Annotated in this window: 51 protein-coding genes, 1 other RNA gene and 1 other annotated feature; of the genes, 12 read left to right on the top strand and 40 right to left on the bottom strand. The window is 31.1% G+C overall.

What is annotated here, in order from left to right; all coding sequences use genetic code 11:
• Positions 1 to 99 precede the first annotated feature (99 nt).
• Positions 100 to 1,590 (bottom strand): glycerol kinase GlpK, encoded by a 1,491-nt coding sequence (glpK, locus tag KQ51_RS06375; protein ID WP_038470369.1) that lies wholly within the window; start codon positions 1,588 to 1,590, stop codon positions 100 to 102.
• A 99-nt stretch (positions 1,591 to 1,689) separates the two neighbouring features.
• Here glpK and KQ51_RS09460 point away from each other — a divergent pair, with 99 nt between their 5' ends.
• A complete protein-coding gene (locus KQ51_RS09460; protein WP_052609293.1) occupies positions 1,690 to 2,616 on the top strand; it encodes an alpha/beta fold hydrolase in 927 nt (308 codons plus the stop codon).
• Between the two features lie 22 nt (positions 2,617 to 2,638).
• Here the strand turns inward: KQ51_RS09460 and yfmH are convergent, their stop codons facing one another.
• The 18 genes from yfmH to KQ51_RS06285 all read right to left on the bottom strand — a co-directional run bounded on the left by yfmH (position 2,639) and on the right by KQ51_RS06285 (position 22,695).
• Positions 2,639 to 3,916: an EF-P 5-aminopentanol modification-associated protein YfmH gene (gene yfmH / locus KQ51_RS06365; RefSeq protein ID WP_038470366.1), complete on the bottom strand. Its 1,278-nt coding sequence runs from the start codon at positions 3,914 to 3,916 to the stop codon at positions 2,639 to 2,641.
• Entirely contained in the window at positions 3,903 to 5,165 is a 1,263-nt protein-coding gene (gene yfmF / locus KQ51_RS06360; RefSeq protein WP_038470363.1) for an EF-P 5-aminopentanol modification-associated protein YfmF, read from the bottom strand. The genes yfmH and yfmF overlap by 14 nt, the downstream gene beginning before the upstream one ends.
• Before the next feature lie 48 nt (positions 5,166 to 5,213).
• The gene (gene deoD / locus KQ51_RS06355) at positions 5,214 to 5,924 is read right to left on the bottom strand and encodes a purine-nucleoside phosphorylase (RefSeq protein WP_038470360.1); all 711 of its coding nucleotides are present in this window, start codon (positions 5,922 to 5,924) and stop codon (positions 5,214 to 5,216) included.
• Positions 5,925 to 5,939: 15 nt separating this feature from the next.
• Complete coding sequence (gene deoC / locus KQ51_RS06350) at positions 5,940 to 6,599, bottom strand: deoxyribose-phosphate aldolase (protein WP_038470357.1); 660 nt, start codon at positions 6,597 to 6,599, stop codon at positions 5,940 to 5,942.
• Positions 6,577 to 7,239 carry a YczE/YyaS/YitT family protein gene (locus tag KQ51_RS06345; RefSeq protein ID WP_038470354.1) on the bottom strand — a complete coding sequence of 221 codons (663 nt, stop codon included), beginning with the start codon at positions 7,237 to 7,239 and terminating at the stop codon, positions 6,577 to 6,579. Before KQ51_RS06345 ends, deoC begins: the two co-directional genes overlap by 23 nt.
• Entirely contained in the window at positions 7,232 to 7,903 is a 672-nt protein-coding gene (locus KQ51_RS06340; protein WP_038470350.1) for a YczE/YyaS/YitT family protein, read from the bottom strand. The genes KQ51_RS06345 and KQ51_RS06340 overlap by 8 nt, the downstream gene beginning before the upstream one ends.
• 226 nt (positions 7,904 to 8,129) lie before the next feature.
• A complete protein-coding gene (gene ileS / locus KQ51_RS06335) occupies positions 8,130 to 10,856 on the bottom strand; it encodes an isoleucine--tRNA ligase (protein ID WP_038470347.1) in 2,727 nt (908 codons plus the stop codon).
• Positions 10,857 to 10,898: 42 nt separating this feature from the next.
• Positions 10,899 to 11,110, bottom strand: a binding site (T-box leader).
• A 40-nt stretch (positions 11,111 to 11,150) separates the two neighbouring features.
• The gene (locus KQ51_RS06330; protein ID WP_158497953.1) at positions 11,151 to 11,780 is read right to left on the bottom strand and encodes a YlmH/Sll1252 family protein; all 630 of its coding nucleotides are present in this window, start codon (positions 11,778 to 11,780) and stop codon (positions 11,151 to 11,153) included.
• Positions 11,781 to 11,833: 53 nt separating this feature from the next.
• Positions 11,834 to 12,100, bottom strand: coding sequence for a YggT family protein (locus tag KQ51_RS06325; RefSeq protein WP_052609291.1), 267 nt, complete (start codon positions 12,098 to 12,100; stop codon positions 11,834 to 11,836).
• 5 nt (positions 12,101 to 12,105) lie between these two features.
• Positions 12,106 to 12,393: a cell division protein SepF gene (gene sepF / locus KQ51_RS06320; protein WP_038470341.1), complete on the bottom strand. Its 288-nt coding sequence runs from the start codon at positions 12,391 to 12,393 to the stop codon at positions 12,106 to 12,108.
• Entirely contained in the window at positions 12,393 to 13,034 is a 642-nt protein-coding gene (locus KQ51_RS06315; RefSeq protein WP_038470337.1) for a YggS family pyridoxal phosphate-dependent enzyme, read from the bottom strand. Before KQ51_RS06315 ends, sepF begins: the two co-directional genes overlap by 1 nt.
• On the bottom strand, positions 13,031 to 13,198 hold the full coding sequence (locus KQ51_RS09750; protein ID WP_158497952.1) for a hypothetical protein: 168 nt from the start codon (positions 13,196 to 13,198) through the stop codon (positions 13,031 to 13,033). The genes KQ51_RS06315 and KQ51_RS09750 overlap by 4 nt, the downstream gene beginning before the upstream one ends.
• Positions 13,199 to 13,239: 41 nt before the next feature.
• The gene (gene ftsZ, locus KQ51_RS06310; RefSeq protein ID WP_038470333.1) at positions 13,240 to 14,379 is read right to left on the bottom strand and encodes a cell division protein FtsZ; all 1,140 of its coding nucleotides are present in this window, start codon (positions 14,377 to 14,379) and stop codon (positions 13,240 to 13,242) included.
• Positions 14,380 to 14,458: 79 nt separating this feature from the next.
• The gene (tgt, locus tag KQ51_RS06305) at positions 14,459 to 15,571 is read right to left on the bottom strand and encodes a tRNA guanosine(34) transglycosylase Tgt (protein WP_038470330.1); all 1,113 of its coding nucleotides are present in this window, start codon (positions 15,569 to 15,571) and stop codon (positions 14,459 to 14,461) included.
• Positions 15,572 to 15,625: 54 nt separating this feature from the next.
• Positions 15,626 to 16,888 carry a 2-hydroxyacyl-CoA dehydratase gene (locus KQ51_RS09885; protein ID WP_038470327.1) on the bottom strand — a complete coding sequence of 421 codons (1,263 nt, stop codon included), beginning with the start codon at positions 16,886 to 16,888 and terminating at the stop codon, positions 15,626 to 15,628.
• Positions 16,888 to 19,818: an acyl-CoA dehydratase activase-related protein gene (locus KQ51_RS06295; RefSeq protein ID WP_038470324.1), complete on the bottom strand. Its 2,931-nt coding sequence runs from the start codon at positions 19,816 to 19,818 to the stop codon at positions 16,888 to 16,890. Before KQ51_RS06295 ends, KQ51_RS09885 begins: the two co-directional genes overlap by 1 nt.
• A 154-nt stretch (positions 19,819 to 19,972) precedes the next feature.
• Positions 19,973 to 21,409 carry a hypothetical protein gene (locus tag KQ51_RS06290; RefSeq protein ID WP_158497951.1) on the bottom strand — a complete coding sequence of 479 codons (1,437 nt, stop codon included), beginning with the start codon at positions 21,407 to 21,409 and terminating at the stop codon, positions 19,973 to 19,975.
• A gap of 410 nt (positions 21,410 to 21,819) precedes the next feature.
• Positions 21,820 to 22,695, bottom strand: coding sequence for a helix-turn-helix transcriptional regulator (locus tag KQ51_RS06285; protein WP_038470315.1), 876 nt, complete (start codon positions 22,693 to 22,695; stop codon positions 21,820 to 21,822).
• 173 nt (positions 22,696 to 22,868) lie between these two features.
• On the opposite strand from KQ51_RS06285, the gene KQ51_RS06280 reads away from it, so the two are divergent.
• Positions 22,869 to 23,579, top strand: a complete 711-nt coding sequence (locus KQ51_RS06280; RefSeq protein ID WP_038470312.1) for a queuosine precursor transporter — start codon at positions 22,869 to 22,871, stop codon at positions 23,577 to 23,579.
• Between the two features lie 51 nt (positions 23,580 to 23,630).
• Positions 23,631 to 23,855 (top strand): hypothetical protein, encoded by a 225-nt coding sequence (locus KQ51_RS06275; protein WP_038470309.1) that lies wholly within the window; start codon positions 23,631 to 23,633, stop codon positions 23,853 to 23,855.
• Between the two features lie 11 nt (positions 23,856 to 23,866).
• Here the strand turns inward: KQ51_RS06275 and KQ51_RS06270 are convergent, their stop codons facing one another.
• Complete coding sequence (locus tag KQ51_RS06270; protein WP_052609290.1) at positions 23,867 to 24,511, bottom strand: DNA-3-methyladenine glycosylase family protein; 645 nt, start codon at positions 24,509 to 24,511, stop codon at positions 23,867 to 23,869.
• A 124-nt stretch (positions 24,512 to 24,635) separates the two neighbouring features.
• Here KQ51_RS06270 and KQ51_RS06265 point away from each other — a divergent pair, with 124 nt between their 5' ends.
• The gene (locus KQ51_RS06265) at positions 24,636 to 26,021 is read left to right on the top strand and encodes a tryptophanase (protein ID WP_038470306.1); all 1,386 of its coding nucleotides are present in this window, start codon (positions 24,636 to 24,638) and stop codon (positions 26,019 to 26,021) included.
• A 72-nt stretch (positions 26,022 to 26,093) separates the two neighbouring features.
• Positions 26,094 to 26,414, top strand: a complete 321-nt coding sequence (locus KQ51_RS06260; RefSeq protein ID WP_038470303.1) for a DUF805 domain-containing protein — start codon at positions 26,094 to 26,096, stop codon at positions 26,412 to 26,414.
• A gap of 41 nt (positions 26,415 to 26,455) precedes the next feature.
• On the opposite strand, the gene KQ51_RS06255 is transcribed toward KQ51_RS06260, so the two are convergent.
• From KQ51_RS06255 to ruvB, 3 genes are read right to left on the bottom strand one after another with little or no spacing between them, the layout of a single operon-like run.
• On the bottom strand, positions 26,456 to 27,199 hold the full coding sequence (locus KQ51_RS06255; RefSeq protein WP_038470300.1) for a hypothetical protein: 744 nt from the start codon (positions 27,197 to 27,199) through the stop codon (positions 26,456 to 26,458).
• Between the two features lie 5 nt (positions 27,200 to 27,204).
• Positions 27,205 to 28,233, bottom strand: a complete 1,029-nt coding sequence (queA, locus tag KQ51_RS06250; RefSeq protein ID WP_038470298.1) for a tRNA preQ1(34) S-adenosylmethionine ribosyltransferase-isomerase QueA — start codon at positions 28,231 to 28,233, stop codon at positions 27,205 to 27,207.
• Positions 28,234 to 29,238: a Holliday junction branch migration DNA helicase RuvB gene (ruvB, locus tag KQ51_RS06245; protein ID WP_038470295.1), complete on the bottom strand. Its 1,005-nt coding sequence runs from the start codon at positions 29,236 to 29,238 to the stop codon at positions 28,234 to 28,236.
• 161 nt (positions 29,239 to 29,399) lie between these two features.
• On the opposite strand from ruvB, the gene KQ51_RS06240 reads away from it, so the two are divergent.
• Positions 29,400 to 33,002 (top strand): hypothetical protein, encoded by a 3,603-nt coding sequence (locus KQ51_RS06240; protein ID WP_038470292.1) that lies wholly within the window; start codon positions 29,400 to 29,402, stop codon positions 33,000 to 33,002.
• Positions 32,995 to 35,922 (top strand): hypothetical protein, encoded by a 2,928-nt coding sequence (locus KQ51_RS06235; RefSeq protein WP_038470288.1) that lies wholly within the window; start codon positions 32,995 to 32,997, stop codon positions 35,920 to 35,922. Before KQ51_RS06240 ends, KQ51_RS06235 begins: the two co-directional genes overlap by 8 nt.
• A 28-nt stretch (positions 35,923 to 35,950) precedes the next feature.
• Here KQ51_RS06235 and KQ51_RS06230 read toward each other — a convergent pair whose 3' ends face one another.
• The 7 genes from KQ51_RS06230 to KQ51_RS06200 form a co-directional block, all read right to left on the bottom strand.
• A complete protein-coding gene (locus tag KQ51_RS06230; RefSeq protein WP_038470285.1) occupies positions 35,951 to 37,339 on the bottom strand; it encodes an MATE family efflux transporter in 1,389 nt (462 codons plus the stop codon).
• Positions 37,339 to 38,526 carry a phosphopentomutase gene (deoB, locus tag KQ51_RS06225; protein ID WP_096334945.1) on the bottom strand — a complete coding sequence of 396 codons (1,188 nt, stop codon included), beginning with the start codon at positions 38,524 to 38,526 and terminating at the stop codon, positions 37,339 to 37,341. Before deoB ends, KQ51_RS06230 begins: the two co-directional genes overlap by 1 nt.
• Positions 38,523 to 39,428 (bottom strand): site-specific tyrosine recombinase XerD, encoded by a 906-nt coding sequence (gene xerD / locus KQ51_RS06220; protein ID WP_038470278.1) that lies wholly within the window; start codon positions 39,426 to 39,428, stop codon positions 38,523 to 38,525. Before xerD ends, deoB begins: the two co-directional genes overlap by 4 nt.
• Complete coding sequence (gene hemW, locus KQ51_RS06215; RefSeq protein ID WP_052609289.1) at positions 39,428 to 40,549, bottom strand: radical SAM family heme chaperone HemW; 1,122 nt, start codon at positions 40,547 to 40,549, stop codon at positions 39,428 to 39,430. Before hemW ends, xerD begins: the two co-directional genes overlap by 1 nt.
• Positions 40,550 to 40,622: 73 nt before the next feature.
• A complete protein-coding gene (locus KQ51_RS06210; RefSeq protein ID WP_038470275.1) occupies positions 40,623 to 41,303 on the bottom strand; it encodes an RDD family protein in 681 nt (226 codons plus the stop codon).
• Between the two features lie 44 nt (positions 41,304 to 41,347).
• A complete protein-coding gene (locus KQ51_RS06205; protein ID WP_038470272.1) occupies positions 41,348 to 42,769 on the bottom strand; it encodes a flotillin family protein in 1,422 nt (473 codons plus the stop codon).
• Between the two features lies 1 nt (position 42,770).
• Positions 42,771 to 43,367 (bottom strand): hypothetical protein, encoded by a 597-nt coding sequence (locus tag KQ51_RS06200; RefSeq protein ID WP_038470269.1) that lies wholly within the window; start codon positions 43,365 to 43,367, stop codon positions 42,771 to 42,773.
• Positions 43,368 to 43,573: 206 nt separating this feature from the next.
• Here KQ51_RS06200 and KQ51_RS06195 point away from each other — a divergent pair, with 206 nt between their 5' ends.
• Genes KQ51_RS06195 through KQ51_RS06185 form a run of 3 tightly spaced genes read left to right on the top strand, consistent with a single transcriptional unit; the run spans position 43,574 to position 47,315 of the window.
• The gene (locus tag KQ51_RS06195) at positions 43,574 to 43,936 is read left to right on the top strand and encodes a hypothetical protein (RefSeq protein WP_038470266.1); all 363 of its coding nucleotides are present in this window, start codon (positions 43,574 to 43,576) and stop codon (positions 43,934 to 43,936) included.
• 45 nt (positions 43,937 to 43,981) lie between these two features.
• Positions 43,982 to 45,733, top strand: a complete 1,752-nt coding sequence (locus KQ51_RS06190; RefSeq protein WP_038470263.1) for a hypothetical protein — start codon at positions 43,982 to 43,984, stop codon at positions 45,731 to 45,733.
• Positions 45,726 to 47,315 carry a hypothetical protein gene (locus tag KQ51_RS06185; protein ID WP_038470260.1) on the top strand — a complete coding sequence of 530 codons (1,590 nt, stop codon included), beginning with the start codon at positions 45,726 to 45,728 and terminating at the stop codon, positions 47,313 to 47,315. Before KQ51_RS06190 ends, KQ51_RS06185 begins: the two co-directional genes overlap by 8 nt.
• Before the next feature lie 18 nt (positions 47,316 to 47,333).
• On the opposite strand, the gene lepA is transcribed toward KQ51_RS06185, so the two are convergent.
• Entirely contained in the window at positions 47,334 to 49,166 is a 1,833-nt protein-coding gene (gene lepA / locus KQ51_RS06180; RefSeq protein ID WP_052609288.1) for a translation elongation factor 4, read from the bottom strand.
• A gap of 77 nt (positions 49,167 to 49,243) precedes the next feature.
• On the bottom strand, positions 49,244 to 49,939 hold the full coding sequence (locus KQ51_RS09455) for a YaaA family protein (protein ID WP_052609286.1): 696 nt from the start codon (positions 49,937 to 49,939) through the stop codon (positions 49,244 to 49,246).
• Positions 49,940 to 50,003: 64 nt separating this feature from the next.
• On the opposite strand from KQ51_RS09455, the gene KQ51_RS06170 reads away from it, so the two are divergent.
• Positions 50,004 to 50,354 carry a hypothetical protein gene (locus KQ51_RS06170; protein WP_038470257.1) on the top strand — a complete coding sequence of 117 codons (351 nt, stop codon included), beginning with the start codon at positions 50,004 to 50,006 and terminating at the stop codon, positions 50,352 to 50,354.
• Positions 50,355 to 50,381: 27 nt separating this feature from the next.
• Here the strand turns inward: KQ51_RS06170 and KQ51_RS06165 are convergent, their stop codons facing one another.
• The gene (locus KQ51_RS06165) at positions 50,382 to 51,053 is read right to left on the bottom strand and encodes a hypothetical protein (RefSeq protein ID WP_038470254.1); all 672 of its coding nucleotides are present in this window, start codon (positions 51,051 to 51,053) and stop codon (positions 50,382 to 50,384) included.
• A gap of 229 nt (positions 51,054 to 51,282) precedes the next feature.
• On the opposite strand from KQ51_RS06165, the gene KQ51_RS06160 reads away from it, so the two are divergent.
• Positions 51,283 to 51,762 (top strand): hypothetical protein, encoded by a 480-nt coding sequence (locus KQ51_RS06160; protein WP_038470251.1) that lies wholly within the window; start codon positions 51,283 to 51,285, stop codon positions 51,760 to 51,762.
• Between the two features lie 30 nt (positions 51,763 to 51,792).
• On the opposite strand, the gene KQ51_RS06155 is transcribed toward KQ51_RS06160, so the two are convergent.
• From KQ51_RS06155 to rpsO, 7 genes are all read right to left on the bottom strand, one after another.
• Complete coding sequence (locus KQ51_RS06155; protein ID WP_038470248.1) at positions 51,793 to 52,473, bottom strand: hypothetical protein; 681 nt, start codon at positions 52,471 to 52,473, stop codon at positions 51,793 to 51,795.
• 80 nt (positions 52,474 to 52,553) lie between these two features.
• Positions 52,554 to 52,890, bottom strand: an RNA gene (rnpB, locus tag KQ51_RS09610) — RNase P RNA component class B.
• Between the two features lie 2 nt (positions 52,891 to 52,892).
• Positions 52,893 to 53,072: a (2Fe-2S)-binding protein gene (locus KQ51_RS06150; RefSeq protein WP_038470245.1), complete on the bottom strand. Its 180-nt coding sequence runs from the start codon at positions 53,070 to 53,072 to the stop codon at positions 52,893 to 52,895.
• Between the two features lie 22 nt (positions 53,073 to 53,094).
• Complete coding sequence (locus tag KQ51_RS06145; protein WP_038470242.1) at positions 53,095 to 55,266, bottom strand: polyribonucleotide nucleotidyltransferase; 2,172 nt, start codon at positions 55,264 to 55,266, stop codon at positions 53,095 to 53,097.
• 133 nt (positions 55,267 to 55,399) lie between these two features.
• Complete coding sequence (locus KQ51_RS06140; protein ID WP_038470239.1) at positions 55,400 to 55,921, bottom strand: DUF2179 domain-containing protein; 522 nt, start codon at positions 55,919 to 55,921, stop codon at positions 55,400 to 55,402.
• 139 nt (positions 55,922 to 56,060) lie between these two features.
• Positions 56,061 to 57,185 (bottom strand): AI-2E family transporter, encoded by a 1,125-nt coding sequence (locus tag KQ51_RS06135; RefSeq protein WP_038470236.1) that lies wholly within the window; start codon positions 57,183 to 57,185, stop codon positions 56,061 to 56,063.
• A 100-nt stretch (positions 57,186 to 57,285) separates the two neighbouring features.
• Positions 57,286 to 57,555: a 30S ribosomal protein S15 gene (rpsO, locus tag KQ51_RS06130; protein WP_038470233.1), complete on the bottom strand. Its 270-nt coding sequence runs from the start codon at positions 57,553 to 57,555 to the stop codon at positions 57,286 to 57,288.
• Positions 57,556 to 57,671 lie beyond the last annotated feature (116 nt).

Genomic DNA, 57,671 nt, shown 5'->3' with positions numbered 1-57,671 from the left:
TAATCACCCTCATAATATTATACTATTTATCATTTCTATTATAAACTATTCTACATTATACAATAAAAATGGCTTAAATAAAAGGTAGATGATAGTTTTTTACTTAAATTTTCGAGTTACTTCAACTGCTTTTAACCAGTTATTATACAAAGTATTTCTTTTCTCCTCATTCATATTTGGTTTAAAAGTTTTATCTAATGATGTCAGATTTTTAATTTCAGCAATATCTTTAAAGAAATTTGTAGCTAAACCACTCATATAAGCAGCCCCTAAAGCAGTTGTTTCATTGATTTTAGGTCTGAGGATTTCAATATCTAAAATATCACTTTGAAATTGCATCAAAAAGTTGTTTTTTGCAGCTCCACCATCAACTTTTAAAAATGTAGGCGCGATTTTTGATTCCTTACTCATAACATTGATAATGTCTTTAGTTTGATAAGCTAGACTTTCCAAAGTAGCTCTTGTGATATGTGCTTTGTTTGTTCCTCTAGTTAAGCCAAAGATTGCACCTTTAGCTTCAGTGTCCCAGTATGGTGTTCCTAACCCAACAAAAGCGGGGACTAAAACAACTCCGTAATTGTCATCAACACTAGTAGCTAATGCTTCACTCTCACTGGAATCCATAAAGAAATCAAGTTGATCTCTTAACCACTGGATTGCACTACCAGCAACAAAAACACTTCCTTCTAATGCATATGTTGTTACACCATCAATTGTGTAAGCTATTGTTGTTAAAAGACCTTTAGAACTTAAAGTTGGGGTTGTTCCGGTATTCATTAACATAAAACAACCAGTACCATAAGTGTTTTTAATGCTACCTTCTTCCAAGCAAAGTTGTCCGAATAATGCAGATTGTTGATCTCCTAAAATACCAGCTATTGGTATCTCTGCACCGAAGAATGTTTGTCTTGCGGTAATTCCAAATACACTATTTGAATCACATACCTCAGGTAAGATATTAGGATTGATTCCTAGTAATTCTAATATTTCTAAATCCCATTTCTTTTCAAAGATATTAAAAAGTAATGTTCTTGAGGCGTTTGTATAATCTGTTTTATGGACTTTATTCCCACTCAACTTATATAAAAGCCAAGTATCAACAGTCCCAAACATTAGATTACCTTCATCCATCAGCTGTTTTGCACCAGCTACATTATCTAAAACCCATTTAATCTTAGTAGCACTAAAGTAAGGGTCGATTAAAAGACCAGTTTTTTGTTTAAAGAAATCATTTAATCCTTTTTCCTTTAATTCATCACAAATATCGTTACTTTGCTTACTTTGCCATACGATAGCCTTATATATTGGTTTACCATTTCGTTTATCCCAAAGAATAGTTGTTTCTCTTTGGTTAGTAATTCCAATACTAGAAACCTCTTCTGGTAAGATTTCTGCGGTTAATAGACTTTCTGCTAAAGTACTAAGAACTGTACTCCAAATGTCGTAAGCGTTCTGTTCAACGTAGTTTTCCTTTTCGTATATCATTTCTATCTCACGTTGACTTGATGATACGATTTCACCTTTTCTATTAAAAACAATAGTTCTAGATGACGTTGTTCCTTGATCGATTGCAATTACGTATTTTTTCAAATTAATCACCTCTATTACTTAATATTTTAACAAATTTCTATGAAATAATAAACTATTTATATCGTTTATGTTATAATATTGACTAGAGGGGTGGTATTTATGAAAAAAGAGTTCAAACTTCAAGATCCTTACGAGCACGAAATTCATACTTACTTATGGGAAACAACAGAAAAACCAAAAGGTGTTGTCCAGTTGATTCATGGTGCTGCAGAATATGCTGATAGATATCATGAATTCGCAGAATACTTGAATAATATGGGTTATCATGTAATTGGTAATGACCATTTAGGACACGGGAAAACTTCTACTAACTTAGATTACGTATATTTTGAATCTACAATTGGTTTCCACCAATTATATGAAGGTATAAAAACCGTTCGTGATTACATTGAAGAGAACTATCCAAAACTACCTGTGATAATGTTTGCACATTCAATGGGTTCTTTTATTGGAAGATATTCAATTTTACATGATCATAAACGATACGATCAAGCAATATTTAGTGGTACTGGTTTGTTTGAGCCAATATCATTAACTTATGGACGTATTATCGCAAAAGTTATATCAATGATTAAAGGCGATAAATACGTAAGTAATTTCTTTAATCATAGTGTTCTTGATAGTCATATAAGAAGTATGAAAAAGAACGGAATTATTAATAAAAGAATTGAATGGATTAGTGACGATGTCCAAATCCAAAGAGATTTTAAAGAAAACAAATATTGTGGTATGCCTTTTACAATCGGTGCTCAATTAGATGTTTTAAGATTTATCCCTGAAATCCAAAATAAGCGAATGATTAAAGATAGTGCTAGTGCTACTGCCATTTTCTTTATATCTGGAGATTTAGATGGTTTAGGACATTACGGGATTGATGCTAAAAAATTATATAACATGTATCACGATTGTGGTTATTCAAACGTTAAATATACCGTATTGAATAATACTCGTCATGAGATTGTAAATGCTCAAGACAAAATTGCTCATTACAAACTAATTGGCGACTGGATTACAAGAAACTTATAGTAAATAAAAAAAAGCGATGAAATCATCGCTTTTTGTTTGGATTAACAGTGAATGTTGTATATGATTCTTTATTCTTTAGAAACTTAACCGATTCTTTAACATCTTCAAAGGTAATTGCTTTTGCGATATGTAGTATATCAAACAAAGATGCATTTTGAAAATGATATTTAGTGAATTGGTTTGCGATATACTCTAAACTATTAAGGGCAGTAATGAAACCACCGACAATTTGTTTTTTAGCTCTTGTGAAATGAAATTCACTAAGTTCATTTACATTTGCATTTATTAGAATATTTTTCATCTCTTTATAAAAATCTTCAGGGTTATTAGTGTTACCACCAAATAATAAGAAACCATAAGACTCTTCCAAAGTAATATCTAAACCGAAAGTATCATTCAAAAGTTCCTTCTTTAGCAAATCCTGATAATTGTTGCTTGATTTACCTAGTAACATATCTAAAAGTATTGAATATGTTAGTTCCTTCTTTATGATGTCTTCAGTATTATAATCAGTTGCTCCTAGTTTGACAGATAGTAAAGTATTTGCGATTAGAACTTCTTGATCTTTAGATCCATTAGCTTCATTCACTTTTACATCTTCGATTATGTGATTTAAGGTAACATCTTTTTTATCTATTACAGGTGCATTTGATTTTATTACTTCTAATACCTCATCTAAATCATAGTTACCTGTAACAAACATAATCATGTTAGATGGGTTATAAAACGCACTGTGGACATCATCTAACATTTCTTTATTAATTGTTCCGATTGATTCAACAGTACCTAAGATATCATTTCTAACCGGATGATTGTTAAACATATTTCTAATCGAACCCATATAAAGAACTGTGTTAGGGTCATCTTCATACATTCTTATTTCTTGTTCGATGATTCCTAGTTCACTTTTAATTCCTTCTTCTGTGAAGATTGGGTTAAACACTAAGTTTAACAATGTTTCAATATTTTTATTTAAGTTATCAGTACAGTGGAAAAGGTAAGTAGTTCTTGTGTTCATTGTATAAGCATTTACTTGGGCGTCATTAAGGGCAAATTTCTCACTTAAATCAAATCCTTCTTTATCAAATAATTTATGTTCCAAAAAGTGAGCAATTCCTAAGGGAATTGTTTTTTTAGTTCCATTAACTTGATAATCAGTAACGTTCGACCCTAGTGGGGTTGATATCGTTACATAGGTTTTATTGAAACCTTTTTTTGGTAAGAAGTAAATTTGTAGCCCATTAGATAATTCTTCACAGTACAGTGTTTCATTTATATCGGCAAAGTTAATTGTTTTCATGATTATCATTCCTTAAAAGATAAGTGATATCTCTAGTGATTAATTGTCCTAAATCTGCTAGTTGCTCTTTAGTGACATCGTTGACTTTACGGATTAATTCATCCAGGTTAAGTTTTTTATCAAATAACGATAAAGAATTTAATCTTGAAATTAATGAATTACCGTTATCAAATGATTGTAGTAAACCACTAATGATACCTTTTTTAGCTATTGTAAGGAATTTATCTTCATAGTTTTTGGTTACTATATTATTTATTACATTGCCAACTTCTTCTACGACTGCACCATAGTGGTCTTGATTTATACCACTGTAAATCATAAATGAACCTTTGTTTTGATCGTAAGCACTACCTATAAAATAAACTAAACTTAAGTCTTCTCTAATTTTCTTAAATAGGAGACTTTCTGGCCCACCACCGATTAAAGTATTTAAAACAATTGCCTGATAGTATTCATCAGTACTGTAATAAACAGGAAATTGATAACCGATAACTAATTTAGCTTGACTAACATTTTGACTTTCAATGATAACTTCATGATCTCTTAGAGGTTTTTCTGTATTATCGATTAATACTAGGTTGTTTGCTCTTGGTTTAAAGTTTAACTCTTTATTAATCATTGTCTTGATTTCATCTGCGTTGATATCACCAACGATATTGATATTGATTGTATCATTATTAATCATATCATTGTAAGCTTCAATACATTCTTCTAGAGTTAGAGTTTCAAGTTCTTCTTCATTACCGTAAGCATCGATATTATAAAGTTCACCCTTATACATGCTATTGAGAGCTTCCTTAACAGAGTAACGCATTTTATTAGCATAAACACCTTTGAAGTACTCATTTAATAAACGTTTTTCCTCATTAAAGATTTCTTCATTGAATTGAGGATTGAAAATAATCTCTTTTAGGAAATCAATTCCTTTCAAAAACAGGTCTTCATTATTAAAAGTGTATTTATTATTAATAATTGAAAGATCAAAAGTAATTATTTGCGTTAAACCAACTTTTTTAATTCCTGCGCCAAAACCAGCACTATACATATCTTCTAAAGCTATCTGTAAGCTTGAACGTGTTGGGTAAATTGTTGTGATAGATTTCAAAAGGTATGGTAAAAGCGCTCTTCTTGTTGTATTTTCCTTAGTTAAGTGGTTTGCGAAAGTAATTTCTACTCTTGTTGTTTTGAACTTCTTTGTCTCTAAGATATTAATGTTGAAGTTATCTTGTTTTATGTGTTTTATTTTCATGGTTATCATCCTAAAAAAGTGCTTAAAGCACTTTTTATTTTATTTTTGTTATTTAGCTAATCCTAAAGCAATATCCATCATTTTAGTAAAAGCATTTTGTCTTTCTTCTGAAGTTGTTTCTTGTTGTGTTACTAGGTTATCTGAAACTGTTAGTAAGCAAGCAGCTTTTTTTCCAAGGACTTTAGCATTATGGAATAATGCGAATGATTCCATTTCTACTGCGATTGCATTTTTCTCTTTGAAGATTTTTTGTCCAACTGTACGGTCTTCTCTATAGAATACATCACTTGAATGAATTGTTCCTTTTGTAACTGGGATATTCAATTCCTTAGCAACTACTAATAATTCTTCATTTAATGTTTCATCAGGGAATGTATATTCTCCTGTTTCAACACCTGATTGCGTTTCAGGATAAGTTGATTCGCTCCAAGCTCTATCAACTAGTAATACATCATAAAGATCTAAGTCAGCAGTATATGCTCCACAACTACCAATTCTAACAATGTTTTCAACACCATAGAATTTGTATAGCTCGTATGAGTAAATTCCAATACTTGGCATTCCCATACCGCTACCCATTACTGAGATTGTTTTACCATTATAAGTACCTGTGAAACCTAACATTCCTCGAACATTGTTGAATTGAACAACGTTTTCTAAATATGTATCAGCGATAAATTTTGCACGAAGTGGATCTCCGGGCATTAAGACTGTTTTAGCGATTACGCCTTCTTTTGCTTCTATATGTGCTGTAGCCATTTGTAATTCCTCCTCTTAATAATCTGAATCAGAAACTTTACCTTGAACTAGTTTAACTCCACTTGAAGTACCAATTCTTGTAGCTCCTGCTTCTACCATTTTTTCGACATCTTCAAAGCTTCTAACTCCACCTGAAGCTTTTACTTGTTTATCTTTTGCAACTTCTTTCATGATTTTAACATCTTCAATTAAAGCTCCACCAGTTCCAAAACCAGTTGAAGTTTTAACAAAATCAGCACCAGCTTTAATACAAGCTTCACTTGCTAATCTAATTTCTTCTTTAGTTAAGTAACAAGTTTCTAAGATAACTTTTAGAGTTAAATTACCACATGCTTCTTTAACTGATTTTACTTCATTATAAATGAAGTCATAGTCTTGCATTTTAACTTTACCAACGTTTAAAACCATATCGATTTCGTTAGCTCCGTTGTTAATTGCATCTTTTGCTTCGTAAACTTTAACAGCTGATGTATTAGCTCCTAAAGGGAATCCGATAACAGTACATACTAAAACGTCGGTACCTTTCAATTCTTTAGCAGCTTTAGCTACCCAAAACGGGTTAACGCAAACGCTCTTGAAGTCGAACTCTTTTGCCTCTTCTAATAATTTGTTTAATTCTGTGTCTGTTCCAAATGCTTTTAAATAAGTGTGATCAATTAGTTTGTTGATTTTCATATAAACCAATCCTTTCAAATAGTTTTAGATATGTTTTTAGGAAAATTCCTACTGTAATAGCAAATATTAATGTACCTACGCCAATTTTACCATAACCGATTCCAGCTATTCGACCTAAAATAAAGGCTATAAGCACTGCAGTTAATTCCATTATAACACGAGTTGGGACTAAACTTTTTAATTTTAACTTATGAACTACTGCAAGATTAAATTCATCAAATACTCCTGCTGGATAGTTAGAGATTAATAAGAATGCACCACCTAGTGGTAGTAATGTGATACCTAATGTAAAGTAGAGGATTTGCACCGTAAATATTTCAGCAACTGTCTTTGCATCAACTAAATAGATAAACAAATCAATTAGTGGACCAACGATTAAAACGGGAATCCACATTAATAGATATTTAAAATCTCTATTTAAGATTATTACCATTATCATAAAGAATGTAGCTACTATAATGGTTGCCATTCCAAACGAAATATTAAATAGATGTTCCATACTATAGTGTAAAGTATCCCAACTACTATTTCCAATATCACTTTTTAACATTAAAGTGACACTGAAAGCAATCAAAACCATTCCTATAACATATTTTATTATCCTTGATATACTTAGTTCCTTTAATATTTTCTTACCCATTGTTTTTTACCTTTAGTACTTTTAAGAAAAACTGTAATGTTGGACCAATAGTAAAGGCAAAGATTATTGAACCAAAACTTACTACGCCAATATGTCCTTCTGTTTGAAAAAAAGTTAGATAACCTATGATAGATCCAATTGTTAATCCAGTGATTTCAATTATAAGTCTTGTAACTTGAAAACTCTTTTTAGTAATTTCACTCATCATAAAGGTCCATTCTTCAAAAACAAATGCAGGGAAATTTGATTTAACAATAAACGATAGCCCTAGAGGAATTGCAATAATTCCTAGAAAATAAAAAAGAACTTGGATGATTATGACTGATTCGATATAGTTATCAAAAACAATAATATTCCAAAAGTCGATGACCGAACCCATTAAGAAAATGGGAATAAGCATAAACAGAAATACTATATCTTTTCGATAAATAAGAACCGCAAGCATAATTATTGTACTTGTTAAAGCTGAAACCATACCGATTGTAACCCATTCTAAATGTAAAACATTGTTAAATAAGTAACGACCATTAATAGTAACAGTATCCCAAGCACCAACACCAAGATCTGCGCTATTCATAAAGTTAACACCTAATCCAATAATAACGAAACCGAGTAAATAGAATGTGATGTTTTTTAATGAAAACTCTATTTTTCTACCTTTCATAAAATATACCTCCTAAAATATATCGTTGTTAAGTCAATTTTAGGGGACTTTTATTACTCCTAACCATATTATAGGATTAACGACCATTCTAATTGTACAAAATTTAATAGAAAAATCAAGTCTAATGTTCATTATAGTTTATTTTGCAAACATTTGGTTTGTGAGGAAGTTATATTATAAAAATATAGTATATAAAAAAGGTCTAAAATTTAGACCTTTTTAATTATTATTTTAAAACATCAGTACAGCGTTCACATAAACCATCATGAGTATGCTCTACAACTTGCCAACATCTATCACAAGTTTCACCATCTGCTTTAACAACATCAATACTTAATTCATTGAACTCATATTCACCTTTTCCTTCTTTCATTTCAAACTGGGAAACGATGAAGATTTGTCCTAAATTAGCATTTAAGTTTTCTAGTAATTCTTTAGTATCACCGGTAGGATAAAGCGTTAGTTTTGCGTTAAATGATTTACCGATTACTTGTTTATTACGAGCTTCTTCCAAAGCTTTTAAAACATTATCTCTAATATTCATAAACTTGTCATATTTTTGAAGTAATCCTTCACTACCTAAATCATTAACTTCTGGCATATCTTCTAAATACATATTTTTAAACTCTTGATATGGTAAATGAAGGTATGTTTCATGAGTTGTATGTGGTAGGTACGGAGTTAATAGTTTTAATAATGAAAGTAATGCTTCATACAATACTGATTGAACACTTCTTCTTTGTAAGTCATCAGCTTTAACGATATATAAGATATCTTTTGTGAAATCTAAGTAAAATGCACTTAGTTCTCTTGTCACAAAGTTAGTGATTTCTCTATATACTGCATCAAATTCAAAGTGATCATAACGGTATAAACATTCTTTAACTAAATTATTTACTTTAATAGTCATATATTGATCCACTTCAGGACGTTTTTCAAATGGAACTGTGTCAGTAAGAGGATTGAAGTCTTTGATGTTTCCTAACATAAAGCGGAATGTGTTTCTGATTTTACGATAACTCTCAGAAACTTGTTTCATCATATCATTAGAAATTCTAACATCACTTTGGTAATCAACACTAGCTACCCATAAACGTAAGATATCAGCACCCATTTGTTTGATGATTTTAAGAGGATCGATAACATTACCTAATGATTTAGACATTTTGCGCCCATCACCATCAAGCACGAAACCATGTGTTAAACATGTTTTGTAAGGTGATTTACCCATATGAGCTACACCAGTTGATAAACTTGAATTAAACCAACCACGATATTGATCACTACCTTCTAAGTATAAATCACTTGGATAAGGAAGACCAAAGTCACTCATTCCACCTTGGTGAGATGTTCCACTATCGAACCAAACATCTAAGATATCTGTTTCTTTAGTGAATTCACCATTAGGTGAAGCTTCATTTGTATAACCACTTGGTAATAGCTCTTTAGCTGTTCTTAAGTACCATGCGTTAGTACCTTCTTTTTCAAAGATATTGGCAACATGATTGATTACATTTTTATCAAGGATTTCAGTTCCGTCTTCGTTATAGAAGACAGGAATTGGAACTCCCCAAGTTCTTTGACGGCTAATACACCATGCTTTACGGTCTTTAACCATGTTTTCCATTCTTATTTCTCCCCATTTAGGGTACCAGGTAATTTCTTTAATCTCTTTAATCATATCATCTTTTAATGATTCGATACTAGCAAACCATTGTGCAGTTGCACGGAAGATAACAGGTTTTTTAGTACGCCAATCATGAGGGTAACTATGAGTAATCCAAACTAGTTTTAATAAATAACCCATTTCATCTAAATCTGCAACAACAGATTTATTACAAACTTCAATGAATTGTCCTTCGTATTTACCAGCTTCTGCGGTCATATGACCTTTACCATCAACAGGACATAAAGTTTCAAGTCCGTAATTTTGTCCAATCATAAAGTCATCTTCCCCGTGTCCTGGAGCAGTGTGAACTAAACCAGTTCCACCCTCAGTACTTACGTGGTGTCCTAAAACTACAGGACTGATTCTATCATATAAAGGATGTTTATAAGTCATGTTTTCTAATTCACGACCTTTAACTTCTTTTACTGTTTCAACTTTTTCCCATTCAAATAGTTTAGTAAGCTCTTCTAATAATTCAGTTGCTACTAAGTAGATTTCCTTGTCATCAACTTTAACAAATGAATAAAGCATTTGCTCACCAACAGCAATTGCTAAGTTAGCAGGGATTGTCCAAGGTGTTGTAGTCCAGATAATGTACTTAAAGTCAAAATCAACTAAACCTAGTTTTTCAACTGCGTCCATAGCAACATAAATAGAAGCATCTTTTTTATCATGATACTCGATTTCGGCTTCTGCTAGTGCAGTTTCACTTGAAGGACTCCAGAAAATTGGTTTTTTACCTTTAAAGATTAAACCTTTTTCTACCATATCAGCAAAAACTCTGATTTGTGAAGCTTCATACTTAGGTTGTAAAGTTATATATGGGTTATCCCATTCACCTAATATCCCTAAACGTTTAAACTGTGTGCGTTGTTTATCTACTTGCTCTTTAGCATATTCTTCGCACATCTTTCTAAATTCTACTTTGTCAATTAAATTACGATTTACTTTTTTAGTTTTCACTAAAGCAGTTTCAATTGGTAACCCGTGTGTATCCCACCCAGGTACATATCTTGTATAATATCCTCGCATTGCCTTATAACGAACAACAAAATCTTTTAATGTTTTATTCAAAGCATGTCCGATATGGATATTACCATTAGCGTATGGAGGACCATCATGAAGAACGTATTCCTTATTTCCCTCATTTTTCTTTAATCTTTCATTATAAAGATCAAGATCATTCCATGCTGCTTGCATTAATGGTTCATTATTTCCTAGATTACCTCTCATTTTAAAGTCGGTTCTAGGCATATGCAAAGTTTCTTTGTAGTCTTTACTCATTTTACTCACTCCTTTTTGATATAAAAAAAGCTCATCCTTAAATATAAGGACGAACTATAATAATCCGCGGTACCACCTTAGTTTCTAGTTACCTAGACACTTAACTCTTTAAGGCAGAGATACCTAAAATCTTACTTGATTCAGATTTTAACTCAGAGGTGATATATAAAACAATTATTTATCCAAGTTCTCAGCATTCTTGGTCTCTGTTATAAATGTTTTTATTCTATACTTGTCCTCGTCACAGTATTAACATTAATAATTTTAACAAATTGAATATAAAATACAACCTTTTTATATATATTTATAATAATTTAAGACAATTTTTCCTTTTTTAGATCGTTTATTTGAATTAATAATTTTAAATCTACCATATTTTCTAATTGAAATAATGTCATTATCCTTAATTATTACAGTTGGTTTCTTATTCATTTGATGATTTAACTTGATAAGTTCTTTTTCAATCATTATGTTTGATTCTTTACGGCTGATTTTACAGATCTTACTAATAACTAAATCAAGACGTAAACTATCAAGTGTCGTTCGATATTCTTCAAACTCTTTTTCACTAAATACTAATTCCTTATTATATGAGGTTAGTTCAATACTTACTTTATTTACTGAATTGAATGAAGTTAGTATTTCTTTACTAATCTCTTTAGTAGTAAAGAAAACTCCTTGTTTAGGTAATATATCACCGATTGAATCAATTGTTATTCCTAAACTAAGTAATGTTCCTAAAATGTTTTGATGAGTTAAAGTTAGGTACTTAGTATTGTAATTAATTTTAAGACATACAATATTAGCTTCTTCGTTATTGAAGAAGTAAGCACGTTTCTTTTCGGCTTCAGCATACCCACCATTTAAAACACATTCTTTCATCTTCTTTAGATATGTTTGTTCTTCTAGATTTAGAAAACGCAAGGATACACTTTTCTTATTATCTAAGATATTTGTTATCTTGTCTTTGAAACTAATCATCTAGATGCAATAATCCTGATCATTTCATTGAAGTAGTCTAAACCAACACGGTATAGGATAAAACCGATGATTGGAGTGAAGTCCATCATTCCAAATACAAGTAATCCTCGAAATATTCTCATATATGGATTTGCAAGTTGATTAATTGTTTGGCCGATTTTTGATTTTCTTAGTTCAGGTATCCAACTTAGTAGGATTGAAGCTATTAATACATAGTAGTATGCGGTTAGTGCATAGCTTATGAGTGTTAAAAATAAAAGCATAGTTATTACTCCTTATATTCGTTCACAAATTTTCTTAGAGAGCCATCTTTGTAGTCTTGTTTAGTAGCAAATAAGAAGATTTTATCTTGAATCATTTCAATTTCACCGTTAATTGCATAAGTTACACCACTTAAGAAAGTGATTACTTTATTTGCTTCGATTACATTGAATTCTTCAAAGTTCATCATCAAAGGAGTACCTTTAAGTAATTTGTTAGCTAACTTAAATACATCAAGGTCCTGATCCATCATTACAAAATCAATGCGATCAATTGCTTTTTTACTCTTTGCCATTATGACACCTCTTTCTTGAATAATACACTACCTAATCGTAAATATGTACCGTTATGCTTAATAGCTATTAAGTAATCGTTACTCATTCCGATTGATAGGTCTTTTAAATCGATGTTTAATGTTTCCCTTATTTCTTTTTGAATATCATTTAATACTTGAAATTCTTGACTTATAATGTCTTCATTTTCTGTTAATTCTGCCATACCCATTAAACCAATAACTTTAATGTTAGTGAAGTGTTTAATTGATTCTAAAAAGGGAATAATTTCATCTTTCTCAAAACCATGTTTAGATATTTCACTACTTATGTTAACTTGGATAAAACATTTTAATGGAGATGTTCTTCTTTTATTGATTTCCTCAGCAAGCTTAAATGTGTTAAGAGAATGAAGGAAATCAATGGCGTCTATCATTTTTCTAACTTTTTTGGTTTGCAGTGTCCCAATAAAATGCCAGGTGATAGGCATATCTTTAAGCGCTTCTTGTTTTTCTAAAAGTGCTTCAACTCTATTTTCACCAAAGTTAGTTATTCCTGTTTCAAACAGTTCTAACATTTCCTTAGGACCAAAGTATTTTGTAGCAGCAACAACTGTTACATTACTTGGGATATCTTTTAGAACTTCCTTAGTATAAAATCTCATCGTTTTCTCCGATTTGAATACGTAAAAATACTTGTTAGAATAATAGCTAAACTAGCGAGTATTAGAGTTAATGTATCGTCTAAATCTGGTAGTATAACAAGAATAGCAACTAAGAAAACCATGACAACTGCATAAATGATATTATAGATACCTTTTTTCTTCAAATCTATCACCTCGATATGTATTAAAAAAGCGCAAGTAGCGCTTATTTAAATCTTGATTTCAACCAAGAAGGAATCTTTGTTTTAGAAGGTTCTTCTTCTTTAGCTGGTTCTTTTTTATTACGGCGTTTTTTAGATTTCTTATCTTCTACAGGTTTCTCAGCAGGTGTTTCTTCAACTGGTTCTTCTACATATTCTTTAGAACCAATATCACTGAATTCAACAGATTTACTTTCATCGAATCCTGTTGCAATTACTGTAACGATAATCTCATCTTTAATATCGGTATTTACAGTTGCACCGTAAATAATATTAATTTCTGTAGAACTAGCATTTTGAATTGCTTCTACAGCTTCATTTACTTCCCATAGGGCAATATCTATCCCACTAGCTATATTTACTACTGCATCAGTAGCACCATCAATATTAGCATCTAATAGTGGTGAATGAATTGCTTTTTTTGTGGCTTCAATAGCGCGATTTTCACCACTAGCAATTCCGATACCCATAAGAGCAGTACCTTTATCTTTCATTACTGTTTTAACGTCAGCGAAATCTACGTTGATTAGTCCTGGCACTGTGATTATTTCAGCAATACCTTGAACCCCTTGACGTAGAACTTTGTCTGCCTCTCTAAATGCTTCTAACATAGATGTTGAACGATCAACAATATAAAGTAAACGATCATTTGGCACAACGATTAATGTATCTACATAAGGTTTTAGAGCGTCTAAGCCCTCTAAAGCTGTTGCGATTCTTCGTCTTCCTTCAAAGCTAAACGGCTTTGTCACAATCCCAATTGTTAAGCAACCACATTCTCTGGCAATACGAGCTATTACTGGTGCAGCACCTGTTCCAGTACCTCCACCCATTCCTGCAGTTATAAATACCATATCGGTTTCACTTAACATTTCACGTAGTTCATCTTCACTTTCAATAGATGCGCGTCTTCCGATTTCAGGATCGGCTCCAGCTCCCAGTCCTCGCGTTAACATTTTACCTATCTGTAAACGGGAATCTGCTTTTGAAAGTCTTAATACTTGTGCGTCTGTGTTGATTGCTACGAATTCAACTCCTTGAACTTCGTTTTCGATCATACGGTTTACAGCATTACCTCCACCGCCACCAACACCGATTACTTTAATTGTAGGTTTTTGATTAAAATTATCCATTGATTCAAACATATTTGTACCTCCAATTAACTTATTAATTTATTATATCATAATATTGCAAAAAAGAGTAAGATAAATTTTTCTAAATGGCTTATTTGTAGTATTTAGAGAAAAATTCTTCTTTAAATTCCAGTAATCGGTCATTTCTTATTGCATTTCTTACATTTTTCATTAAATTCTTCAAAAAGAAAAGATTATGATAACTTACCAATCTTGGCCCCAAATACTCTTCGGCCTTGAATAAATGTCTGATATAACTTCTAGTATATGTCGTGCAAACTTTGCAGGTACAATTAGCGTCTAATGGCGTCATATCTTTTTGGTAAGTTTTGTTCTTAATTGGGATTCTTCCCTCACTTGTCATCGCACTTCCGTGACGAGCCATACGAGTAGGATTTACACAATCAAACATATCAATTCCTCTGATAACTCCTTCGATTAAATCGTCCGGAGTTCCAACACCCATAAGATATCTTGGTTTGTTTTTAGGCATGATATCTTTTAAGCCGTCAAGAACTGTATACATTTCTTCTTTTGTTTCACCAACACTTAAACCACCAATACTATAACCTGGAAAATCCATTTTGATTAATTCTTCAGCACACATTTTTCTAATGTCCATATACGGTCCACCTTGGACAATCCCAAATAATGCTTGGGTCTCAGTATTCTTATGAGCATCTTTACCTCTTTTTGCCCATCTAATAGTTCTTTCAACACTTTCTTTCATGTATTCATAGGTTGAACTGAAAGGAGGACATTCATCGAATGACATCATAATGTCAGCACCTAGGTTGTTTTGAACGCTAATAGAGTCTTCGGGAGACATAAATAATTTAGCTCCTGATTTGTGGTGTCTAAATTCAACACCTTCTTCTGTAATCTTTCTAATATCACTTAAACTAAATACTTGGAAACCACCACTATCTGTTAGAAGAGCACCATCCCATTTACTAAAACCACGGATTCCTCCATGATCTTTAACAATCTCATCACCTGGTTCTAACCATAAATGATAAGTGTTTCCTAAAATAAGTCCATCTGAGACTTCTTTGATTTCACTATTTTCTAACGTTTTAACAGTTGCCTTTGTGCCTACTGGCATAAAGATAGGTGTCTCAAAACTCCCATGAGGAGTATGAAGGATACCTAGTCTTGCACCTGTTTGCTTGTCTTCGTGAATTAATTCATATTTTATTGCCATATTTATCACCACATTTATTATACAAAAAAAATCCTCAAAGTGTGAGGATTTTAATTATAAATTATTTTTTGCATTACTAATCATAAGTTTAATGCGGTTTAACTGGTTTATTTCTGTCGCACTTGTATCATAATCTATTGCTACAATATTGCTTTCGGGGAAATTTTTCTTGAGTTTTTTAATCATGCCCTTACCTGCAATATGATTTGGAAGACAACCAAATGGTTGCGTACAAACGATGTTTGGTGCACCCATATGGATTAGTTCAACCATTTCTGCGGTTAGTAACCAACCTTCGCCAACATGCATTGCATGAGGAATATAACCTTTTGCAAAACTTCTAAGATCGTAATAATTAGCTAATTCTCTAAAACCATACTTCTTTTGTAGTTTTCTTACTTTACCTTTTCTAAATTCAACAAATCTAATTAGGAAACGATAAGTTAAGGCAACGATTTTTCTACCACCGTATTTATAGATATCATGTCTTGAAGAATCAAATGTATATAGGAAGAAATCCATAATTGAAGGTGTGATTGCTTCACAACCTTCATTTCTTAGAGTTTGCTCTAAGTTGTTGTTACCTAGTGGACTATATTTAACATAGATTTCACCAACAATACCAACTTTTGGTTTCTTAATACTTCTATCAACTTCAACTTCACTAAACCTTTTTAATACTTTATCAAATAATTTTGTTGGATGATAAAATACTTTTCTTGAAGGATAATGAAAGTATTCGTGAAGTGATTTATTTACTTCTTGATAAGCTTTCTCAGTATCTCCTTTATTTAATTCATAAGGAGCTACTTCGTTATAGGCACTCATAATCATATCACCCATTACTAAACCAGTAATGAGTTTTAAAAGAATATTAGCTGTAATTTTAAATCCTGGATTTTTTTCTAATCCAACAGCATTAACACTAACAATTGGAATAAACTCGTAGCCGGCTTGAATAAAAGCTTTACGAATTAAGGATACATAGTTACTTGCACGACATCCTCCACCTGTTTGCGTGATCATTAACGCTACTTTATTGATATCGTAACCACTGTTTTTCATCGCATCAATAAATTGTCCAATAACTAGCATGGCAGGTACGCAAATATCATTATGCGAGTATTTCATACCTTCATGAATAACTTCAAAACTAACGTTTGTTAGAACTTCGGCTTTATATCCTTCGCTTTCGAGCATTGGGACAAAGTATCCAAAGTGATATGGAGCCATTGAAGGGATTAAGATTGTATATTCTTCCTTCATTTCCTCAGTAAATAGCAATCTTCCGGTTTCGTCATATTCTAGTTTAGCCATTAGTCTACCTCCTTCATTGTTGAAAGTAAACTTCTGATTCTAATATTTGCGGTACCAAGATTGTTTACTTCATCAATCTTGATTCCCGTATAAATCTTACCACTTTTCTCAATGATTTCTTTTACTTCATCACTAGTTATTGCATCTAACCCACAACCAAAACTAATTAATTGAATCAAATTAGCATTTGGAATAGTAGTTATATATTTAGCACTATCATATAATCTTGTATGATAAGTCCACTGATTTAAAACTTTGACAAAGTCTTGATCAGCGAATGTATTAACACTATCTTCACTAATAACAACTACATCAAGACTTCTTAAGAGCTTCGGAATTCCGTGATTTATTTCGGGATCTATGTGGTACGGACGACCAGCAAGTAAAATGACTCTATTCTTATGCTCTTTAGCATAATCTAAAGCTCTTCTACCTTCATTTAAAACGTCTTGTCTATAGTTAACATAAGCATCCATTGCTTTGTCATATGCTTTACCTGCCTTAAATAAATTAAGTTTTTTACCTGAACCAAATGACTCGACTAAGTTTTTAATAAAATACTTTTTACGGTTTAAACTCAGATAAGGTTGTAAGAATTTATCAAGTACTAGATTCTCCATATTTGCTGCAATTACTTCAGGATAAAAGGCGACTATTGGACAATTGAATTCATTATCGCGATAATCTTTTTCAATGAAATTAAATGGCATATTTGGATAAAAAATGATATCAACGTCTTTACTTATTAAGTTTTCTATGTGTCCATGAACAATCTTTGCTGGATAACAAGCTGTATCACTTGGAATAGAGTCTTGTCCTAACTCGTAGATTGTTTTATTACTTCGATCACTATAGACGACTTCAAAACCAAACTCATCAAAGAAAGTAAACCAGAACGGTATATTCTCATACATATTGAGAACAAGGGGAATACCTACTTTTACTTTGTAGTCCTTACTTTTATCAGATTGATAACTTAAGATCTTATCATATTTATATAAGTAAAGATTAGGAATATCATCTTTATTCTCCGTTGAGCCAGCACCTTTTTCACAGCGGTTACCGGAGATATATTTTTTATTGTTAAATTGATTAATAGTTAGTGAGCAATAGTTACTACATTTCTTACAAACTGCTTTTTTTGTAGTATATGTAAACTTCTCTAATCCTTCTTCATTTAAGGTAGAACTAGACTCTAGATGTTGTTCCTTAGCAAGTAATGCAGCTCCGAATGCACCCATTAAACCAGCAATGTTAGGTCTAACAACATTCATTCCTATTTCATTTTCAAAAGCTCTTAAAACAGCATTATTGTAGAAGGTTCCACCTTGGACAATAATGTTTTCTCCTAAGTCTCTTTTAACATCAACTGTTCTAATAACTTTGTATAGTGCATTTTTAACAACGCTATACGCTAAACCAGCACTAATATCAGTAGTACTTGCAGCTTCTGCTTGGGCTTGTTTTACACCACTGTTCATAAACACGGTACATCTACTCCCTAAATCAACTGGGTTTTTAGCATCTAATGCCATCTCTGCGAAATCTTTTATATCGTAACCTAAACTTGTACTGAATGTTTCTAAAAAGCTCCCACAACCACTACTACAAGCTTCATTTAAGATAATACTAGATATAACATCATTTTCTACTTTGAAACATTTCATATCTTGGCCACCAATATCAATAATAAAATCAACATCTTTATTGAAATAACTGGCAGCTTTGCAATGGCAAATAGTTTCAACTTCACTACCATCAAGATTAAATGCATGTTTTATTAGTTCTTCTCCATAACCTGTCGAGAATGAACCTTTAATAATTATTCCATCATGTAATAGAGAATACATCTCTTTCAGAGCTTTCTTCACTATATCTACAGGATTACCTTTATTTGATGAATAGTAATAGTATAGAATCTCATTAGTCTCGCTTAATAAAACTAATTTAGTAGTTGTACTTCCCGCATCAACGCCTAAATAAGCATTTCCATGATAACTATTTATATCAATTTCCTCGACTTTATCCTGATCATGTCTTTTAATGAACTCGTCGAACTCATTTTGACTATTAAATAATGCTTTTAATGTTTTCTTTACTTTACGGTGCGGATTATTGTTATATGTTACAACTCTTTCGATTAGTTCTTCTATTGTTAGAATTGTTTCATCAGCGCATAAACTAGCACCATATGCAACAAATACTTCACCGTCCTTAGGAACAAAAACATTTTCTAAATTAAGGAAATCAATGAATCTATTTCTTAATTCACTGGCAAATGTTAAAGGTCCACCTAAGAATGCAACGTTTCCTCTAATCTTTCTACCTTGGGAAAGTCCTGCGACTGTTTGGTTTACAATTGCCTGATATATTGAAATAGCTATATCATTATGATTAGCTCCTTGGTTTAATAATGGTTGAATATCACTTTTTGCAAATACTCCGCATCTAGAAGCTATCGGGTATATTTTCTCATAATCTTTAGCTAATTCATTTAACTCAGGACTAGTTACATCTAATAGAGTTGCCATTTGATCGATAAATGCTCCGGTTCCACCGGCGCATGTTCCATTCATTCTTTGCTCGACATTATTGCCATCAAAAAAGATGATTTTTGCATCTTCTCCGCCTAATTCGATGCAAACATCAATGTCTCTGTCTTGTTTTCTAATTGCTTTTGTCGCACTGATTACTTCTTGTGTAAAAGCTACTTTTAAATCAGTAGCAAGTAACATACCAGCACTCCCAGTAAAATTAAAAAACATATTATTGCCATTAAACTCTTTTTGGATTCCCTGTAATAAGGTAATTAGCGAAGCTGTAATACTACTTTTATGACGTTTATAGTCTTTGTATAATACTTTGTCATCTTCGTTTATTACAACACACTTAATTGTCGTAGATCCAATATCAATTCCAACTCGGTACATATTAAGCACATCCTTTTGATATTTTCATTACTTTTATTTTACTACAAAAAAATAATTTTGTATGTGAAACTTGTGAAAACTATGAAACCAAACATATAGTTTTGTTTTATAAGTATGTGGTTTTCATAAAAAAGAAAGGTCATAATCGACCTTTCTAGTAAAATGCAAACGGGAAATAATCTTTAATTATGTAATATGGGTCATTCATATTGAGTCTTGTTACTTGATAACTATAATCATATAGGCGAGAATACATTGGATTTGAAAAATTATGCACTTTTTCATAATCTTCAACTGATCTAAAAAAATCATAATTCTTCTCAGTTTTCCTTATTACTTTTTTACCATATGTTTTTTCTTGAACCTCATAATAATGGACACCAGTTGTATATATAGTTGTTCCTTCTAGTATATTTCTAGTAGAGAAATTCCAAATGGTATCAGAATTATCATAGGTTGGTCCTGAAATATAACTGTAATATAAGTAATCTTCATCTAATCTTCTTGAGTAATCAATAGAATAGCCATGATTGTTACCTATTCGACTTTCAGTTCTGACATACTCTGCAACATGATCTGTTGAGTGGCTAAATTCATAAATCAAATACTCTTCTTCATTAAACTCAACCATGAATACCGAAAATTCTTGGCCGATATCATTTTGGTTCAACATGAAGCTTCCTACAACAACAGTTTTTGAGTAACCATTTTCTGTAGTTTTTTTCATTAAATCAAAATGACGTGTTCCAGACTGATGGTAAACGATTTTAGTAGTATATATTTTTTCACTTACGTAACTACTGTCAGCAAAAGTGTAATAATCAAAATCTATTTCATCTTGCTTCAACAAAGTGATTTCAGCTTTCTTTTCTACTTGCTCAAAGTAATTAGACTCATTGATATTGATTAGATTACGGTGTAAAGAACGATAGTCGTGCATCGTTTCACCATCTATATCGTATGTAGAAATAACTACTAGTTTTGAATCGTAAGTTTCAATATTAAAATTATCAGTATAAGTTATTAAAGTGTGAGTTTTTATTCTCGCAGTTCCACCAGTACCATAGTCTCTTGTGCTAACTAAACCCATTGAGATTAAACCGTAAGGCTCCTGCTGATACTCTAAACTGATGTCTGTGGTAAATTCGAATATGTCTTTAGATTGTTGAATAACATCTAATTTTGGACATAGCCCTGCGAGTTGATTTGCATAGACAATATTGTCGAATTCATCATAGTATTGACAGTTATAATCAACAAACCCCTCTTTTTTATTTATGTAGTTTAGTTGGAATACAAGAACTAGTGATAACATTACTATAAAAGTAAGTGATCTTAGAATAAGCAATCTTGTAATCTGTTGGTCTAATAATTCCCTACTTAATAATTCCCTAGTTATTCTAGAAATAATTAAATAGATAGTAAAAGTAAAGAATATAAAGATTAAACTATGCTTAATAACAAAGGTCATGCTAGCTGGAATATAATTAAGTGTCACTGCTATATATATGGTTATTATAAAAATGTAAGTTAAAACTTTAAATTGTGTGTTAATGTTAATTCTCCTCTCGTTTTTAAAATTAGATTTCAAAAACGAGTTCTTAACACCTACACACTGATATTCTATTGTTTATGTTTTGATTAGAAATTATGTAATAAGTTTTTCTATTTGCTCTTCTAGTCCTATGTATTAAAGGCTTAAAGGTAATAAAAATCAAGCTTTTGGTAATAATCAAACCTGGAATAAAATAGAAAACAATGATGAAGAACATAGATAATATCACACCAATAGATATGTAGATTAAATCAGTCTTAAAACTAATTGTATGTATGACTATATTGACATTTAACAACTTCACAAGAAGGAATAGAAAGGCCAAAATAAAAAAACAGAAATTAATAATATTACTGATTCTTAATTTTTGTTTTGTGTTCATTGATATTCCTCCCCTCACAGTTTATAGATTTATTATAGCATAATTGGTAAAAAAAAAGCACTTTTTAAGTGCTTTTTAATGGAATTCTTACAAAGTAGAAACATATCTCCATACCACTATGCTCATATGCTTTAACAAAACTATCATCGACTGTATATTCTTTTAATTCAAAGTCAAACTCTTTTAAGGCAATTCTTCTTACTTGGTTTAGTGCTTCACCAAACTCAGCTTCCGAAAATCCTGGATGTTCAAACTTTAAGTATTTTTGAGTTGCGATTATCTTTTCTTTGAACCCATATTTTGGATCTATTTCATAATCAGAATTAGCATCTTTACCAAAGATATAACCCTTATCAGTGAAAGCTCCGTATCCTTCTGAGAACTCTCCGGGGATACTAGCTAGTATTCCGTGAAGTAAATTACAGTCTTTACCTGATTTTTCTTCTTCTGTCCAAAAATCAATATAATTGTCGACACCATCTCTTTCTAAGTAGATGAATTTATGTTCTTTTGTTTCTTCTAAGGTGATTTTAATCTCTTGGTCTTTTACCATAATAATCTCTCCTTTTTTGCTTAAGTTGTCGGGGTATAACACATCTTTCTTAAATACTAAAGGGATAGCTTTCTTTGTTTTTACGTATTCACCGGGATTAATATTAAATGCTTTGAAGAAACTTTTCGTATATGCTTCTTGAGAACTGAATCCATACTTGATTGCAGTATCTATAATCCTAACGTTAGTATCTCTTAGCTCTTTAGCAGATAACGATAATCTCCTTAACATAATGTAGTTTCTAAGAGTACTTCCGGTATACTCCTTGAATTTACGTGAAGTATGGAACTCACTATAACCAATAAAATCACTTATCTTCTTCAAGGTGATTTCATCTGTAATATTCCCATCAATCCAGTTGATAGCTTCTTGTATTTCGATTTTCATGTGTCACCTCCAATACAACTATAACAAAAGATAGAATCTTTGTTTTGGTTTGAGTTGCTCAATTATATTATATATTCTTTTGACAATTGAATAAATATATAATATATTAATTATGCTTTAAGAATATACGCAGTTCGTAACCATCCTGCGATATCAAAACTAGGAGGAATTATATGAGTAATTTATTATTATGGATTTTGTTTGCGTTAGTAAACTTTTTACTAATCGTTGGAATCTATAAACTGTTTGGAAAAACAGGTTTATTTGCATGGATAGCTTTAGGTACTGTTTTAGCTAACATTCAAGTAATAAAAAGTATTGAGTTTGATTTTGGTATTTTCATTATTGCTGCTACATTAGGTAATATTATGTACGGAACATTATTTTTAGTGACTGATGCTTTAGGTGAAAAGTACGGGGTTAAACAAGCTAGAAAAGCTGTTTATATCGGATTCTTTAGTTTAATTGCGACAGTTATTATAATGAGAATGGCGATAGCCTTTGAACCAGATCAATGGGGAACAGAAGCAAATAATGCTTTAGTTACTATCTTTGTCCCATTAACTAGAGTAATGATTGGTAGTTTAATCGCTTATGCTATTAGTCAAATGCTTGATGTTTCATTGTTTGAAAAAATCAAACAAAGATTTCCTGAAAAGAATAAACTTTATTTAAGAAATATTGGTAGTACATTAGTATCACAATTAGTTGATACAGTAATCTTTGTCCCAATCGCATTCTTAGGATACTTTCCTAATGAATTAGTATGGCAAATATTATGGTCTACTTATGTTATTAAATTATTAGTAGCTATTCTAGATACACCTTTCGTTTACTTAATTAGAGGTATTAAACCCTTAGATTTATTAGATGATAAAAATTAAAGGACCAATTTGGTCCTTTTTTGTTATAATAATTGTGAAGGAGATGATTATGTGAGCAAATCAGAGGAAATATTAAAATATGGATTTATGTTACTTAGTTCTGTAATACTATTTGTAGGGAGTGCTATTGTAAGTGTTATTGATGCAAATTATTTCTTTAACATTGTCTTGGTAATAAGTATTATGATGATGTTAGTATCATTCTATCTATTAGATAAAACAGGTAGAACACTATCAGATTCACTTAAAGAAAAGAAGAAAAAGGACAAAGAATAGTCCTTTTTTATTTACTCAAAGTAATCTTTCTTATTAGAAAAAGCCCTTATGTTTATTTCCCAGAGGAACATTGATGCGGTTGTTGCATATGGTGAGAATAAATCCTTATAAAAGGCAAATTCATCTTTAGTAATTTTATGATCGATATCATAAAGCCATTCTAATCCTTTTCTAATTGCTAAATCACCATAAGACATGACGTTAGGTCTTTCTAGACAAAATATTAACAACATTTCAGCTGTCCAGCGACCAACACCTTTTATCTTTTGTACTTCGTTCATTACTTCTTCATCGTTAAGTTCATGGAAGTTAGTATTGATTTCCTTGTTTAAAAAGGCAACAGCGATATTACGGATGTACTTCGTTTTAGAATTTGTTAAACCTTGCTCTCTTAATTCGTCAAAGGGGATTGATAGAACACTCTCTGGGCTAAATGGAGCATAGTTATCATAAATTCTTTCCCATATCTTATTTGCTGCTTTAAAGGAAATAGATTGATAAACTATTTGGGATATCAACGCTTCAAAAGGATCTTTGAAGCGAAACGTTTCTACTTCTTCAATTAGATCAATTAGAGCTTTCATCTCTGATGATTTATTTTTCAAATATGCGATTTCTTTTGGTTTATTTAAGATGTATGAATTAATGATAATCACCTCTTGAAACGATTATATCATACTTTAACTTGTTAAAGAATTGAATGAACCTATTGAAAACGCTAACACCATACTATATAATACATATTGGTATAATAATACGAGACTAGTAAGGAGCAAATACATGAATAATAAATACGTAGCCCCACCATATCGAATTAAAATGGTGGAACCAATTAAAGTAACAACTAAGGAAGAGAGAATTAAATTCTTAAAAGATGCAGGATATAATCCGTTTTCATTACGCAGTGAAGATGTATATATTGATTTATTAACTGATAGTGGAACTGGAGCTATGAGTCACTTCCAATGGGGTGCTTTAATGCAAGGTGATGAAGCTTATGCTGGTAGCCGTAGTTTCTTTAGATTAGAAAAAGTAGCAAAAGGGATTACTGGTTATAAATATATAATTCCTGCCCATCAAGGTCGTGGAGCTGAACAAGTTGTGTTACCACAATTAGTAACTAGAGATGGAATGTTCTTTATTAGTAACATGCATTTTGATACAACAAGAGCTCATGTAGAGTTAGCTGGAGCTAGAGCTTTAGATTGTACTATTGAAGAAGCAATGGATACTACTACTTACCATCCATTTAAAGGTAATTTTGATTTACCTAGATTAGAAGAGTTAATCTTAGAAAATGGTAAAGAGAATATTTCTGGAATCATTATGACGATCACAAATAATAGTGCTGGTGGACAACCAGTAAGTATGGAAAATATGCATGAAGTTAAAAAGATTGCGAATAAATATGATATCACAATCTTAATTGATGGAGCTAGATATGCTGAGAATGCTTATTTTGTTAAACAAAGAGAACCAGGTTATGAAAATAAATCAATTAGAGAGATAGCTTTAGAAGCATTTGAAATGGCTGATATCTTCTTAATGAGTAGTAAAAAAGATGGTTTAAGTAATATCGGTGGTTTAATTTGTATTAAAGAAGATGAAGATTTATATAACCAATGTCGTACATATATCGTACCAATGGAAGGTTTCCCTACTTACGGTGGTTTAGCAGGTAGAGATATGGAAGCTTTAAGTGTTGGTTTAGAAGAAGCTCTTGAAGAAGATTATTTACTACATCGTTTAGATCAAGTAAGATTCTTAGGTGATAAATTACGTGAAGCGGGAGTCCCAATTCAATATCCAACAGGAGGACATGCTGTCTTTGTTGATTGTAAGAAATTTGCCCCACAAATACCATATGATTTATTCCCTGCACAATCTGTTTGTAACGCTGTTTATATCGAAAGTGGAGTAAGACCTGTAGAAATCGGTTCTTTCTTGTTAGGAAGAGACCCAGATACTGGTAAGAACTTAGAATCTCCTTTAGAACTAATGAGATTAACTATTCCAAGAAGAACATATACTTATAAGCACTTAGAATATGTAGCTGATGCTGTAATTGAAGTTTATAAAAATAGAGAAAAACTAGTTGGTTTAGAATTTGATTATGAACCACCGGTATTAAGACACTTTACAGCAAGATTAAAACCAGTTAAATAATAAAATTCACAATTTATTCAAACAAAACCACTTCCTAAATGATACTTTAGTATTAGGAGGTGGTTTTTTTATATGGATGAAATCACTAAAGAATATGTTTTAATGTGGAAGAATTGGAATGTCTTTGAAGGACGTTCTAACGTTAGAGAGTATTGGATGGCAATTTTGATTAACTGGATACTTGTCTTGATTGTTGGAGCAATTGGTGGAGTAATTCCACTATTTAGATTAATCGACGCAATGTACGGAATTGCTGTTATTGTTCCTTCTGTAGCACTTTTTGTTAGAAGAATGCATGATATCGGTAAAAGTGGCTGGAATCTCTTATGGATCATTATTCCTTTATTTGGATGGATTTACTTAATATATTTACTAATACAACCTTCAAAATAAAAAAATGAGTAATTAACTTTCGTTAGTTACTCATTTTTATTTCATTCATCTTTTTCTAATATTACAGTATAGTAATCAGATAGTATATCTATATAAACTTGATGGATTGCGTCGTAAGGTATAGGAAATGTATCTTCGGTATGGCGGTGAACTACATTTAATTTTACTTGATTTGAGTTTGATTCATCATAATCAAACAACAAACTAATATCCTCATACATAAAATCGTAACTTACACGGTTAAATAGTGAAAAGTTTTGCGCGTCTTCTTGTAGTTGATATTCATCTAGATCAGATAGTGAGTTATACGAATTAAAGTCTGGTATTAACGACCGATACTTTCGTATATTGTCATCTAAGTAGATTAACTTTGATTCAAAACTCTCAACAGTTTTTAGTTCAACTTTTAAATAACTATAGTCGGCGTTGTTGGCAATCATATATGTAGATATTTTGTTAAATAATGAATTAAATGCAGCAATATCAATTGCCTTATTTTGATCTTTTCCCTCATAAACTTGTACGTATAGTCTTATGTCTCCACTTGTATATTCATCATATGTGACAATAGTTAGTTCATTTCGAAGAGAAATTGACATTTCTTCTTGAACCACACTATTTATGTATGTAATAACCTCTAAATTAGGATTATCTTTTGCATTTACACTTGTCGCTTCACATTCACTATCCTTAACACAACCAAAGAATGTTGGTTCTACGATCGTGCATGATGAAGTTGCTAATACAATTATTGCAATGAAAACTGTTATCCCTATTTTCTTCATATAAACTACCCCTTTATTATCATTGAATCCCCAAAACTAAAGAATCTATATTTTTCTTTTATTGCTTCTGAATATGCATTCATAATCATTTCTTTTGAAGTCAAAGCACTAACTAACATAAGCAGAGTTGACTTTGGCAAATGGAAATTGGTGATCAATTCGTCAATTGCTTTGAATTTATAACCAGGATAAATAAATATATCGCTCCATCCACTTGTCTCTATAAAGTTATCATAATCTCTTAAAACCGTCTCTAATGTACGTAAACTTGTTGTTCCAACAGCAATTATCTTGCGTTTATCAACCTTAGCTTGGTTTAATATCTTAGCTGTTTCTCTATCCATTTCATAATACTCAGTATGCATTTTATGAGACGTAACATCTTCAACTTGTACTGGTCTAAATGTTCCTAAGCCGACATGCAGAGTTACATAAGTAATAATGACACCTTTATCAGAGATTTTTTTTAGCAAATCTTTTGTAAAGTGTAGTCCTGCAGTAGGTGCTGCGGCACTACCTTTATATTTATTATAAACGGTTTGGTAGCGATCTTGATTTTCTAGTTTTTCATGAATATAAGGAGGCAAAGGCATTTCACCCAAGACATCTAATATTTCATAGAATACACCTTCATATATCATTTTTAACTCTCTTATTCCGTCTTCTCCTAGTTTAACGCATTTAGCTTTTATTAAACCTTCTCCAAAGGAAATAATCGTACCTAGTTTTATCTTTTTAGCTTTTTTGACTAAACATTCCCAAATATCTTCTTCTTTTTGCTTCAAAAGAAGGATTTCAATGGCAGCGTTTGTCTCTTCTTTAATCCCATATAAACGTGCGGGAATGACAGATGTATTATTTAAGACTAAAACATCATCTTTACTTAAGTAATCAAGAATATTACTGAATTGATCATGGCTTATGTTACCTGTATTTTTATCAAGAACTAATAATCTAGAAGCACTACGGTCCTTTAAAGGAGTTTGAGCGATAAGTTCTTCAGGTAAATGGTAATTAAAATCTTCTACTTTCATTTAAAACAACCTCATATTATGTGTCTTTTTGAGATGCTTATAAGCTTTCTCGGTTGCTATTCTACCACGTGGGGTTCTTTTTATAAAGCCTATTTGTAATAAATAAGGTTCATAAACATCTTCAATCGTCGTAGATTCTTCGCCGATTGATGCAGCTAAGCTTTCAAGTCCAACAGGACCACCACCGAAGTTTTCAATGATTCCCATTAAATAAGCGTGATCTTTATCATCTAAACCTAATTCATCTATGTGCAGTTTACCCAAGGCTAACTTACACATATCCATATCAATAACACCGTCATTTAGAACATCAGCAAAATCTCTTACTCTTCTAAAAATGCGGTTGGTAATACGCGGAGTTCCGCGACTTCTACGAGAAATCTCAATCGTTGCATCTTCATGTGTTTCTGTTTCAAATATTTTTGCTGTTCTCCTACATATTTCAGTTAACTCATCATTTGAATAATAACGTAACTTATGAACTACTCCAAAACGATCTCGTAAAGGCGCACTTAGGTCACCAAATCTAGTTGTTGCTCCGACTAAGGTAAACGGAGGTAAGTCAACTCGAATTGATTTTGAAGTAGAGTCTCTACCTACAATTATATCAATAACATAATCTTCCATAGCTGGGTATAAAATCTCTTCAACAACTCTTGGTAAACGGTGGATTTCATCAATAAATAATATATCACCTGGTTCAAGACTAGTTAAAATGACTGCTAAATCACCACTTCGCTCGATTGAAGGACCGCTTGTAATTTTTATGTTAACACCTATTTCATTCGCAATAATATTAGCTAATGTCGTTTTTCCAAGTCCTGGAGGACCATATAAAAGAACGTGGTCTAAAGCCTCGTTTCTAGTCTTCGCAGCACGAATAAATATATCCATCATTTCTTTCACTTCTGTTTGCCCAATATACTCTTTTAAATACTTCGGACGCAGAGAATAATTCTCGATATCTTCAGGGATTATTTCGCTTGTATAAACATTCTCGCTCATATTTTCACCTCATAAAAATTATACTTTATTGTGTTGTTTATTTCAAAACATTTTTGATTTATGTTCCCTATAACACTATATTATTGTATAATAAAAATAAATATGATACAATAATTTAAGGGGAACGGCTTAACAAAAAGATTTTCGGGAGGTGCATTATTTTGAATGACAATGAACTAAAAAGTTATGATATCGCTTCATTCGATATCGAGATGGATTACAACAAACAAATCGCACCGATTACTAAAAAGATAGAACGACTAAATAGTAATCATGAAACTAAGTCTTTAAGAGCACATAAAGACTTTTTAACTAAGGAAAAAAAATCAAAAGAGAGATTAAATGAGTTAACCGACAAGGCAATCATTAAAGATCAGAAGATTGAAAAAGCTGCACAAAATAAAGTTGTAAAACTTCACGCAAAAGAACGTCGTATTCGTAAAGAATATGAGGATTTTGTAATTGAGAGAAAAGAAATATCTAGTTTAGAATATATAAAAATCGATAAAGCAACAACTCGTCTTAAAAAAGAAGAGATTGTTGATACCAAAGAAATTGAAAAGAAATACAAAACTAATATCGAATCTTATGTAGAAAAACTAGATATCTATAATAATAACTTTGAAAAGAATAAAAACTATCATGTCGATGAAATAAAAAAACATCAAGAAATGATAAATATTCAACTTGAAACCCTTAAGCAATTTAATGAAAAAGTCGTGAGTGAACTAGATGAAAAACTAGGTTCATTTACTAATAATAAAAATACTCATGATAAGGAAATAAAAAAGACTACGAAAGAAACTTCTCGTATGCTTTCTAATTACGCTACTAACATTAGAAAGCAATCTAATGTTAACATCAACGAGATCGAAGAATATATGGATACACTTAAACAAGGATACGAAGAACATTTGGAACCAGTAATCGAAATCTTAGAAAAAGAGATAGTAAATTTAAAAGTTTCTTTTGAAGAACGACAAAAGTTAATTGAAGATGATTTAGAACTAAACATCATTAAATTGGATAATCAATTAGAAGGTTTCAAAGAGGAAAAAAACAGAAAAGCTATAAAAAATATTAATATGAAGATAAACCTATTTAACGTTCGTGCTACTACTACCGTTAAATATGAAGAAAGAATATTAAATGAAAAAGTCTTAGTTTTAGAAAATGAAAAAGATATGCTAAAAGAGAAATTAGAATACGAAATTCTAAACTTGGATAAACTTAGCATTTTCTTACTAAACGACCAGAATGAATTAAAGGAAACTGGAGACTACTTCAAAGAGTTAAATCTTGTTTTAAAAACAGAGTTAAACAATTTTGAACTTTCTAATAACAATTACTTACTAAAACATGAACAACTAAAAACTGATTTCATTAGAAACTATACTAAGATATTCTCTGATTTAAAAGAAAGCACAATTACTCTAGCCCAAAGTTATCTAGAGAAAATTGCTGATAATAACTTTGAAATCGATGAAATCAATAAATTTTTAGACACCGCAGAACCATTAAAAGAGATTGAAGTTAATCGCTTACGAGAAGATATTGAAGTAAGTGAAGTCATAGAACGTTTCAAAATCAAATATGCAAAACAAGATTATGAAACTAATCTTGTTCAGAACATTTTTAACACAGATTCTAAGGTTCGAGAACTTCAAATGAAGGAAGAACTTTCAGAAGTTAAAAAAGAAGATCAAATGATCAAGATAAAGGAAGTTTATGATAAGTCTTTAGAAAAAGCCAAATTGAAACATTCAAAAGCTCAAGAAGTATATAATTTACGTTTAAATAATACCAAATTAGAGCGTAACCTTCTTAAAAATAAATATGATACTGAATTAGCTATCAGTGTTCATAATAAAGAGCTAACTGAAATCGACGTTCGTAAACATAACGCTTTAGTTTCTAAGGAAATTGAATACTCAATTAACAATCACGAAATGGAAGCCAACTATAAAATTGAAGTAGTTAACAAAGGCCTTGAAGAAGACCTTCTTAAACTTGAAGAGCAAGTATCAAAAGTCAAATATGAGAAAGATGCTTATTCTGCTAACTTAAATTCTGAGATAGAAAATAAAAAATCCGAATTTAAAATAGAACGTGAAGACTTAGAACAACAATCACTAGAAAAGATTAATCTAATCGAGCAAGCTTTAGCTAGAGAAATCAAAGTTCCATCACGTAACATCCTTAAAACAGAAACTATTATAGATGAACGATTAAGTAAACTTGATATAAACAACGTTTTCTTTATCGATTTTATCAATGATTCTATTGAAGACTATAAAGACAACAAATTAACACTAGAGCAAATCAGAGTAGTTATTATCAATAACGATGCTGTATATGATAAGGCAACTAAATACATTAATCGAACTTACCAAGTATTAAATGAAGCTGTTAAATTCATGAACGATATTGAGAAACATGCCGTTTTAAACAATATCGCTGCTTCTCACGAACAAGGGGTTATTAAAAAACTTCAAAAGCAGAAGTTAAGAATTGAAGCAGAATATGTAAAACAATCAAAAGAGATTACCCAATCAGAAGGTGATCATTTAGTATTAATCAATAATCTAATCAAAGAACAAGTTAATCAAATAAAAAACGCTAACTTTGATGAACTAAATGAATTAGTTATGGCAACCGAACACGCCTACAACAAAATCTTTGATAAGTTAAAAGATATTCAATCAAACATAAAAGATGAATCGAGTAACTTATACAAAACACTAACAAAAAATGATAACGAACTAATCGCTCATGCTGAATTAAACGCAGAAAAAGCCATAGCATTAGTTGAAGAAAGCAAACAAAATAGCTTTAAACCTTTAAATGAATCTGAAACTGAGTTTATCATAGATAAAGAAAGTTTAAGAAGAGAATTTGATCTAAAAATGGATATTGAATTAAAAGAACTTCGTGCTGAAATTAATCATCATAAAAATGTTTCTCTTGAAAAAGTTCAAGAGATTAATACCGATAAAGATGTTTTAATTAGTACTCAAAAAGATCAAAAACATATCATCGAGGAATCTGAAGATAAAGCAATCACAGAACGCTACGAAAAAATTGCTGACAAACTACACCGTCTCAATGCTAACTATAACTACACACTTGAAAAACTAGACATTAAAGATGCTGAAGCTAAAAAAATCTTTGATTATGAGGATCGCATCTATAATATCGCTGTTGAAAGTGCTACTTCTCGTTTTAACGATGCTAATGTTAAGACTGATAACCGCCACCTAAACAAAGCAAAACAATATCGTGACTTATCAGATACTGCTGTTAAAAACAAAGATAAAAATATTGGTAATTTCAATAAGGAACTTTTAAATCTAACCAATAACTTTGAGAAAAACATTTTCACAGTACGTCCCCGTTTAGAGGAATCAATCGGAGATGCCCAAAAAGCTATCGATAAAGAAACCAAAGAAAAAGAACTTAAACTACAAGAACTAATTGAAAACAATAAAAAGTTAATCCTAACAACAGAAAATATGTTATATACTGCTTTCCATGAAGGATATGACAGATTAAATAATAACTTAACTAACTATATTGAAAAATACCGTATTATCGAAGAAGAATATATCGGTGATAACAATAAATCAAATGATGTTCTAACTACAAACAACATTACTTTTAGCAATGCATTATTTGAACTCGCAAAAAATAAACATCTCAAAACTCAAGAAGACTTACTTAAAATAAACACTGAGATACTAAGTGAGGAGGATAACAATGGCTAAACTATTTAAATCATCACTACCAAAGGTTATCTCCAAAGCTAATCGTGAGATATCTACTATTATTGAAAATGACATCGCTAAAGAATCAGAGATTTTAAAGAACTTAGTAGATCAAGTCTTAGCTGCTAACTTAGAAGTTAAAAAGAAAAACAATCAAAGAATAACGGATACAAAACGAAAACTCCAAGAATTAGATTTAGAAATTGATGATTTAAACAAATCAATTGATCTAGTTGATAGAGAAACAGTTATCGAACAACTAAATGAAATGATTGACGCTGAAAACAAAATCTTTACCGCCCGTCAAGAAATTCGTTTCTTTGAAAATGAAAATACGCCACAAAAACTTAAGAACCTAACAAGTATATATACTCAACTTGCTACTTCTGTAGATAAAACAAGGAATGTTGAAGAATCATATAAAAATATCCTCCATGATTCGAATAGTTTACTATTTGATAAGGAAATCGAAACAACTAATCAAGTAATAAAGTTAATGGAAGAGCTTTATGATTCAAAACATCAGTTTGTCAAAGACTCAATCGCTAATATGGGTGAGTTGAAACAACAAATCTTTGAAACAGAAACACAGTTTAATGAATACATCAAAGAAAACATTGAATCTTCACGCTTACTCCAGGAAAAAAGTACCACTACTTTCACTAGAGAAGATAATGCAATTGAACTTGGTGAGAAAATTACTACAAATCATAAACAAACACTTGAGACAATTCAAAGTAAAATTGAATTGATAAATCTTAAATTCGAACAAAAACAAGATGATATCATCGCTAACTACAAAAAGTATGAAAACTCTACACGAGAAAAACTAGAAGCTAAGAACGTAGAAAAAATAGCTTCTGAGAAGAAATTAGTCAAAGAACGAACTGATGAACTAAAGAATATAAGATTACTAATTATTGATGCCGAGAAAAAACAAGAATTTGGGAAAATGCAAAATTTAATGAAGAAATTCGATAAACTAGAAAAATCTAAAATATCTAAAGTAAGCGATAGAACTGATAAGTTATTAACAGCTCAAACTAAAAAGACAAAACTAAAAACAATATTGCAATTAGAGAATTTAGAATTAAAAAGAACTAGCGACATCAACAAGCAAGAACTAAACCTTAAATTAGAAGATGTTAAATTTGAAGAGGCTAAAATCCTCTACAAAATAAAATCAGATTACGATGGTCTTCATTCAGATATCTCAATCAATAAAGAAAAAATGCAAAATGTAACTAATTTATTGAATGAACAAGAACGTGTTACAAAAGAACTCTATAAACTTAAAAACAATTTACGTGTTGCAGAGTTAGAACTAATGAAGCAAAACGAACTTAGTGATAATACATTATTCGATCAATTCCGCGAATTATTAAAAGGTTTAAAGGAAATTGAACACAAGCGTATCCTAATCTTACAAGAAAACGTTTCAAATCATGAGATTATTCGTGTTGAACAACAATTCCAAATCAATAAAACAGTTCATGACTTACAACTAGAAAAAGAACTTAGTGATATTGATAAGTTAATTCTTAAAAAACGCAATGAATCTTTAATTAGAATCGAAAAGATTAAAGAGGATGCTAATAGTGAAGTTATCTATCAAGAATCATTAATTAAGATTGCTCAAAAAGAGCATGAACTACAAATCATAAAAGTTCAATCACTATATGAAAACGAACGAGCTTTAGCTGAAGAGCAAGTGGAGAGAATCAATCTTGGTGTTCAGGTTAATGATGCTTTTGTTAAAACAACTTTAGAAAACCAATTACTATTCGCTTCTCAACAAATTAGATGTTCTGAAAGTGAATACGATATTAGAATTGAAAGTATTGCTTTAACAAAAGATCAAGAATTAGCTTATGCTAATAAAAAAATTGATTACTATAAGCAAAAATATGAATATGAGAAATCTAAAATTAAAAAAGAACTTGATGATAAATTAGAAGATCTTAACTACAAACTACTTCTTTTCACTGATAAGGAAGACAACACTAAAATCCAAGCCCAAATTGATGAGTTAACAACTCGTTACGGAGCTATGATAGATGAAATTGAACATCGTGAAAATCAAGATGAAGAAATCAAACGTTATGAAAAAGTTATTGCTGCTGCTGAGGAACGTGCGATGCAAGCTGCTAATGAAGCACTTGCTTTAAAAGAGCAAACAACAACAGCCTTTGAAGCATTGTATCATCAAACAAAAGAAAAATATGAACTTATCGAACAAACAAGTCACTCTGAAGACACTGTGGGAATTATGCCTCTACTTAATAGTAGTGCTATCTCAAGTGCAGATGAACGATTACAACGAGCTATAAAAGAAGCTGATGAGTTATACAATGAGCGTATTTCAGAACCAAATAAAACAATTAACTTAACAAAACAGAAATTATTAGAACTAACAAAAGATGAAGCTACTGAAATCTTTTGTAATGAGCAAAAGGTTATTAAGAAACAAAAAATCTCTAATCATCAAGTTGAATTAGAGAAACTAGTTTCAGCTACTAAAATAGCTGTCGCTAATGCTAATGCAGAAATTGCCAGATTAAAAGAAAACGTTAAAAACAGATTGGAACAAGATTCAAGTACACAGTTTGATGCAAACTTATACCGTGATGAAGTAAAAATTGATAGTGACTATAAAGTATTAGTTCAAAAAGAACAATTATTCGCTAACGAAAGAATTAAAGAAGTAACTTCATTCAAGCAAACCAGAATCACTGAACAAAAACGTGTATTTAAAGATACTAATCTTTGGATCAAACAAGCATTAAAACCATATCGCAAGTATATCAGATATGCTTCAAGAGGTTTGAATGCAGAAAAACGAGAACTAACTCGTAAGAATAAACGTATTCTTAAAAAAGCACTTGCTGTTGCTAGTGATAATTTTGAAATTGAATTATAAAAAAAAAGACCTTTCAAAAAGGTCTTTTTTAATGGGTTAAGTTTTCGGCCCATTTATATGTAAGGAATCTCATATTAACTAAGATAAACTTAATAATTTCTTCAACATTTACAATTGCGATAATTACATATAAGTCTAACTCAGTGAAGATGCTTAAGATAAAGGCAAGTGGAACACCAATACCCCACAATACTACTACTTCTGCAATGAAAGCAAAAACAGTGTCACCACCACTTCTTAAAGTTCCGATAATATGCATTGCGTTTGTGAATTTAATTGGGACATAGAAACTAAAGACAATTAATAATAATCTAATGTTACTTTTTGTTGTTTCACTAATATCTCCAAATAGATTTGGAATATAAGGACTTACAAAGAATAAAATTACTCCAAGTAACACCCCAAAGATCAAAGTTAATCTAACAAATCTTTTACCCCAGTTTTTAGCTACTTCAATTTTACCTTCACCTAGTTTATTACCAAGCATGATAGCACAAGCACTAGAAACACCTGCATTTACTACCCAAACCATACCCATGATTTGATTAGTAATTTGGTAACTAGCAATTGCATCTATACTGATAAAACCGAAAGCAATGAGATACATTGTCATTCCTAGACCCCATAATGTTTCATTTAAGGCTACAGGCAAAGCTTTTTTAAGTAATTTTGCGACAAAGCCTCTCGTAATTTCTTTATAGATTCTAAAGTTAATTCTAAATACTTCTCTTTTGGTTGTTGCCATATAGATAACAAAAATTATTAAACTGACAACTGAACTGATAACCGTTGCGATTGCAGCTCCTCTAATTTCCATTCGGGGGAATCCGAAGTTACCAGTAATTAAAGCGTAATTTAGGAATGTATTTATTAGTACCATTATAATTGAAACTATTTGCGGGAAGATTACTTTCTCGACACTTCTCATTAACATATTTACAACAAAGCTCATCGCTGTGAAGAAATATGAGAAGGATGCAATTTTTAAGTATCTCATTCCTAGTTCTTTAACTATCAATTCATCAGCTACTTCACCACTGTTTAAATATATCTCCATGATTGTTCCACTAAAGAACTGGGCAAAGATAAAGAAGACGAATACAACAACAGTTGAAGCAATAATACTTATAATAAATGTTTTATGAATGCTTGTAATATCCTTTGTTCCCCAGAACTGAGCAAAGAATATAGCTAGCCCACTAACAAGTCCAAAGTTTATCATAATCATTAAGAAGAAAAAGTTAGCACCTATCCCGACTGCAGCAACTGCATTATCTCCTAAACCTGATACCATTACAGTATCAATAAAAGCTAATAATGAAGTTAGTAATTGAGACAAAGTAATAGGTAATCCAAGACGGATTACCTTTTTATAAAAGTATTTATTGGATGTTTCTTGTTTTATTATTTCATCCATTATTTTAATTCTTTTAAGAAGCTAGTTCCAAATTCAGCTTGTTTAGTTTTAAAGTTTTCACTAATCGTTGCTCCTAAATCAGCAAATGTTTCTCTAACTTTAATTTCTCCACCTTTAAGGCTTGGACTATAAGCTAACATTGGGACATATTCTCTTGTATGATCAGTTCCTGGCATGGTAGGATCATTACCATGATCTGCAGTAATCATTAGTAAGTCATCATCTTTTAACAGAGTCAGTAACTCACCTAATTGTGCGTCAAATTCCACTAATGCATCACGGTACCCAAGAGGGTTTCTTCGATGTCCGTATAAGGCATCAAAATCAACTAGATTTAAATAGGCTAAACCAGTAAAATCTTTATTAGTAAAATCAATGAAGTTTTCCATACCGTGCTTATTAGAAACTTGTTTATAAGCATCAGTAACTCCCTCGCCATCATAAATGTCTTTTATCTTACCAAATGAAACAACATCTAGTCCTGCTTCTTTTAAATAATCAAGAGTAGTTTTTCCAAAAGGTTTTAAGGCATAATCATGACGATTAGCAGTTCTTGTAAAGCTACCTGCTTTTTCACCAATAAATGGACGGGCGATAATACGACCTAATTTCCATTCACCTTCTAAAGTCATTTCACGAGCAATTTCACAGGCTTTATATAAATCATCTAGACCTACATATTTAGGGTCTTCATGAGCAGCTATCTGCAAAACACTATCTGCAGATGTGTAAACAATTAAATCACCAGTTTTCATTTGGTGCTCACCGTACTCATCAAGAATTAATGTTCCACTTGATGCTTTATTAGCTACTATTTTACGACCAGTACGTTTTTCTAATTCATCAATTAACTCCTTAGGAAAACCAGTATCAGTAAAGGTATTAAATGGTTTAACTATTTTTAGACCCATTAATTCCCAGTGACCTGTCATCGTATCTTTACCATTACTAATTTCTTTCATTTTTGTGTAATTACCAATTGGTTTATTAGTACTTGAGACACCTTTGATTTCAGTTATGTGTCCATATCCTAATTTCTCCATATTAGGTAATGATATTCCATTTGCCGCTTCTGCGATATGTTTTATTGTATTACTACCAATATCTCCGAATAGATCTGCGTCTTCTAATTCACCGCACCCTACACTATCAATTACTATTACAAATACTCTTTTAAACATTGTTATTCCTCCTTGTTACCACTTCGTGGATGGTATTCTTCATATACTTCTTTTAGTTTTTGTTTTGAGATGTGAGTATATATTTGTGTTGTCGAAATATCTTCATGTCCTAAGAGTTCTTGAACAATTCTTAAATCAACACCATTCTCTAATAAATGTGATGCAAAACTATGACGTAAGGTATGAGGACTTACATCTTTCATAATTCCTGCTTTAAAGGTTAAGTTTTTCAGTACTTTATAAAACCCAACACGGCTTATATTACTACCTCTAGTATTAACAAATAAGATATCACCAGGTACTTTTTTAAGAATTGTACGACCTTTATCAATATATTGTTTTAAAGCATAAGCTGCTTCAAAACCAATCGGAACGATTCTTTCTTTATTACCTTTACCATAAATATTAATAAACCCCATATTAATATGTAGATCACTTAACGTTAAGGCAAGTAATTCACTTATTCTTAAACCGCAACCATATAATAATTCAAGCATTGCTTTGTTTCTTAGTTCTAATGGCTCATCACCATCAGCAGCTACCATTAAAGCATCAACTTCTTCAACATTAAGTACGACTGGGAGTTTCTTTTGCTTTTTAGGTAAACTAACACCTAAACTAACATTGATTGAAACTAGTTTCTCTAATAATAAGTATTTATGAAATGATCTAATCGCACTCATCTTACGACTTATACTTGAAGGTGTATTGTGTTTTCTTTTTAGTCTTGCGATAAAGTTACGAATATGTTGTTTCGTAATATTATTAGGATCTTTTATCACATAGTTTTTTTCTAAGAATTCAATATATTCCTTTAAATCAGTAATATAAGAATAGATTGAATTTGGACTTAGTCCTCTTGTTACTTTTAAATAATACTCATACTCTTTCAATAATCTCTTTAACATTATAACACCTCCACGAAAATTTGGAATACTAAATTACCAAGTAAAATACCATCTCTTGTAAAACGTAAATATCCATTATTTACTTCAATAATATTTTGATCTAAATACTTATTTAAATCAGGGAAGTAAGTTAAGATATCAATGTTGTATTTTTCATTGATTTCATTAATATTTATCCCTTTGATCAATCGTAAACCAAGCATCATTTCTTCATTTAAACTATCGTACTCATAACTAGTATGAAAAGTAAAATCATCTTCTTCAATCATCTTGATATATTTAGTGATATTAGTTGGATTATAATACCTAAATCCTTGATACATAGAATGACTTCCAGTACCTACTCCTAAATACTCTAAATTTAACCAATATGTTTTATTATGAAGTGATTCAAAACCGGGTTTACTGAAATTAGAAATCTCATATTGCATCAAGCTATTTTCTTCTAAGGTGTTAATCACTTTATTATACATTAAGCCTTCTAATTCTTCACTATTCATGCTTATTTTATTTTTGCCTAATAAGTAGTACAGTTTGCTTTTCTCCTCTAAAATCAAAGAATAATAAGAGATATGATCAGCATCTAATTTAAGGACTTCAATTAGATCTTTTTCTAAGTCATCTTCTGTTTGATTTACGAGAGAGAATATCATATCAATACTAATGTTTGTAAAGTCGTTTTCTCGTAATAACTTAATCGCATTTAGTACATCATTTTTAGTATGGGTTCTTCCTAAGAATTTTAATTGCTCTTTATCAAATGTTTGAACGCCGATACTAACACGGTTTATATTATATTTCTTTAATAGTAGAATTAATTCTAAATTATAATCATTTGGATTACTTTCAGTACTAAACTCTAAAACATTATCCATATCTATTAGATTATTGATTGTGATCAGTAATTTTTCTAGTAATGGTAACTCCAGACTTGTTGGTGTTCCACCACCAATATATATGGTTTTAACGTTCTTAATCTCATTTCGGTGATATTCTAGTTCTTTGATAAGAGCGCTAATATATTTTTCTTTTTTTGATTGTTTTGCCATTTCTTTATGAAAATCACAATAAGTACAGATTTGTGAACAAAATGGAATATGAATGTACAAACTAGTTAACATAATATTCACCTCATTTATATTCTACCATAGAAAACACTGTAATATAAGTAAATAAAGACAAAAAAAGAAGAAATTATAAAATTTCTTCTTCATTATTTATTGACTCATTTATTGACTCTTCATCCTCTTTTGGCGAGGTTTCTATGTAATCATCATTAACCTCTTCGTTTTCTTTAATGAACAACTCAGGATTATCAATTTCATAAAAAGCTCTTTCACGGTATTCTTGCCATACTTTATCATCTACAACCATTGTTCTGGCAAACCTGTCTTGAAGTGTTCGTCCATGGCTATCACCAAATAGTAATACAAAACAGATTATATAGACAATAAACAACGCAAAACTTACAGGTGTACTAATCGCTTCTATTTGTGCTAGTAAGGCGATAACAGTAAAGAATGATTGTCTTACTAAATAGATAATAATATTTCCTGTATTACCATCAAAACTTATGATTCTTGTTCTAGCTGCCATTTTACCTAAAGTTTGACCTTTAGTTAAAACGGGAACAATTAAGTTTAAGAAGAGGCTAATTACTTGATAAATAACAATCAAGGTTGTAGCATACTTAGCTATATCTTCAATAGTTCCAGTATTAGATATGGTAAAGAATAATGAAATGAGAATCCCTAGAACCACTAATTCAATAAACCCATCAGCTAAACTTCCACCAACTCTACTCCAAGGATTAGATTTGGCAATTTCAAGATGATTTGGTTCAATATATAACTGTCTTGTTAAATCCTTTTCCATATGAATCCCCCTATAATGAAGAAGCCACTTTCGTGGCTTCTAATTTATTCTTTAGTTACTAATTTTTTAGCTTTTGGTTCAGCTTTTGGAGAAACTTCTTTTCCTTCTTTAGGTTTAACACTTAATAAATCAGGTAAGTTCATTCCTGCCATATTAAATACATCTTCTAGTGGAGGTAAACTTGATAACATACCACTTAAGAATTTTGCAGTCGCTGGTTTACCATCTCCTCCGCTACCTAGGTTGTCCCATACAGTAACTTTATCGATGTTAATTCCTTTAATTGCTTCTACTTGAGATGCTACGATATTTTCTAGTTTATCAGCGATCATTAATGATACTGCAGATGTTGTATTTCCACCAGCTGCTTTTACGATGTCATTGAATCCTGCTGCTTGTTTAGTTAAGATTTCATTAATACCATCAGCTTGTGCTTTCATTTTGAAGAAGATAGCGTCTGCTTCCCCGCGTGCTTCACGACGAGTTCTTTCAGCGATTGCTTCAGCATCAATTTCTGCTTTTTCTTTTTCAATTTGGGCATTTACTAAGATATCTGCTTCTTTTGTAGCTCTTTCTCTTGAAGCACGACCAAGTTCGGCATCTTTTTCAGCTAAATAAGCTTCTTCTAATGCTTTGGCTGATTGCACTTTTTCAGATGCAGTAGCTCTACGTAAAGCTTCAGCTTCACGTTCACGACGTAATGCTTCTGAGTTAGCGATTGTAACTTTTGCCTTATTTTCACCTTCAACTGCAAGTGAGTTAGCAAGTGCTACATTAGTTCTTTCATCTTGTTGGGCATTGGCTTCACCAATTGCACCATCTCTATTTTTCTCAGCAACTGTTTTACGAGCATCATTGATAGCTTTTGCAGCTGCTTCTTTACCTAACGCTTCGATATATGATGATTCATCACGAATATCTGTAACGTTAACATTGATTAGTTTTAAACCAATTTTTTTAAGTTCTTGCTCAACGTTTTTAGAAACATTTGCTAGGAATTTATCACGATCTGCATTGATTTCCTCGATATCCATTGTTGCGATTACTAAACGTAATTGCCCGAATAAAATATCTTTAGCTAATTCTTTTACAGCGTCATGTGAAAGACCTAATAATCTTTCAGCTGCATTTTGCATAATTCCCGCTTCTGTTGAAATAGCTACTGTAAATCTAGATGGTACATCAACACGGATATTTTGTTTTGATAAGGCATTAGTTAAGTTAACCTCAATACTCATTGGGGTTAAATCAAGATATTTGTATGCTTGAATAACTGGCCATACAAGTCGTGCTCCACCGTGAATACAGTTTGCACTCTTAGTTACACCTTCGGCACCCTTTCCGACACTCCCATAAACTACTAGGATTTTGTCTGATGGACATCTTCTGTAACGTGATGCTAGTGCCACTACTACAACAAATAGTATGACAACAATAATTAATGTAATTGTTAAAATTGGATCCATTTTACTTTTCCTCCCTGTTTTTGATTTCTTCTACTTCTAGCATTTCATTTATTATCCCTACAACTCTGACTTGGCTTCCAGTACTTATTGCATTGTCTTTTGCCATTGCGTCTAAAGTTTTAAGTGACTCTGATAAAACAATTTGAACTTTCCCAATTCCTTCATTTCGCTTGGGAATCGGAATATATACACTACCTTGTTTACCAATTGCTTGTTTTAAATCAACATTACCTTCTTGAGATAATTTCTCAAACAAGTAATAAACCATAGCAATTAAGAATAACATTATAGTCCCTGTTGTGAGTGATATAAAGAATATACCAACTCCGCCAATTTCACCGGCGTTAGTTAGAATAAATCCTGTCCATCCAAATACCATAAAGAAACTAATAATTCCTCTAATAGTAAATAAATGCATTGTCATGCTTATTCCATCAGCTATATCAACATCAACATCAACTTCTGCATCAAAATCAGCATCTATCTCAAAGTTATCTCCGATACCAATGAACGTGAATATTGATTGCAAAATGAAGAATGCACTTGAACCGACAGCTATATAAAAGTAAGCGTTACTTAATACACCTGCTAACAACATAATAAACCCTCCTCTTTGTTTCGACTCTATAATTATATCACAGCAGATAATAGTTGACAATTCTAAACAAAAATATACACAAGTGTCTTTACTAAGACGATAAATAGTATTTATATCACTTTTGTCTTTGAAATCTTTATAATTTCAGTTCAAAAAGTTCATAATATGCTATAATTGAACTATAAAATAGTTGTGAGGGTATTAATATGATTAAAGCACCGATAACAAAAACAGGAGAAATTAGATATTTAGAATTTATCAAAATTTTCGTTTTGGTATCGTTTTTTATTGCCTTAATTATGACAGTTATTGATCAACCTCAATTCTTACTACATATTTCACCAATTATTACTGGTAATGTATTAAGTGTTATAATGGTAGCTTCATTAATATCAACGATTATAACTGATTTAAGAACTATATTTATAACTCTAAAAGAAGTTATTATTACTTTCATACCAGTTTATTACTTTAAAACTGAAGAGCAATTTATGGAGTTAATTACTCCGTTTATTTCAATATTCAAAACTGATCTATTACAATCGAAGTTATGTGTTGTTCGTTGTTAGAATCCCTGTATTTTTAATATATATTTAAAATACAGGAGGGAAAAAATGAATTTTTTAAAAAACTTTGTAAATGAATACAAAGAAATTTTAACGATGAAAAAAACATATAAAGATACTAGTAATAAGACTAATCTTATTATTAAAACGTTATCTTTAACTTTAATAATGGCTGTTGTTGCTTTATTAACAGCACTACTTTTCAAAACTACAGAGAATCTAGGCTATCTATTCACAATGTTGAATATGATTGTTTTAGGTTCTTTTATTATTTACAAATCATTACATGAACTTTATATAAGAGCAAGATTGAAAGCTGATTATAAGATAAGAACACTTTTATTATTTGGTTCATTGGAACTAATCATTCTATTGTTATTATCTAATCTATTAATCTTTTTAACGTTGATGCCTAATACTACTTCTTATTTCTTAATGATTATATATGTATCTTTACTTATAATCTTTGTGGGAATTCAAGCAGGTTTGGAGACACAGCTCAAGAATACTAAATTTCATATAACTAAATTACTTCAGATATTTAAGGGTTCAATATATATCTTTGCTCTTTATTACGTTTTAGCAGTTTTGATTGCACCTTTTGATTTTTTTATAGGTACAATCATTATCTATTTTACTATATCGCTTGTTTATTTCTATAAAGTAATCACAAATGATGCTTTAGGTTATATATACAAAAGACGAGTATATTTTGCTTGTGGTGTTTTTGTTGTGGGGATAATGGGTTACTCAGTAGTAAATTCTGATATGCCGATAATACTCAACCCCTTAGGATTGAAAGTAACTGAGAATGCAAATCAGGAGTACTACGGTAATTCTAATATCGTTGTAACAGATGATGAAATAATTAATTTACAGGCAAACAAGATTCAGTTTTATAACTTTGACTTAGAGTTAACCTATACAATTAACAATTCACCTTTTACGAGGATCCATCAATGGGGCGATGAGATAGTTGTTAGTTATTATGAGAATACTTATGTCGATAAGTATTACTGTAAAGAGGCTACTTTTTATAACATTGTTGATCATCAATTAGTGTTTAGAGAGAAAAGTAAAGTATATGATGAAGGAACATATTACTATTACGATGGTAATTATGTCGTTGGATATAGTGATGATATTGGTTTTATTAAAGATGATTGTTATTATGAGAGTTTGACAACTAATAATCAGTACAATGAAAATACTATTATTGAGCAACAAAGCAATTATATAATGGTAAGTATTGACGGTATTGATGGAATTATTACTAATAAGGATCATACGTTTCGCAATAATACACCTTTTAAGAATACTCTAATTCTTTATAGTAATGGATATATCCTTACTGAGATTGATCGTGATGGCGATGATGAAACTACAGATGATATATTCCTTGGTTTAATCGAAGCTGAAGACTTCTTATACCAAAACACAGTTTCTCAAAATGCTAAGGTTATTGATGTTGGTGAGTATGGTAGTATTGAAACCTTTTATTATACAGAAGATTATATAGCTATTAGTGCAAGTGGTTATAGTGAATATCCATACAAGACTCATACGTTCTTATTAGACGACGGGCTACTTTTTACCAAAGAATCCTTTAACATTAAAGGCGCTAGTGGTAATTTACTAGTTTCTTATGGTTTAAACACGCTTGAAATTGGGGAGATTGATAAGTTAGTTTACTTTAAGATGACAAATAAAATCCAGACTCTAGCTTTAGTTTCCTTAGTTGTTTTGATATTTACAACAATGCCTCTTCCCTTCTTAAAAGGAGGTGAACTTGATGATTAATGTATATATATTAGGTTTAATTACCTTTGCCCTAATTGCATCTATTGTACGAGCAAGCTTATTAAAGAGTTTTTATATTGGTGTTATGAGTTCAATTTTCAGTATGTTTTTAGTAGCATTAATGGCCTATGTCTCACTATTTCAAGGATTCATATTCGTAAGTGACTTTCCAGTTTTAAAAGTTATCATAAGTGGAATAGCTATTGTAGGCATGGTTATAAGTTTAGTTTCAAAAGATAGAAAAGCTATTGTCAATATAGTACTATCTAACGTCTTCTTTATCTTCAATCTATGTATATTACCAATACTAGTAATATACAATGCATCAAGTAATGCAGATACTGATTATATATTACATGGCTTTTTGTTTAAGAATATTCTATGGATTAGTTTTCTATGTTTATTTTATTATTCGATTATGATTCTGAATGTATTCTTAGGTAGAACTAACGGTATTAATAGTTCAAATGTTTATTTGAAAGACATAAAGAATTTAGAAAAGAGCAATTTACCTGAAGACCAAAAAAGATACTCTAATCATAAAAGATTTTTATATAGCATTGAGAATACTTTTTACCCAATTAGCTATTACGGGCTATTTGTAGTTGCCGTGCTATTTATTGGGTTTTCCAGTATGTCATATACTAACTCTAATTCCTATATTCAAATTAAAAGTATGTTATACAGAGATCTATCAACCACAGAATCAAGTTTTATGGACGACTATGATAACTTCAATCTCTATTACAGTCGTGATGATGAGGCAACCGATGTAAGAATATATGATACTTGTGTAATTGATAAAACCTTAGAGGTAGAGACTTGTATAGATACAAGAAGCTACTCTACTGTTAAGATATCTAATAATGTTGGTTTGTACTTTGAATCAAAAAAAGAAATCTATTACTACGAAGACGAAGTTATAACAAGATTGTTTGATTATGATGAAATGAATGTATTTGGGATTTATTATCTATACAAGTTGGATGGTAAAGTTTACTTAGAAACAGATGATTTTAAGTGGGAACTAAACGGTAATACCGCAACGGTAATGAATGAATTTGAGTCAATCAATGATTTAGGAAAAGTATTGATTAGAAATGGCCATGTTCTTATTAGTTCAAATGAGAACACTACTTTGATTGATGGTATTGAGTATGACATTGATACTAATATCGATTCTATTCAATTTTTTGAGGATATGATAACCGATGGACAGTATGAGTTTAAAGATGGTGAGGTACTAAATTTTAGTGATCATAAATCTTACCTATATAATATCGACGGTGAATACTACCGAAAAATAGGTGATAGTATTTTTGATTTATTTGTTAATGTAAAAGATGAATATGATGTTATAAGAATAACTGATCATTATATGATTAGTAAACGGTATATCACTGATCAAGATGACAATACTTATATAGGCACCACATTGTACTCAGATGATCACGGTTTAAAAATTAACTTTCAAGCTCATTATTATAATGTCAACTTCTCGGTATTTTGGATGTTTGCATTATACTTAGTTCTTAGTGGTTTATATTTTGCCATAAGAAAAGAGACTTATCGAATTCGATAAGTCTCTTCATTTTTTTATTTAATCATCTAAGCTAAGAACACTTAGGAAAGCTTCTTGTGGTATTTCAACATTACCAACTGCTTTCATTCTTTTTTTACCTTTTTTCTGTTTCTCTAATAATTTCTTCTTACGAGAAATATCTCCACCATAACATTTAGCTAATACATTTTTACGCATCGCACTAATTGTGCTTCTGGCGATAATTTTTGTATTAATGGCTGCTTGAATTGGCACTTCAAACATATGTCTTGGGATAATTTCTTTTAGTTTTTCAGTAATTGCTTTACCTCTACGGTATGCGAATTCTTCATATACAATTGTACTTAAAGCATCGACGATTTCACCGTTTAGTAAGATATCCATTTTAACAAGTTTGTTTTGTCTGTATTCACTGAACTCATAATCAAAACTTGCATATCCTTTTGTACCACTTTTTAAGCGATCAAAGAAATCATAAACAATTTCTAATAACGGCATTTGGTATGTAAGTTGGACACGGCTATCACTAATATATTGCATATTTTCAAAGACACCACGTTTAAGTTGACAAAGTTCCATAATAACTCCAACATATTCTTCAGGAGTCATGATTGAAGCTGTAACATATGGTTCTTCTAAGTAATCGATTCTTTGAATTGGCGGCATATCACAAGGATTGTCAACCTCGACCATTGTTTTATCTGTCATATAGACTTTATAGATAACACTAGGGCTAGTTGCGATAATTGGGATATTGAATTCACGATCGATTCTTTCCTGGATTATTTCCATATGAAGTAATCCTAAGAATCCGATTCTAAATCCAAATCCTAAAGCTTGTGATGTTTCTGGTTCAAAAACTAATGATGCATCATTTAGTTTTAGTTTATCTAATGCTTCTCTTAATTCATTATATTTACCACTATCGATTGGATATAACCCACAGAAAACCATCGGGTTTAATTGACGGTAACCAGGTAATGGTTCTAAAGCGCTTGGATTAATACTAGTTATCGTATCTCCAACACGAACATTACCAACATCTTTAATAGAAGCTGTTAAGAATCCTACGTCTCCAGGAGCTAAGTATTCACGTTTTACTTCTGTTGGAGTTGTTACTCCAACTTCAACTACTTCATAAATAGCTTCACTTGCCATCATTTTGACTTTATCGCCTTTTCTGACTGTTCCCTCAACAATTCTGATTGAAGGGATGACACCGCGATATGCGTCGAAATATGAATCAAAGATTAAAGCTTTAAGTGGTGCTTCTGGGTCACCTTTTGGTGGTGGGACTAGTTCAACGATTTGTTCTAAGATATCTTCAATACCAAGACCTTCTTTAGCACTAGCTAAAACTGCGTTAGAAGCATCAAGACCAATTACGTCTTCAACTTCTTTTTTAACTTTTTCAGGGTCGGCACTTGGTAAGTCTATTTTATTAATTAATGGGAGTATTTCTAAATCATTATCTAATGCTAAGTAAACATTAGCTAACGTTTGCGCTTCAATACCTTGAGCGGCATCTACTACTAAGATAGCACCTTCACAAGCTGCTAAACTACGAGATACTTCATAGGTAAAATCGACATGACCTGGGGTGTCGATTAAATGAAAGATGTATGATTCACCATCTTTTGCTTTATATTCTAATTCTACTGCGTTTAATTTTATTGTTATACCACGTTCACGTTCAATATCCATTGTATCAAGTAATTGAGCTTTCATATCTCGTTTGCTAACAGTGTTTGTTTGCTCTAAGATTCGATCAGCTAAAGTACTTTTACCGTGATCTATATGAGCAATAATACTAAAGTTACGAATTTTCTCTTGTCTTATTCTTAAGGCATCAAAATCTATTTTCTTACTCATAAAATCACCTCCATTTTAACGCTAGTTTATTTTACATTATTTGCCATCATAAAGCAATAAATTTCACCTATTTATCCTTATCTAGTGAATGTCAGGTTAAATTGATCACTTAAATCACTATTAAAGGCATAGTCGTCTAGATTAAATCGTTTCATATCTTCTATGTTATTTAGTTTATTCTTTACTAAATAATCAAAGAATAAACCTCGTGCTTGTTTAGAATATGTTGGTTGGTTTAGATATTTATTATTCTTTAACTGCATAAAATTGATATTAATTATATCAGTATTTAAGATTTTACTAAATTCTTTAGAAGCCAGGTTTATAACTAGCTCATCTTTAAAGTAATGATCTAATTCCCAATGTTTATAAAGATTTATGTTAAGTTTGGCTTTCATATCTAATCGGTAAGGTTTAATCAGTGTTCCTGGTTCTAACAAACCATAAAATGCATCAAGGATTCTTAAGTGATCTTCAATATAATTATACTCTGCTTCTTTATAACTTGATTTATCGATATTGAAGTAAACTAAACCTGTATAACTGACAAAGGCATGATATGATTCTGCCTTTGAGAAGTTCTTCAAATTATGATATGTATTATTTAAGATATCACCTTTAATAGAAAGAGCTTTACCTAAATCAGTTTTAGTTAGTTTTCTTAAAGTGCTTAGAACTATTTTATGTTGTTTTGGAAAGAGTAATCCTTTATCATTTAAGTACTCGTTCTTCGCTAGTTTCATTGTTTTACTAGGGGATAGAATAATCTTCACAAAATCACCTCAAATATTATTATACTATATGATATAATATATACAATTAAAAGGAGTGATATTTATGCTTGGAATTTATTTATTTCAACGCTTTTTAAATAAAATGGATGATTATAAGTTTGAGAAATATTGGGAAATAAAGATTTTACGTAAACAAAGAATGTACTGGGGGTTAGCCGCAATATATTACTTTGTAGCGCTAGGAATTATTAACCAGATCCTGCTTTATGGCAATCAAAGTCTATTCTTAGGACTATTAGTAATAGTCTTTACCGCAGTAATTTATGGTGGTTATTTTATGAGAAGTCTTTTAAGATTTATTGGTTTAAATAATGGAAGATACATGCAAATTAAAACAGGGATGTATCAAGATAATAATACAAGTGGATTTAGTAAAGATAACGTAGTAGGATAAAAATAAAAGGCACATAATGTGCCTTTTTTATATACTTTCTTCTTCTGTAATTAAAGGTTGATCCTTTTTTAGGATGATATAACCCAATAGCGCATATATAACAATAATTAGTGGTGTAGAGATTATACTATTTATAACAGCAGAAATTGTGTAAACTATATACATTTGCGAGAACCCCATATGATCAAATAAATTAGTTCTTGAGAAAAACTCAAAAAATAGAGAGAATGAAAGAATTGAACTAAGAATAATAAGTAGTTTATTACTTTTAGTTAAAAGAGACTCTTTCAATGTAACAAACAGTATAGTTAGTATAACCAAGACATTCAAAATGAGTTTAGCGTATAAAACAAAATTATGAACTGCTTCAGTCTCAATTGTTTCGATATTGGTGAGTTTTAAGTATCCATAAGTACCTAGAGCTAGTATAGAAAATACGAATATGATAAGCGTAATTATTAGTATCTTTTGTCGTATGATACATTCCCTTATATTTAATAGTAACACAGTAATAAGTATTGGTGTTGTTGCATTTAGTAGCATCATTGAAATTGCCATCATCATTGAAGCTCTTTCCGAATTGAGCCAATTATCGTTGTCGAAAAACGATTTGTATTGTAAGTAGTAAAAATATGTTGTAATAAATCCTGACAAAACTATAATTGCGATTGCAATATACCCTATGTGTTTTTTCTGCATAATATCCCCCTTGTTAGTTCGAATTTTCGTATAAAAAAAGCGCTGTACAACTTCCTCTTGCTTCATAATTATACCATATATAGGAGATATGTAGTCATAATAACCAAATTTGATATTAAACTCTAGTGATAAAGATTACCTTTACATAATGTTAATTAGGTAGTAAAATTGAAATTAGTTGTAATGACATTATCTGTGAAGTCATTGCTATATGTTTAGGGGGTAAACTATGAGGAAAATGATTATTGTGTTTTTGATAGTATTGATTCCATTTATATCATTATTTTCAGTTTATAGTAGGCTTCAAAGTGATGATTTATGTGGAATAGAAATCAATGAATTCAATCTAGAAAATTTGATAGTGGAAAGCGCTTTTAGTTATAGTAACTCATATACTTTTTTAGATTCGTCAGATTTATATTATGATGAGTTCTTAAGTATTTCAAAATCTACATTAGAACGTTTATATAATGATAATTGTTCTTATCTTGGTGGTACTTACTATGGTGCACCTTCGCCAGTAATTGTCATTGCTCTAAAGACTACAAGTAATGAGAAAATATTTTTGTCTTTTTATGAATTAGAAAGCTTGAACTACTCAAACAGATATAGTGTTGACATAGTTTATTACGAAAATGGTGAACCTGTGGAACTTCGTTTTAATAATGTTGAGCATAAAATGATTACCGAGTTTATGAAAGGTAAATAAAAAGGAACTGAATAACTCAGTTCCTTTGTTTTATTCAATTAATGATTTATCCAAAAGTCTAACTTTTAGCCAGTTCCAGCAGAATAATATCCCTAGACTTCCATAAAACACATAGTCAGATAAAGTTTTTAGAAATACAACCAAACTATATGACAATGCAGAGAAGAATGTTATATTACGCTCTAATACAAATCCAAAATTACCAACTTGATAACTTGAAACTAAAGTTAATATAACTCCAGTATAATAAGAGATTACCAAAATATTAAATAGTTTGTCTTTCAACAATCCTTTAACTAACATAACTATTAAGATCACAATAAGTGAAGCAAGTGAAATTCCAATAATTATAAAAAAAGTTTGCATATTATCGATAATCCTGTCGAAATAGACATATAAAACAACATCTACTGTACGTTTAGCCAAGGCCACACAGAAGCCAATTACAGGTAGGTAAACAAATAATGTAAAAAGACCATTAAATCTAAATGTTTCAAATTTTTGCTCTTTTATCCTAATGATTGCAAAGCAAGAAACAATAAAGTATCCAACAAATGGTAGAGTATTTAATAAACTTGTATAATTCATATACACAAAATAGTTACCGATAAATGAAGTACTTTCCAAATCCATAGTATATAGCATTACTGTATGAATTACAGTAATTACCATAGCACCAATTACTGCGAATAACATAACTTTTCTAGACATCTCCACACCTCTTCCTAAGCAAAGTATAACACAAATTAAAAAGGAATTGATTAAATCAATTCCTTTTTTTATAAATAATAACTTATAAGCCATGTTCTGTACCCATAAAGGGCGGCAACCATTTATCTCTGCTTAAAGCAGCTCCATTGTCGATTCAAAATTCTCGCGTTGGAGTGCCCCTACCAAGTTTGGGTTTCTAGCTTGAGGGGTTTACCCGTTCCACCTGAATAGTTTCCTATCCAGCTCGTCTCTGTGGCACTTTTAAAGATACTAATACCATTTAACAGGTACGTTCTCAGCCGTTACACATTACTGTGTACATAGAGTTATTGTTTCCTCTATCACAATCACTACAAGCATCGCAGCTTGTGCTAGCATGGACTTTCCTAACGTTTACACGCTCGGTTGCCCGGTTATTATTATAATTCTTCTTCTAGTATTTCTTCGATTGCTTCGATACAGTATCCGCAGGCAATACCTGCGTTTGTTTGATCACTTATATCTTCAGCAATCTTTGCGCCATCTTTGATGGCTTTAAGTATTTCTTTGTAGGTTATTTCTTCACAGTGGCATATGATTTCTGATAAATCTCGTTTCATAGTAACCTCCGGTGATTAATAATTATTCTTTTTCTGTTTTTGGTGCTTCTTTTTTAACTTCTGTTTTAGGTCTTTCGACTCTTTTAGGTTTAGGTAATGTATCTTTTCTTGATAAGTCGATACGTCCTCTGTCGTCGATTCCGATTACTTTAACAGTAATGAAGTCGCCAAGGTTACAAACGTCTTCAACTTTAGCTACACGTTCGTGTGCTAATTTAGAAATATGACATAATCCGTCAGTACCTTTCCATAATTCAACAAAGCATCCGAATTTTTCTACTCTTACTACTTTACCTGAATAGACTTCACCTCTTTTTGCTTCTCTGATGATGTCTTCAATTAGTTTAACAGCAGTTTCGATATCTTCGTAGTTTGTATGCATGATTGTAACTCTACCATCTTGTTCAATATCGATTTTAACATCGTTTGAAGATTCGATGATTTTAGTAATCATTTTACCACCAGGACCAATAACGTCTCTGATTTTGTCTGGAGAGATTTGCATCAATCTAACTTTAGGCGCATGTTCACTTACTTGAGGTCTAGATGTATCAATAATTGAATTCATGTTATCTAAGATTTGCAAACGAGCAATTCTTGCTTGTTCTAATGCTTCTCTCAAGATTTCTTCTGAAATTCCAGCGATTTTAATATCCATTTGTAAAGCAGTGATTCCGTCTTTAGTACCAGCTACTTTAAAGTCCATATCTCCGTAATGATCTTCCATACCTTGAATATCAGTTAGGATTGAATAGAAGTCTCCTTCTTTAATTAATCCCATTGCGATTCCAGCTACAGGAGCTTTGATTGGAACACCGGCAGCCATTAAACTCATACTACCAGCACAGATAGTAGCTTGTGAGCTACTTCCGTTTGATTCTAATACTTCACTCACTACGCGTACTGTATAAGGGAATTCTTCTTCGTTTGGCATTACTTGACGAAGTGCTCTTTCACCTAACATACCGTGACCAATTTCACGACGTCCAGCTCCACCGTAACGTCCAGTTTCACCAACTGAATATTGTGGGAAGTTATAATGTAGCATGAATGTTTTTTTAACCATTTCATCCATACCATCAACTTTTTTATGTTCGCTTAAACTACCTAGTGTAGTTAAAGCTAATGCTTGTGTTTGTCCACGTGTGAACATAGCAGAACCATGAGTTCTTACAAACATATCAATTTTAGACTCTAAAGGTCTAAGTTCATTTAATTTACGACCATCAGGACGTACTTTGTCTTCAGAAATTAATCTACGCATTTCATTTTGAACTGTTTTAGAGCATACGCTTCTAACGTCCCCTAATAATTTACGTAAGTCATCTTTGTCCATCCCTAGGTTGTCTTCTTCAAATTGCTCTACTGCTTTCTTAGTAACAGCACTGATTGCTTCACCACGAGCTAGTTTCTCTTCAATTTTTACTGCTGCAATTATTTCAGTACCAACTAAAGTTAATACTTTTTCCTTAATTTCATCAGTAACTACTTTATAGATGAACTCACCATTTGGTAAACCTACTTCAGCAATAATCTCTTCTTGGAATGCAACTAATTTCTTAATCCATTCATGTCCAAACATGATTGCTTGTAACATATCTTCTTCATTAACTATTTTAGCACTAGATTCTACCATGTTAACAGCGTCTTTAGTTCCGGCGATAGTTAATTCAATATCACTTAATTCTAATTGTGCTTGTGTAGGGTTAACGATAAATTTACCATCAATTCTACCTACGTTTACTCCAGCGATTGGTCCTTCAAAAGGAATATTACTTACACCAAGTGCTAAACTTGATCCAAACATTGCAGTCATTTCAGGTGTATTATCAGTGTTTGCACTGATAACTGTGTTTATGATTTGTAAATCATAAGCAAATCCATTCGGGAATAACGGTCTGATAGGTCTATCAATAAGTCTAGATGTTAAAGTTTCATTATCACTAGGTCTTCCCTCTCTTTTTAAGAATCCTCCAGGAATTTTACCTGCAGCATACATTTTTTCGGTGTATAACACCATTAGTGGGAAAAAGTCAGCAGTTGTTGGTTGTTTACCGATAGCACAAACACTTAATACAGCAGTATCTTCGTATCTTACTAAAACAGCACCAGCAGCTTGTTTAGCTACCTCACCATGCTCAACGACTAATTTTCTTCCGTCGAAATCCATTTCGAATAATCTCACATTACTCATTTATTTTCCTCTTTTCTCTTCTTTTGTTTTTTCCGTATAGATAGTATCACATTATTTGTAAAAAAGATAGTTATTAGTCAATTTTTTTTCATATATATATATGCAAAAAAAAATAGCAGAGATTAACTCCCTGCTATTTTCGCATTAATTTGTATCCACCATAGACTGGTTTAATATCATTAACTGTTATAACTACATCCTCTTGGAATGATCTAATTTGCTTGACTGTTTGCTTTACTTTTTTACGCGGAATATGCATATAAAGAATCTCTCTTTTGTCATTCATTCCGTACGCACTAACACTCGTAACTGCTAACCCATTTGCTCGCAAATGTTTTGCTAGTTTTTTACCGTGAAGTTTATGAGCAATAACTTCGATATTTGTAACCCCTATTGCAAGTTTATTTTCTAGTAAACTTCCAAGGAAATTTCCAACAGCAAATCCTAAAGCATAAACAACAACTTTGAAAGGATCTTCTGTGATATTTTGTAAGACAGCACTTACAACAAGAACCCAAATAATAACTTCAAAAAACCCTATAGCTGCGCCTTTAACTCTTTCGTCCTTAGTAATTAGAACCATCCTCAAAGTCGCCAAACTCACTTCAATAACTTTAACAACAAATATTACTAAATATAATGTAATACCACTCATTGTAAACACCTCTTTTCAATTATTTTTTTGTGTATTAATAGCCCATATAATATACCCGTTATTTAGCTTTGTCAACACTAATGTTTACAAGTTTTTTTGAAAGTGTTTTCAGTGATTATTTAGTCATAGAAAAAGCGACCTACGTCGCTTTAGTTTTTGTGATTTTTTTTGGTTTTATTTTTGCTTTTTCATTTGCTTTTAACTCATTAAAATACTCAACACTTGTTTTAATAATTCCTGTAATTGGAATAGCTAGTATGATTCCGGTTATTCCAAATAATACCCCAAAGAATATGAAACTAACTAAAACAAGTAAAGGATGAAGGTTTACCTCTTTTCCCATGATATAAGGTTGTAAGATATTTCCTTGGAATGCTTGTAAAACACCATTCACACCAATTAATCCAATAAATGTCCATTCACCAAGCCATAATGTGTCTTGGACTGTGAATGAGTATAAGACTGGTAGTAATAAACCAATGAAACTACCAATGTAAGGAATTATGTCTAAGAATCCTAAGATAAAACCAAAGAAGATAGCTCGACCAAAGTTAAATCCGAAGGCAAAGAACATAATCGATAACAAAATCGACATAACTAACATACTTAAAAATCTACCATTAAAGTATTTTTGAATTACATAGTTAGCTCGTTTACCTAATTCCTTTGCGTGATTCTGATAGTTTTTCGGAACTACCGAAACAATACCTTTGAAAATCGTTTCTTTTTCTTTGAGTAAGAAGAATAAGAATACAGGAATTAAGACAATTACAACGATGAGTCCACTTAATCCTCGTAATATGTTAACTGCGTTAAATATTACTGGTTGTGCGTTTTCAAAGTTGATATAACTTATAACAGTATTATATATATCTTGATATGTATCATTACCAGCAATAAAGTTATTAAACCAATCAACAATACTTTCTAGATCATTTTCAAGAAATGAAACACCTTGTTTATAAATGATATCTCCAACAAAGTATGTAAACCCTGTTAATACAGCAATAACAATAATAAATACAATTATCACAGTGAGTATTCTTTTCTTTATTTTGGCTTTTTCTTCTAATAGTGTTACTAAAGGTTGTAATAAATAACTCATGAATAATGCAATCCCAAATGGAAGTAAGATTGAGTTAACAGCACTCCTAAATACACTAATCTGTGAACCAAACAACTCGTTAATATAATACATTGAAATCAATGCTAATGTAATAATCCCCATTGTTTGGAGAATTTTAATTCTTCTGTCTTTTTTCATAGTATCATCTCCTACATGTGATATTATATCAAATATTTAAGTAATTATATATAGTGACAAGTAAATAAAAAAAGGCACTTGAAGTGCCTTTTTAGTTTACTTATCTTCTTAAACCTAAACGTTTAATTAATTCTCTATATCTTACGATATCTTTTTTAGCTAAGTATTTTAGTAAGTTTCTTCTGTGTCCAACTTTCATTAGTAAACCACGTCTTGAATGGTGATCTTTCTTATGAATTTGTAAATGTCCGTTTAACTCTTCAATTTCTTTTGTAAGAATTGCAACTTGAACTTCTGGACTTCCAGTATCGTTATCTTTGATTTGGTAATCTTTAACGATAGCTAATTTAGCTTCTTTGCTCATTGCCATAATTAATTCCTCCTTATATTTTTTCTTACCTAGAACCTAGTAGATCGTTGGAGAACGATAAACAAAGTATTAGGCGCGTTTATTATTATAGCATACTGATTACAATATGCAAGTAA

Source organism: Candidatus Izimaplasma bacterium HR1, assembly GCA_000755705.1.
GTDB lineage: Bacteria > Bacillota_I > Bacilli_A > Izemoplasmatales > Izemoplasmataceae > Xianfuyuplasma.
The sequence above is the reverse complement of the archived record's forward strand: the minus strand, read 5'-3'. Positions and strand labels throughout refer to the sequence as shown.

Excerpts from the sequence above, each read along its gene's own strand:
- KQ51_RS06325 (WP_052609291.1), bottom strand. The coding sequence starts at position 12,100 with ATGCTTTTATTTTTAACACTCATAAGCTATGCACTAACCGCATACTAC.
- KQ51_RS06165 (WP_038470254.1), bottom strand. The coding sequence starts at position 51,053 with ATGCAGAAAAAACACATAGGGTATATTGCAATCGCAATTATAGTTTTG.
- KQ51_RS06265 (WP_038470306.1), top strand. The coding sequence starts at position 24,636 with ATGAATAATAAATACGTAGCCCCACCATATCGAATTAAAATGGTGGAA.
- ftsZ (WP_038470333.1), bottom strand. The coding sequence starts at position 14,379 with ATGTTTGAATCAATGGATAATTTTAATCAAAAACCTACAATTAAAGTA.
- KQ51_RS06295 (WP_038470324.1), bottom strand. The coding sequence starts at position 19,818 with ATGTACCGAGTTGGAATTGATATTGGATCTACGACAATTAAGTGTGTT.
- KQ51_RS06190 (WP_038470263.1), top strand. The coding sequence starts at position 43,982 with ATGAATTTTTTAAAAAACTTTGTAAATGAATACAAAGAAATTTTAACG.
- KQ51_RS06185 (WP_038470260.1), top strand. The coding sequence starts at position 45,726 with ATGATTAATGTATATATATTAGGTTTAATTACCTTTGCCCTAATTGCA.
- tgt (WP_038470330.1), bottom strand. The coding sequence starts at position 15,571 with ATGGCAATAAAATATGAATTAATTCACGAAGACAAGCAAACAGGTGCA.
- KQ51_RS06235 (WP_038470288.1), top strand. The coding sequence starts at position 32,995 with ATGGCTAAACTATTTAAATCATCACTACCAAAGGTTATCTCCAAAGCT.
- KQ51_RS06230 (WP_038470285.1), bottom strand. The coding sequence starts at position 37,339 with ATGGATGAAATAATAAAACAAGAAACATCCAATAAATACTTTTATAAA.
- KQ51_RS06160 (WP_038470251.1), top strand. The coding sequence starts at position 51,283 with ATGAGGAAAATGATTATTGTGTTTTTGATAGTATTGATTCCATTTATA.
- hemW (WP_052609289.1), bottom strand. The coding sequence starts at position 40,549 with ATGTTAACTAGTTTGTACATTCATATTCCATTTTGTTCACAAATCTGT.
- sepF (WP_038470341.1), bottom strand. The coding sequence starts at position 12,393 with ATGGCAAAGAGTAAAAAAGCAATTGATCGCATTGATTTTGTAATGATG.
- KQ51_RS06140 (WP_038470239.1), bottom strand. The coding sequence starts at position 55,921 with ATGAGTGGTATTACATTATATTTAGTAATATTTGTTGTTAAAGTTATT.
- KQ51_RS06200 (WP_038470269.1), bottom strand. The coding sequence starts at position 43,367 with ATGTTGTTAGCAGGTGTATTAAGTAACGCTTACTTTTATATAGCTGTC.
- KQ51_RS06285 (WP_038470315.1), bottom strand. The coding sequence starts at position 22,695 with ATGAAAATCGAAATACAAGAAGCTATCAACTGGATTGATGGGAATATT.
- KQ51_RS06155 (WP_038470248.1), bottom strand. The coding sequence starts at position 52,473 with ATGTCTAGAAAAGTTATGTTATTCGCAGTAATTGGTGCTATGGTAATT.
- deoD (WP_038470360.1), bottom strand. The coding sequence starts at position 5,924 with ATGGCTACAGCACATATAGAAGCAAAAGAAGGCGTAATCGCTAAAACA.
- KQ51_RS06205 (WP_038470272.1), bottom strand. The coding sequence starts at position 42,769 with ATGGATCCAATTTTAACAATTACATTAATTATTGTTGTCATACTATTT.
- KQ51_RS09460 (WP_052609293.1), top strand. The coding sequence starts at position 1,690 with ATGAAAAAAGAGTTCAAACTTCAAGATCCTTACGAGCACGAAATTCAT.
- KQ51_RS06340 (WP_038470350.1), bottom strand. The coding sequence starts at position 7,903 with ATGAAAGGTAGAAAAATAGAGTTTTCATTAAAAAACATCACATTCTAT.
- deoC (WP_038470357.1), bottom strand. The coding sequence starts at position 6,599 with ATGAAAATCAACAAACTAATTGATCACACTTATTTAAAAGCATTTGGA.
- KQ51_RS09885 (WP_038470327.1), bottom strand. The coding sequence starts at position 16,888 with ATGGCTAAACTAGAATATGACGAAACCGGAAGATTGCTATTTACTGAG.
- KQ51_RS06260 (WP_038470303.1), top strand. The coding sequence starts at position 26,094 with ATGGATGAAATCACTAAAGAATATGTTTTAATGTGGAAGAATTGGAAT.
- queA (WP_038470298.1), bottom strand. The coding sequence starts at position 28,233 with ATGAAAGTAGAAGATTTTAATTACCATTTACCTGAAGAACTTATCGCT.
- KQ51_RS06145 (WP_038470242.1), bottom strand. The coding sequence starts at position 55,266 with ATGAGTAATGTGAGATTATTCGAAATGGATTTCGACGGAAGAAAATTA.
- lepA (WP_052609288.1), bottom strand. The coding sequence starts at position 49,166 with ATGAGTAAGAAAATAGATTTTGATGCCTTAAGAATAAGACAAGAGAAA.
- KQ51_RS06210 (WP_038470275.1), bottom strand. The coding sequence starts at position 41,303 with ATGGAAAAGGATTTAACAAGACAGTTATATATTGAACCAAATCATCTT.
- KQ51_RS06135 (WP_038470236.1), bottom strand. The coding sequence starts at position 57,185 with ATGAAAAAAGACAGAAGAATTAAAATTCTCCAAACAATGGGGATTATT.
- KQ51_RS06315 (WP_038470337.1), bottom strand. The coding sequence starts at position 13,034 with ATGAGATTTTATACTAAGGAAGTTCTAAAAGATATCCCAAGTAATGTA.
- ruvB (WP_038470295.1), bottom strand. The coding sequence starts at position 29,238 with ATGAGCGAGAATGTTTATACAAGCGAAATAATCCCTGAAGATATCGAG.
- KQ51_RS06255 (WP_038470300.1), bottom strand. The coding sequence starts at position 27,199 with ATGAAGAAAATAGGGATAACAGTTTTCATTGCAATAATTGTATTAGCA.
- yfmH (WP_038470366.1), bottom strand. The coding sequence starts at position 3,916 with ATGAAAACAATTAACTTTGCCGATATAAATGAAACACTGTACTGTGAA.
- KQ51_RS06195 (WP_038470266.1), top strand. The coding sequence starts at position 43,574 with ATGATTAAAGCACCGATAACAAAAACAGGAGAAATTAGATATTTAGAA.
- KQ51_RS06170 (WP_038470257.1), top strand. The coding sequence starts at position 50,004 with ATGCTTGGAATTTATTTATTTCAACGCTTTTTAAATAAAATGGATGAT.
- ileS (WP_038470347.1), bottom strand. The coding sequence starts at position 10,856 with ATGAGTAAAGACTACAAAGAAACTTTGCATATGCCTAGAACCGACTTT.
- xerD (WP_038470278.1), bottom strand. The coding sequence starts at position 39,428 with ATGTTAAAGAGATTATTGAAAGAGTATGAGTATTATTTAAAAGTAACA.
- rpsO (WP_038470233.1), bottom strand. The coding sequence starts at position 57,555 with ATGGCAATGAGCAAAGAAGCTAAATTAGCTATCGTTAAAGATTACCAA.
- yfmF (WP_038470363.1), bottom strand. The coding sequence starts at position 5,165 with ATGAAAATAAAACACATAAAACAAGATAACTTCAACATTAATATCTTA.
- KQ51_RS06150 (WP_038470245.1), bottom strand. The coding sequence starts at position 53,072 with ATGAAACGAGATTTATCAGAAATCATATGCCACTGTGAAGAAATAACC.
- KQ51_RS06345 (WP_038470354.1), bottom strand. The coding sequence starts at position 7,239 with ATGGGTAAGAAAATATTAAAGGAACTAAGTATATCAAGGATAATAAAA.
- KQ51_RS06280 (WP_038470312.1), top strand. The coding sequence starts at position 22,869 with ATGAGTAATTTATTATTATGGATTTTGTTTGCGTTAGTAAACTTTTTA.